47 protein-coding genes, 2 tRNA genes and 1 pseudogene are annotated in these 46,167 nt (G+C 61.5%); 17 read left to right on the top strand and 33 right to left on the bottom strand.

What is annotated here, in order from left to right; translation table 11 throughout:
- The 14 genes and pseudogenes from ROS217_RS19765 to ROS217_RS19700 all read right to left on the bottom strand — a co-directional run.
- Positions 1-490, bottom strand: a pseudogene (locus tag ROS217_RS19765) (endonuclease/exonuclease/phosphatase family protein); the annotation flags it as partial.
- Positions 471-1,169, bottom strand: a complete 699-nt coding sequence (locus ROS217_RS19760; protein ID WP_009819582.1) for a molecular chaperone DjiA — start codon at positions 1,167-1,169, stop codon at positions 471-473. The pseudogene ROS217_RS19765 and the gene ROS217_RS19760, both read right to left, overlap by 20 nt.
- Positions 1,170-1,214: 45 nt before the next feature.
- Positions 1,215-1,694, bottom strand: coding sequence for a GNAT family N-acetyltransferase (locus ROS217_RS19755; protein ID WP_009819581.1), 480 nt, complete (start codon positions 1,692-1,694; stop codon positions 1,215-1,217).
- Positions 1,691-2,314, bottom strand: a complete 624-nt coding sequence (locus ROS217_RS19750; RefSeq protein WP_009819580.1) for a VOC family protein — start codon at positions 2,312-2,314, stop codon at positions 1,691-1,693. The genes ROS217_RS19755 and ROS217_RS19750 overlap by 4 nt, the downstream gene beginning before the upstream one ends.
- A gap of 2 nt (positions 2,315-2,316) precedes the next feature.
- Positions 2,317-3,714, bottom strand: a complete 1,398-nt coding sequence (murD, locus tag ROS217_RS19745) for a UDP-N-acetylmuramoyl-L-alanine--D-glutamate ligase (RefSeq protein WP_009819579.1) — start codon at positions 3,712-3,714, stop codon at positions 2,317-2,319.
- Between the two features lie 425 nt (positions 3,715-4,139).
- Positions 4,140-4,364: a formate dehydrogenase subunit delta gene (locus ROS217_RS19740; RefSeq protein WP_009819578.1), complete on the bottom strand. Its 225-nt coding sequence runs from the start codon at positions 4,362-4,364 to the stop codon at positions 4,140-4,142.
- Positions 4,354-5,181, bottom strand: coding sequence for a formate dehydrogenase accessory sulfurtransferase FdhD (fdhD, locus tag ROS217_RS19735; protein WP_009819577.1), 828 nt, complete (start codon positions 5,179-5,181; stop codon positions 4,354-4,356). Before fdhD ends, ROS217_RS19740 begins: the two co-directional genes overlap by 11 nt.
- Positions 5,181-8,075: a formate dehydrogenase subunit alpha gene (gene fdhF / locus ROS217_RS19730; protein WP_009819576.1), complete on the bottom strand. Its 2,895-nt coding sequence runs from the start codon at positions 8,073-8,075 to the stop codon at positions 5,181-5,183. The genes fdhD and fdhF overlap by 1 nt, the downstream gene beginning before the upstream one ends.
- Positions 8,072-9,580 carry a formate dehydrogenase beta subunit gene (locus ROS217_RS19725; protein WP_009819575.1) on the bottom strand — a complete coding sequence of 503 codons (1,509 nt, stop codon included), beginning with the start codon at positions 9,578-9,580 and terminating at the stop codon, positions 8,072-8,074. The genes fdhF and ROS217_RS19725 overlap by 4 nt, the downstream gene beginning before the upstream one ends.
- A complete protein-coding gene (locus ROS217_RS19720) occupies positions 9,577-10,041 on the bottom strand; it encodes a formate dehydrogenase subunit gamma (protein WP_009819574.1) in 465 nt (154 codons plus the stop codon). Before ROS217_RS19720 ends, ROS217_RS19725 begins: the two co-directional genes overlap by 4 nt.
- A 91-nt stretch (positions 10,042-10,132) precedes the next feature.
- On the bottom strand, positions 10,133-11,020 hold the full coding sequence (locus ROS217_RS19715) for a LysR family transcriptional regulator (protein WP_009819573.1): 888 nt from the start codon (positions 11,018-11,020) through the stop codon (positions 10,133-10,135).
- Positions 11,021-11,139: 119 nt separating this feature from the next.
- Positions 11,140-11,724 (bottom strand): HNH endonuclease, encoded by a 585-nt coding sequence (locus ROS217_RS19710; protein WP_040650796.1) that lies wholly within the window; start codon positions 11,722-11,724, stop codon positions 11,140-11,142.
- A gap of 170 nt (positions 11,725-11,894) precedes the next feature.
- Positions 11,895-13,715, bottom strand: coding sequence for an ABCB family ABC transporter ATP-binding protein/permease (locus tag ROS217_RS19705; protein ID WP_009819571.1), 1,821 nt, complete (start codon positions 13,713-13,715; stop codon positions 11,895-11,897).
- A 64-nt stretch (positions 13,716-13,779) separates the two neighbouring features.
- The gene (locus tag ROS217_RS19700; protein ID WP_254656462.1) at positions 13,780-14,883 is read right to left on the bottom strand and encodes a LysM peptidoglycan-binding domain-containing protein; all 1,104 of its coding nucleotides are present in this window, start codon (positions 14,881-14,883) and stop codon (positions 13,780-13,782) included.
- Between the two features lie 102 nt (positions 14,884-14,985).
- Between ROS217_RS19700 and ROS217_RS19695 the strand changes: the two genes are divergently transcribed.
- Positions 14,986-15,537, top strand: a complete 552-nt coding sequence (locus tag ROS217_RS19695) for a TIGR00730 family Rossman fold protein (protein ID WP_040651788.1) — start codon at positions 14,986-14,988, stop codon at positions 15,535-15,537.
- Here ROS217_RS19695 and rarD read toward each other — a convergent pair.
- From rarD to ROS217_RS19665, 6 genes are all read right to left on the bottom strand, one after another.
- Complete coding sequence (rarD, locus tag ROS217_RS19690) at positions 15,498-16,394, bottom strand: EamA family transporter RarD (protein ID WP_009819568.1); 897 nt, start codon at positions 16,392-16,394, stop codon at positions 15,498-15,500. The two genes, ROS217_RS19695 and rarD, sit on opposite strands and share 40 nt — an antisense overlap.
- 192 nt (positions 16,395-16,586) lie before the next feature.
- Positions 16,587-17,186 (bottom strand): superoxide dismutase, encoded by a 600-nt coding sequence (locus ROS217_RS19685; protein ID WP_009819567.1) that lies wholly within the window; start codon positions 17,184-17,186, stop codon positions 16,587-16,589.
- 107 nt (positions 17,187-17,293) lie between these two features.
- Positions 17,294-17,863, bottom strand: a complete 570-nt coding sequence (locus ROS217_RS19680; RefSeq protein ID WP_009819566.1) for a sarcosine oxidase subunit gamma — start codon at positions 17,861-17,863, stop codon at positions 17,294-17,296.
- Positions 17,856-20,867: a sarcosine oxidase subunit alpha family protein gene (locus tag ROS217_RS19675; RefSeq protein ID WP_009819565.1), complete on the bottom strand. Its 3,012-nt coding sequence runs from the start codon at positions 20,865-20,867 to the stop codon at positions 17,856-17,858. The genes ROS217_RS19680 and ROS217_RS19675 overlap by 8 nt, the downstream gene beginning before the upstream one ends.
- 62 nt (positions 20,868-20,929) lie before the next feature.
- Positions 20,930-21,259 (bottom strand): sarcosine oxidase subunit delta, encoded by a 330-nt coding sequence (locus ROS217_RS19670; RefSeq protein WP_009819564.1) that lies wholly within the window; start codon positions 21,257-21,259, stop codon positions 20,930-20,932.
- 14 nt (positions 21,260-21,273) lie between these two features.
- Positions 21,274-22,518, bottom strand: a complete 1,245-nt coding sequence (locus tag ROS217_RS19665; RefSeq protein ID WP_009819563.1) for a sarcosine oxidase subunit beta family protein — start codon at positions 22,516-22,518, stop codon at positions 21,274-21,276.
- Positions 22,519-22,732: 214 nt separating this feature from the next.
- Between ROS217_RS19665 and ccmI the strand changes: the two genes are divergently transcribed.
- The 4 genes from ccmI to ROS217_RS19645 all read left to right on the top strand — a co-directional run bounded on the left by ccmI (position 22,733) and on the right by ROS217_RS19645 (position 25,060).
- Positions 22,733-23,965 carry a c-type cytochrome biogenesis protein CcmI gene (gene ccmI / locus ROS217_RS19660; RefSeq protein WP_009819562.1) on the top strand — a complete coding sequence of 411 codons (1,233 nt, stop codon included), beginning with the start codon at positions 22,733-22,735 and terminating at the stop codon, positions 23,963-23,965.
- Complete coding sequence (gene ruvX, locus ROS217_RS19655) at positions 23,962-24,444, top strand: Holliday junction resolvase RuvX (protein WP_009819561.1); 483 nt, start codon at positions 23,962-23,964, stop codon at positions 24,442-24,444. The genes ccmI and ruvX overlap by 4 nt, the downstream gene beginning before the upstream one ends.
- Positions 24,434-24,670 carry a DUF1289 domain-containing protein gene (locus tag ROS217_RS19650; RefSeq protein WP_009819560.1) on the top strand — a complete coding sequence of 79 codons (237 nt, stop codon included), beginning with the start codon at positions 24,434-24,436 and terminating at the stop codon, positions 24,668-24,670. The genes ruvX and ROS217_RS19650 overlap by 11 nt, the downstream gene beginning before the upstream one ends.
- A 147-nt stretch (positions 24,671-24,817) precedes the next feature.
- The gene (locus tag ROS217_RS19645) at positions 24,818-25,060 is read left to right on the top strand and encodes a hypothetical protein (RefSeq protein ID WP_009819559.1); all 243 of its coding nucleotides are present in this window, start codon (positions 24,818-24,820) and stop codon (positions 25,058-25,060) included.
- A 110-nt stretch (positions 25,061-25,170) separates the two neighbouring features.
- Here ROS217_RS19645 and ROS217_RS19640 read toward each other — a convergent pair whose 3' ends face one another.
- The 3 genes from ROS217_RS19640 to ROS217_RS19630 form a co-directional block, all read right to left on the bottom strand.
- The gene (locus tag ROS217_RS19640; RefSeq protein ID WP_009819558.1) at positions 25,171-25,482 is read right to left on the bottom strand and encodes an ETC complex I subunit; all 312 of its coding nucleotides are present in this window, start codon (positions 25,480-25,482) and stop codon (positions 25,171-25,173) included.
- Positions 25,483-25,556: 74 nt separating this feature from the next.
- Positions 25,557-27,353, bottom strand: coding sequence for an ABC transporter transmembrane domain-containing protein (locus tag ROS217_RS19635; protein WP_009819557.1), 1,797 nt, complete (start codon positions 27,351-27,353; stop codon positions 25,557-25,559).
- Between the two features lie 100 nt (positions 27,354-27,453).
- Positions 27,454-27,527 (bottom strand) — tRNA-Gly (locus ROS217_RS19630).
- Between the two features lie 188 nt (positions 27,528-27,715).
- On the opposite strand from ROS217_RS19630, the gene ROS217_RS19625 reads away from it, so the two are divergent.
- Positions 27,716-28,483 (top strand): class I SAM-dependent methyltransferase, encoded by a 768-nt coding sequence (locus tag ROS217_RS19625; protein ID WP_009819556.1) that lies wholly within the window; start codon positions 27,716-27,718, stop codon positions 28,481-28,483.
- A gap of 73 nt (positions 28,484-28,556) precedes the next feature.
- A complete protein-coding gene (locus ROS217_RS19620; protein WP_009819555.1) occupies positions 28,557-29,450 on the top strand; it encodes a hypothetical protein in 894 nt (297 codons plus the stop codon).
- Here ROS217_RS19620 and rlmB read toward each other — a convergent pair.
- On the bottom strand, positions 29,432-30,208 hold the full coding sequence (gene rlmB / locus ROS217_RS19615) for a 23S rRNA (guanosine(2251)-2'-O)-methyltransferase RlmB (protein ID WP_009819554.1): 777 nt from the start codon (positions 30,206-30,208) through the stop codon (positions 29,432-29,434). The genes ROS217_RS19620 and rlmB overlap by 19 nt on opposite strands.
- A 134-nt stretch (positions 30,209-30,342) precedes the next feature.
- On the opposite strand from rlmB, the gene ROS217_RS24170 reads away from it, so the two are divergent.
- From ROS217_RS24170 to ROS217_RS19600, 4 genes are all read left to right on the top strand, one after another.
- Positions 30,343-30,426: transfer RNA gene (locus tag ROS217_RS24170), tRNA-Tyr, on the top strand.
- 157 nt (positions 30,427-30,583) lie between these two features.
- Entirely contained in the window at positions 30,584-32,041 is a 1,458-nt protein-coding gene (locus ROS217_RS19610) for a metal-dependent hydrolase family protein (protein ID WP_009819553.1), read from the top strand.
- Positions 32,041-32,778: a hypothetical protein gene (locus ROS217_RS19605; protein WP_009819552.1), complete on the top strand. Its 738-nt coding sequence runs from the start codon at positions 32,041-32,043 to the stop codon at positions 32,776-32,778. The genes ROS217_RS19610 and ROS217_RS19605 overlap by 1 nt, the downstream gene beginning before the upstream one ends.
- Positions 32,779-32,870: 92 nt before the next feature.
- Complete coding sequence (locus ROS217_RS19600; RefSeq protein ID WP_009819551.1) at positions 32,871-33,875, top strand: hypothetical protein; 1,005 nt, start codon at positions 32,871-32,873, stop codon at positions 33,873-33,875.
- Between the two features lie 49 nt (positions 33,876-33,924).
- Here the strand turns inward: ROS217_RS19600 and bfr are convergent, their stop codons facing one another.
- The 4 genes from bfr to hemP are packed head-to-tail and all read right to left on the bottom strand — an operon-like array spanning position 33,925 to position 35,299.
- The gene (gene bfr, locus ROS217_RS19595) at positions 33,925-34,410 is read right to left on the bottom strand and encodes a bacterioferritin (protein WP_009819550.1); all 486 of its coding nucleotides are present in this window, start codon (positions 34,408-34,410) and stop codon (positions 33,925-33,927) included.
- On the bottom strand, positions 34,358-34,651 hold the full coding sequence (locus ROS217_RS23660; RefSeq protein ID WP_083781571.1) for a (2Fe-2S)-binding protein: 294 nt from the start codon (positions 34,649-34,651) through the stop codon (positions 34,358-34,360). Before ROS217_RS23660 ends, bfr begins: the two co-directional genes overlap by 53 nt.
- A 16-nt stretch (positions 34,652-34,667) precedes the next feature.
- Positions 34,668-35,138 (bottom strand): hypothetical protein, encoded by a 471-nt coding sequence (locus ROS217_RS19590; protein WP_009819549.1) that lies wholly within the window; start codon positions 35,136-35,138, stop codon positions 34,668-34,670.
- A complete protein-coding gene (hemP, locus tag ROS217_RS23655) occupies positions 35,135-35,299 on the bottom strand; it encodes a hemin uptake protein HemP (RefSeq protein ID WP_009819548.1) in 165 nt (54 codons plus the stop codon). Before hemP ends, ROS217_RS19590 begins: the two co-directional genes overlap by 4 nt.
- Positions 35,300-35,515: 216 nt before the next feature.
- On the opposite strand from hemP, the gene ROS217_RS19585 reads away from it, so the two are divergent.
- The 5 genes from ROS217_RS19585 to ptsP all read left to right on the top strand — a co-directional run bounded on the left by ROS217_RS19585 (position 35,516) and on the right by ptsP (position 40,820).
- Complete coding sequence (locus ROS217_RS19585; protein WP_157046639.1) at positions 35,516-36,019, top strand: NUDIX hydrolase; 504 nt, start codon at positions 35,516-35,518, stop codon at positions 36,017-36,019.
- 69 nt (positions 36,020-36,088) lie between these two features.
- Positions 36,089-36,499, top strand: coding sequence for a DUF1178 family protein (locus ROS217_RS19580; RefSeq protein WP_040651784.1), 411 nt, complete (start codon positions 36,089-36,091; stop codon positions 36,497-36,499).
- Positions 36,500-36,514: 15 nt separating this feature from the next.
- The gene (locus ROS217_RS19575) at positions 36,515-37,162 is read left to right on the top strand and encodes an SDR family oxidoreductase (protein ID WP_009819545.1); all 648 of its coding nucleotides are present in this window, start codon (positions 36,515-36,517) and stop codon (positions 37,160-37,162) included.
- A gap of 108 nt (positions 37,163-37,270) precedes the next feature.
- Positions 37,271-38,509, top strand: coding sequence for an aspartate kinase (locus ROS217_RS19570; protein ID WP_009819543.1), 1,239 nt, complete (start codon positions 37,271-37,273; stop codon positions 38,507-38,509).
- Between the two features lie 67 nt (positions 38,510-38,576).
- Positions 38,577-40,820 (top strand): phosphoenolpyruvate--protein phosphotransferase, encoded by a 2,244-nt coding sequence (ptsP, locus tag ROS217_RS19565; RefSeq protein WP_009819542.1) that lies wholly within the window; start codon positions 38,577-38,579, stop codon positions 40,818-40,820.
- A gap of 12 nt (positions 40,821-40,832) precedes the next feature.
- Here ptsP and ROS217_RS19560 read toward each other — a convergent pair whose 3' ends face one another.
- The 4 genes from ROS217_RS19560 to ROS217_RS19545 all read right to left on the bottom strand — a co-directional run bounded on the left by ROS217_RS19560 (position 40,833) and on the right by ROS217_RS19545 (position 44,006).
- Positions 40,833-42,029, bottom strand: a complete 1,197-nt coding sequence (locus tag ROS217_RS19560; RefSeq protein ID WP_040650790.1) for an HlyD family secretion protein — start codon at positions 42,027-42,029, stop codon at positions 40,833-40,835.
- The gene (locus ROS217_RS19555) at positions 42,022-42,498 is read right to left on the bottom strand and encodes a hypothetical protein (RefSeq protein WP_254656461.1); all 477 of its coding nucleotides are present in this window, start codon (positions 42,496-42,498) and stop codon (positions 42,022-42,024) included. Before ROS217_RS19555 ends, ROS217_RS19560 begins: the two co-directional genes overlap by 8 nt.
- A 196-nt stretch (positions 42,499-42,694) precedes the next feature.
- Positions 42,695-43,465 (bottom strand): EcsC family protein, encoded by a 771-nt coding sequence (locus ROS217_RS19550; RefSeq protein ID WP_009819539.1) that lies wholly within the window; start codon positions 43,463-43,465, stop codon positions 42,695-42,697.
- 55 nt (positions 43,466-43,520) lie between these two features.
- Entirely contained in the window at positions 43,521-44,006 is a 486-nt protein-coding gene (locus ROS217_RS19545; RefSeq protein ID WP_009819538.1) for a GNAT family N-acetyltransferase, read from the bottom strand.
- Positions 44,007-44,094: 88 nt separating this feature from the next.
- Between ROS217_RS19545 and ROS217_RS19540 the strand changes: the two genes are divergently transcribed.
- A complete protein-coding gene (locus ROS217_RS19540; protein ID WP_198134904.1) occupies positions 44,095-44,700 on the top strand; it encodes a flavin reductase family protein in 606 nt (201 codons plus the stop codon).
- Positions 44,701-44,912: 212 nt separating this feature from the next.
- Here ROS217_RS19540 and ROS217_RS19535 read toward each other — a convergent pair.
- Positions 44,913-46,167: ABC transporter permease (locus ROS217_RS19535; RefSeq protein WP_009819536.1), on the bottom strand; the 1,255-nt coding region annotated here is incomplete at its 5' end.

Raw genomic sequence — 46,167 nt, 5'->3', positions numbered from 1 at the left:
GCAGCACCCGGCCCGCCTTGGTGGTCAGCTCCACCTCGAGCGGCGGTTTGGAAAACTGCACCCGGTCAGCGTGGTCGTCGATATCGAGATCTATTCGGAATATACCGTCAAATCGCGGCACCCCTACCCCGCCGGGCATTGGGTCGCCCTGCGGATCATGACGCGCGGTCAGGACATCCGGATCGTAGAGCAGCGCCAATTCCTGTTGCGTGTCATTGGCAAAGCCGATCACCGCCCGACGTGCTCTCAAGCCAATCAGCAAAGCGAAATTCTCAAGTGCCGTCACGGTGCTGCGCCGCCCGTTTTGATCCGGGGCCTCAACCACAAGAACAGCATCAGCATCAAGAGCGGAAAAGACAATTCCAAGGGCAGTCAGTTGATCCCCGCGAGTCACCTTGTAGCGCGCCGACCATTCGGCATCGTCCAAGGGACGCCCTAAATCATCAAAGAGCGCATTGAACCATTCGACGTTATAGGTGGCGATCCGCACTGACACGAGCCTCGCTGATTTCGTCCCACGCGCGATTGATATCGACCAGACGTCGCTCGGCGAGCTTGATCGCTTCGGGTGGCACACCACGCGCCTGCATCCTATCGGGATGTGTCTCGCGCACCAACTGACGCCAGATCTTGCGCACCTCGTCGATCGGCGTATCCACAGTGACGCCGAGCACAGACCAAGGATCGGGTGCGGCATTGGGCACAAACCGCGATCTCAGCGCCCGAAAAGACTGCGGCTTTAGCTCGAAAATCTCTGCCACGCGCTCCAGAAAGGTGTCCTCATTCGGATGATACACCCCATCCGCCATCGCGATGTGAAACAACCCCTCCATCAGGTCACAGAGCGTGCCCGGCTGACCGTCGAACATCCGCGCAATGCGTCGAGCATACTCCTCAAACCCTGCCACATCTTGCCGCGCTAGGTTGAATACGCGGGCGGCATTGGCTTCTTCGGCCTCGGCAATCTGGAAGACTTCGCGAAACGCCGTCACCTCTTCACGCGTCACCAGACCATCCGCCTTAGCCATTTTCGCCGAGAGCGCGATAACTGCTATGGTAAAGGCAACACTGCGCTCGGGTGGGCTACGCAGACGGTCGAAAACCGCGCTGAGCCCCTCGCCGCTGGCGAGGGCCGACAAGGCTTCGGAGATACGCACCCAGATCGACATGCCAAGTACCTTAGACCCAATCAAGAGCACTGTCAGTGCAAACCGTCACAAGGTTTTCTGTAGTAGCACCAAATCCAACCAGCGCCCGAATTTTCGCCCGACTTCGGGCATTCGCGCCACCTCAGAGTAGCCGATGGCCCGATGAAAGGCGATGGCCGCCGCATTTTCGCCACTCACACCCGCAACGAGCACATGCAGGTCAGCCGCGCGTGCCACATCTTCCAGGCGCGTCATCAATGCCCGACCCAACCCGCGTCCCCGTGCGGCTTGGGCTAAAATCACCGTATGCTCCGCTGTACGGGCATAGCCCGGACCCGAGCGAAACCCGCCGTAGCTGGCAAACCCGAGAACCACGCCCTGTTCTTCAATCACCTGAAAGGCTAAACCACGTGCGGCCATATCTCCAGCGAGGGAGTCCGCCGTCTTTTCCACTGTCGTGAAGGTAACAGATGTTTCTCGGATGAGCGGATTCCAGAACGCGAGGATCGGCCCGATATCACGCTGTTCCGCTTGTCTGACGATCATTGCAGCACTCTTAGACCATGCGGCGTGGCAATCTCTGCATACAACCCCGCATTCCCCGTTTCAAAAACCACTCTGTTGTCGCCGAGTTCGGGTCCAAGCACCGCTTGCAACGTCTTGGCATTTGGATGCGAGACGATCAACCGCGAGAGCCGCGCCCCGGATGGCGTCAATCGCGTCGCAGGATGCGCCGAGCCGTGCCACTCGATCAGTGCCGGGAACAGATTGTCCATTGGTAAAATTCCAGTCTGCGGCACTGCCATCCGCCACTTCAGATCGCCGCGCGACAGCGCCACTGGCTGTCCGGCCTGCGGATGCCGGATCAGCGCCGCCTCCAGATCGTTCACCGCACAAATCCAGTTGTGCAGGCATGGTGGACCGGAAAAACGATCCAGATCGAACCAGCGGGGACATCCCGGCGCAGGGGTCTCTGGATCAATCGCAATCACTTCAAGATAAAGGCCATCTGCCAACCCCAAGAGCATATTGTGCGTGCCATAATGGGCATGCTTGCCACCGGGTTGAAGACGCAATCCAAGCGCGTCCTCGACATGCGCGCGCCCCGCCTCAAGGCTCTCTGCTGCCACTGCCAGATGATCAAGCCGCTGAACCACGCCGCCCATGGTCAAAGACGCGCCAGAACTTGGGCCATGAAATCCTCACCGCGCTTTTCGAAGTTGTCGTATTGGTCGAAACTTGCCGCCGCCGGGGCCAATAGTACCACATCACCGGATTCCGCATCGCTCATTGCACTGGCCACGGCCTTCGCCATGGTGGTGCAGACTTCTGACTCAACCGTCCCAAGAGCACGCGCGAATCCTGCTGCCTCACGCCCAATCACATAGGCCTTTCGTACATGCGCCAGCCCCGGTGCCAAGCCAGCGAGGCCGCCGTCCTTTTCCAACCCACCACAAATCCAGCGGATATTCTCGAACGCCTGCAAAGCCTTGAGTGCGCTATCGACATTCGTTGCCTTGCTGTCGTTGACAAAAATGATGCCATCTTTCTCCGCCACCCGCTGACTGCGATGCGGCAAACCCGCATAACTGTGCAGCCCTGCCTCAATCACGCGCGGGGCCAGCCCAAGGGTCCGGCATGCGGCATAGGCGGCGCAGGCGTTCTGATGATTGTGCGATCCGGGCAAGCCCTTCACGCCGCGCAGATCAATAGACCCCACCTGCCGCCCATGACGGTATTCGCTAAGAAATCCCTTGCGGGCAAAGACAGACCAGCCAGAACCCGTGAGTTTATGGTCAACGGAAATCCGGATCACCCGATCATCATTCGGCCCTTCCGCCATCTGCCCGGCAAGATACTGGCCCTCGGGCTCATCCACGCCGATCACGGCCCGGTCCGGTCCGCCTTCGGCAAAGAGCCTGCGCTTGGCCGCGAAATAGCCGCCAAGACCCGCGTGCCGATCTAGGTGATCTGGTGAGAAATTGGTGAACACCGCCACATCAGGCGTCAAGGCCCGCGCCAGATCGGTTTGGTAGCTGCTGAGTTCCAGAACGACAACGCCCCCATCTTCAGGCGGGTCGATATCCAGCACGCCACGCCCGATATTACCGGCGAGTTGGGCCGTTCGCCCTGCCTCGACAAGTACATGGTGAATGAGTGCCGATGTCGTGGATTTGCCATTGCTGCCTGTGACGGCGATCACCTTGGGCGTCACGTCAAACCCGCCCCAGTCGTCAGTTGCCAGAGATCGGAAAAACAGACCGATGTCATTGTCCACTGGCACACCTGCCGCCTGCGCCGCCACGATCACCCGATTGGGTGCCGGATAGAGATGGGGAATGCCGGGGCTGACAATCAAGGACGCCACCCTGTCCAACGCGCCCGCCCTCGACAGATCAACGATGGCAAACCCCTCAGCCTCAGCAGCCACGCGCGCGGTCTCGGTGTCGTCCCATGCGAGCACCTCTGCACCGCCTGCACGCAATGCCCGTGCTGCCGAAAGGCCCGTGCGCCCCAACCCAAGCACCGCGACCTTTGCCTCGGAATATCCTATGACCGGTATCATCCTGCCCCCATTCAGCCCAATCTGGCCAGCCTGTGCGTATTTGCGCCGGGACTGGGTCAAGATGCAAGCGTCAGAGCCTAGTCTGGCTCAACCTCCTAGACGTGGAAGACACCTTAGACAGTTCCCACCGCGCAAAGCATCTAGCATCTCCAAGAAATTGGGATAGTGGGAGCGTCAAAACGCGGCTCACTTGTTCTGTAGCCAAACAGCAATAACGGAGTTTTGTAATCTATAATCTGATTTCGAGATCGCGCCTGAAAAAGCGGCGCTCCCAGCGCCACCAGTGCAAACCGCCTAGACCCGGAGAAGGGAACTCGAAACTCTTTGCCAGCCACCTCTTTTGGATGCTCGCGCACCCTAAATATCCATGCCAACCAACGGGATTTCGGATCTACCTGAGCTGACGCCAATCAGGGTGCTCTGTTTCAGACACTGGCACGCGTCACGGCAATCTCCGCTTCTGCTGCGATCACCAGATCATCCAGCCCTTTTCCACCAGTCGCAACATAGGAATGCAGCTGCTCCAGCATGCGCGGCTCCCAATAATCCGTCAAATGCGCGGCGACACGCGTGGAGCGGTCGCTGCCGGGTTGGGTTTTGAAGAATGTGGCGATCTGGTTGGCCATATGGACCATCTTCTCAGGCGACATGAGGAACCTCGGTGTTGATGCGATGGGGATGGGAATAAAGATCAAAACCGCCGCCACGCGCAAAGGCGGCGATTGAAAGGCCCGAGGTTTCCGCCAGCCGTAGCGCATGGGCGGTGGGCGCGGAAACTGCAATCAGAATGCTGCAGCCTGCCATCGCGCATTTCTGCACCAGTTCGACCGAGAGACGGCTGGTCATCACGATAGCCCCTTCCGACGGGTCGATACCAGCACGCCAGAGCGCGCCGATGAGTTTGTCGAGCGCATTGTGACGCCCCACATCCTCACGCGCCAGGACCAGCCCCTCGCCCGGACGGATGAATCCGGCCGCGTGGGTGGCGCGGGTGAGATCATGCAGCGGTTGATGCGCGCTGAGCGCCTCCGTGGCGTGGGCAACCTCATACTGCGAGAAAATCGGACCGTGCTGTCTCACGCAGGGCACCGGCCGGATCGCCTGTTCCAAGCTGTCGATGCCGCAAAGTCCACAGCCCACTGGTCCGGCCATATGACGCCGGCGCGCTGTGAGCGCCACTTGGCGATCCTCGCGCAGCCAGAACCGTGCCTCGATCCCCTCGGCGTGCTCGGCAATCTCAAAATCCTTGATCTGCGCAGGGTCGGTCACGATCCCTTCGGTCACGGCGAAGCCATGGGCAAAATCAGCGAGATCGTCAGGAGTCGCCATCATCACCGCCTGCGTCGTGCCGTCAAAGACAAAGGCTACCGGGACCTCTTCGGGCAGGGCGCGGGTGACGCGGCGCGCCCCCTCGATCTGCACCGAGAGGCCCGGCCGGCTCTGGGTGGGAGAAAAGCCCATCGCCATCACTCTGCCGCAGGCAGGATGCGCCGCGCTTGGGCGGCCTGCGCAGCATAGTCTTCTTGCCAGTCGGTCGGCCCGTTTGACAGGTTGATCTGCACCGCTGTCACCTTGTATTCCGGGCAATTCGTCGCCCAATCGGAATAGTCGGTGGTGATCACATTGGCCTGAGTGTCCGGGTGGTGGAAGGTGGTGTAGACGACGCCGGGGCTGACCCGGTCCGTGAGCTTGGCGCGCAGCGTCGTTTCACCCGCACGGCTGGCAAGCCGCACCCAATCGCCCTCTTTCAACCCGCGTACCTCGGCATCATGCGGATGGATTTCCAGCAGATCCTCTTCATGCCAGATGACATTGTCGGTGCGCCGGGTCTGGGCGCCGACGTTATACTGGCTGAGAATGCGCCCCGTGGTCAGCAGAAGCGGGAAACGCGGGCCGGTTTTTTCATCCGTTCCTACGTATTCGGTGACAATGAACCGCCCCTTGCCGCGCATGAACCCGTCAACATGCATGAGGGGGGTGCCCTCGGGATGCGCCTCGTTGCAGGGCCATTGCACGCTGCCTTTTTCCTCCAGCAGCGCGTAATCCACCCCGGCGAAAGACGGCGTCGTTGCCGCGATCTCTTCCATGATCCGGGCCGGATGCGCATAGCTCCAGCCCGCGCCCATGGCATTGGCGAGCATCTGGGTGATTTCCCAGTCGGCATAGCCGTTGAGGGGCGGGATCACCTTGCGCACGCGGTTGATGCGGCGCTCGGCATTGGTAAACGTCCCGTCCTTTTCGAGGAAGGTCGAACCGGGCAGGAAGACGTGCGCGTAATTGGCAGTTTCGTTGAGAAAGAGGTCATGCACGATGACGCATTCCATCGCCGCCAGACCCGCCGCCACATGCTTGGTGTCAGGGTCCGATTGCAAGATGTCTTCGCCCTGGCAATAGAGCCCCTTGAAGGTGCCATCCACCGCCGCGTCGAGCATGTTGGGGATGCGCAGGCCGGGTTCCGCGTCGATCTGAACGCCCCATGCCTCTTCAAAGACCTTGCGGACCTCGGGGCCTTTGACGTGGCGATAGCCGGGCAGTTCGTGCGGGAAAGAGCCCATGTCGCAGGCGCCCTGCACGTTGTTTTGGCCGCGCAGCGGGTTCACGCCGACGCCGGGCCGCCCCATGTTGCCAGTCAGCATGGCGAGATTGGCGATGCCCATGACGGTGGTGGAGCCTTGGGAATGTTCGGTCACGCCAAGGCCATAATAGATCGACCCGTTGCCGCCGGTGGCAAAGAGGCGGGCGGCTTTGCGGAGTTCTGCCGGATCGACGCCGGTGAGCATCGCCGTTGCTTCGGGAGAGTGGCGCGGGTTGCTGATGAAGTCGGCGTAATGCTGGAATTCGTCCCAATCGCAGCGCTCGCGGATGAATTCCTCATTCATCAACCCTTCGGTCACGATGACATGCGCAAGGGCGCTGACCACGGCGACATTGGTGCCGGGGCGTAGCGGCAGGTGATGCGATGCCGCGACATGCGCCGATTTCACCAGATCAATCCGCCGCGGATCGACCACGATCAATTTGGCCCCCTCCCGCAGCCGCTTCTTGAGGCGGGACGCAAAGACCGGGTGGCCATCCGTGGGGTTAGCGCCGATCACTACAACTACATCGGTATGCTCAACGGAATCGAAATCCTGCGTGCCCGCAGAGGTGCCAAAAGTCTGACCCAAACCATAGCCGGTGGGCGAATGACAAACGCGCGCGCAGGTATCGGTGTTGTTGTTGCCAAAGACTGCGCGCGCCAGTTTCTGCACCAGATAGGTTTCTTCGTTGGTGCAGCGGCTTGAGGTAATCACGCCGATAGATTTCTTGCCATATTTCTCCTGAAGTCCGCGCATCCGGGTGGCGGCGAAACTCAGCGCCTCGTCCCACTCGACCTCGCGCCAGGGATCGGTGATCCGATCGCGGATCATCGGCTTGAGGATGCGGTCCTGGTGATGGGCATAGCCATAGGCAAAACGGCCCTTGACGCAGGAATGGCCGCGATTGGCCTTGCCGTGCTTGTAGGGGGTCATGCGCACCAACGTGTCGCCATTCATCTCGGCCTTGAAGGAGCAGCCAACGCCGCAATAAGCGCAGGTGGTGATCACCGAGCGGTCAGGCGTGCCCAGTTCGATGATGGATTTTTCCTGAAGCGTCGCGGTCGGGCAGGCCTGCACGCAGGCACCGCAGCTCACGCAATCGGAGGCGAGGAAGTCGTCACCCGCATTGCCCGCCGACACCCGGCTGTCAAAGCCACGGCCCTGAATGGTCAGTGCAAAGGTGCCCTGCACCTCTTCGCAGGCGCGAACGCAGCGGTTGCAGACGATGCATTTGCTGGGATCATAGCTGAAATAGGGGTTGCTGTCGTCCTTGGGCAGCCATTCCGGGTTCGTTTCGCCGCTCGTGTTGCGGGCTTCGAAATGGTTGACCATGCCGCCATTTTCCGGGGCTTCATAGCGCACGTCGCGCAGACCGACCGCGCCGGCCATATCCTGCAATTCGCAATCGCCGTTGGCCGAACAGGTCAGGCAATCAAGCGGATGATCGGAGATGTAAAGCTCCATCACCCCTTTGCGGATCTTGCGCACTTTGCTTGAACCGGTATGGACCACCATGCCGGGGGTTACAGGCGTGGTGCAGGAGGCAGGCGTGCCCCGCCGTCCTTCGATCTCGACCACACAGAGGCGGCAGGAGCCGAAGGCCTCAAGGTTATCCGATGCGCAGAGCTTAGGGATCTGGACGCCAGCCTCGGCCGCCGCGCGCAGCACGGACGTGCCTTCGGGCACGGTGACGGCCATGCCGTCGATTTCCAAAGTCACCGGCGCGCCCTGCTTGGCAGGGGTGCCCATGTCACGGTCGTTCGGAATGATGAAATCTTTCATTCGGCGGCCTCCTTTTGGGTGGCGAAATCATTTGGGAAATGCGTGAGGGCGGACATCACCGGCAAGGGAGTGAACCCCCCAAGTGCACAGAGCGAGCCATCTTTCATGGTCTCGCAGAGGTCCGTCAAAAGCGGAATGGCTGAACCGTCACCGGCAGCGATCCGGTCGATGGTCTCAACACCTCGAACGGCACCAATCCGGCAGGGCGTGCATTTGCCACAGCTTTCCACAGCGCAGAATTCCATCGCGAAGCGGGCCATTTGCAGCATGTCCGCAGCGTCATCAAACACCACGAGACCGGCATGCCCAAGCAGCCCGCCCCTGGCGTCGAGTTCCTCATAACCGAGAGCGGCGTCGAAATTATCGACGGGGATATAGGACCCGAGGGGTCCGCCCACCTGCACCGCCTTGACCGGGCGACCAGAGGCCGTGCCGCCGCCCAGATCATTCACCACCTCGTCCAAGGTGATGCCAAAGGCGGTCTCAAACAAACCTCCCCGCGCCACGTTACCTGCAATCTGAAGGGTCACGGTGCCGCGCGAGCGCCCAAGACCAAAATCGGCATAGTGTTGCGCGCCTTTCTCAAAAATCACCGGCACCGTGGCGAGGCTGATGACGTTGTTCACCACCGTGGGTCGCCCAAGAAATCCTTCAAGCGCCGGAAGGGGTGGTTTGGCACGGACGACGCCGCGCTTGCCTTCGAGCGAATTCAGAAGCGAGGTTTCCTCGCCGCAGACATAGGCGCCGGCGCCCACACGGATTTCCATGTCAAACGCCCGGCCAGAGCCCAGCACATCCGCGCCCAATACACCTGCCGCGCGCGCGATTTCGACTGCGCGGCGCATCACACGGATTGCATCGGGGTATTCCGAGCGCAGATAAACATACCCGCGTGTCGCGCCCACACCGAGACCCGCAATCGTCATACCCTCAATCAGAGTAAAGGGGTCACCCTCCATGACCATCCGGTCCGCGAAGGTGCCGCTGTCGCCCTCATCGGCATTGCAGACGATGTATTTCTGCGGCGCTTGCGCCTCGAACACGGTCTTCCATTTGATGCCGGTCGGAAATCCTGCGCCGCCACGCCCGCGAAGGCCCGATTGGGTGACTTCTGCAACGATCCCGGCCCCGTCCATCTCAATGGCGCGACGCAGGCCCACAAGCCCACCATGCGCCTCGTAATCCGTGATATTCAGAGGGTCAACGACGCCGACGCGGGCAAAGGTGAGGCGCGTCTGCCGCTTCATCCAGTCCAGATACTCAACTGGGCCTAGCGCCTTGGCGCTGCTGCCATCGAGAATGCCCGCAACATCGCCCACGGTCGCCGGACCATAGCCGTGACGTATCCCGTTGATCTCGACCTCGACCAGCGGTTCCAGCCAGATCATGCCGCGCGTACCGGTGCGGATGATATGTGCCTCCGGTGCAACGGCGAGAATGGCGGCGACCACCTCTTCAGCGCCAAGCGCCTTGGCGGCGCTGTCCATGGGGACGTAAATCTTCATGCGCCCGCCTCCGCCAAGAGGGTATCCATCCGGGCGGCATCCACCCGGCCCACCACGCGGTCATCCAGCATCGCCGCAGGCGCGCAGGCGCACAGGCCAAGGCAATACACCGGCTCGACCGTGACCGCGCCATTCGCGGTGGTGCCATGCCAATCAAGGCCCAGCTTGGTCAGTGTCGCATCGGCAAGCGCCGTGCCTCCGACAGCCTGACACGCCTCGGCCCGACAGATCTTCAGAACATGCCGCCCGGCAGGATTGGCACGGAAATCGTGGTAAAAGCTGATGACGCCATGCAGCTCTGCTCGGCTTATGTTGAGCGCTTCGGCAATGGGTCGATGCGCTGCCTCGGGGATGTGACCGAAGGCGTCTTGCATGGCGTGCAGGATTGGCAGGAGTGGCCCTTCAAGATGCAGATGCTCTGTCAGGATAGCTTGAATATCATCCGGGGCGGGTGTTGTCATGGCTTGCCTCTCGCAGTTGCTGCGATCAGTCAATCAGCTCAAGCCATGAACAATCAATATCAATATACGGTCAATCAATAGGCAAATTCTATCAAGCATTGACCCCTAATCGACGCGCCTCGCGCAGGAGGCTTTCCAATACCGGTGTGTGCGGTTCGCGGTATGGGGCGACCAAACCGACAGAATGGGCAGGTTCGGGACCTGAGAGTGGGATGAGTTTCAAAGGTTTGCCATGGGCGTGAAACCGGGCGGCATCTTCGGGGAGTACCGTCATCCATCCGCCGGTTTCTACGGTCGCCATCAGGACCACGGTAGAGTTCGATTCAATCCAGGCTTCTGGCGTCACATCGACGGCAGCAAAGTTGCGGTTGATGATCCTGCGGTTCTGCATATCTGGGGTCAGCAGGCAAAGTTGTTCGCCCGCCAGTTCTTCCCAGCAGACAGCGTCGCGCGTGGCAAAGCGCGCATTCTCCGCGCAAACCAGCATATAGCGTTCCTCATAAAGTGGCTCTGTGCTGACCCGGCCCATCGGCTCGTTGTCCAGATAGGAAATACCGGCGTCGATATCGAGATTGTCCAGCATGCTCAGGATCTCGACCGAGGTGCGCGACAGAATGGTAAAGCGTACCTTGGGGTGTTTGGCGTTGAACCTATGACAGAGCCGCGCCGCCCATGTCAGCGCCGTCGGGATTGCCGCGATACGCAGTTGACCAGACAACCCATGTCGTTTGGCGCGCATTTCTTCACGCAATTGCCGGGCGTCGCCGACGATTCGCCGTGCCCAAACCAGCGTCGCCTGCCCCTCTGGAGTGAGGCCGCCGTAGCGTGAGCCGCGAAAAATGAGCTGCACACCCAACTGTTCCTCAAGCTGCTTGATCCCCGCCGAGAGCGACGGTTGTGTGATCCCGATGCTGACCGCCGCACGGCCAAAATGGCCCTCTTTCGCGACAGCAATGAACATCTCCAGCTTATCCAGCATGATAGACCAGTCCTATTAGGTATCGGAGATCTGATAACAAATAGAAATCATGCCGGTAAATCAACCCCGGATTTTCAAGCTAGATACCTCTGCGGCGACCGATTTGGGGCAATCGGCCTTCAGGCCTCCAGCTCAGCATCCCAATACAGAAAATCGAGCCAGCTGTCATGCAGATGGTTCGGAGGAAATTTCCGCCCTTGATTACGCAACTGCTCCGCTTCCGGCATACGGGGTGGTTTGCGCAGGCTCAGACCGGATTGGCGTAGGCTTTTCGACCCTTTGCGCAAATTGCAGGGACTACAGGCCGCGACAACATTCTCCCAGCTTGTGACCCCACCCGAGGCGCGCGGCACAACATGATCAAAGGTCAGATCCCCCCTGCCACCGCAATACTGACACATGAATTCGTCCCGCAAGAATAAATTAAAGCGCGTGAAGGCCACGCGCTTTTGGGGTTTCACGTAATCTTTGAGGACGATGACGGAAGGGATGCGTATGGTTGTGCTCGGGCTTCTGACCCACTGGTCGTATTCTGCTACAATATCAACCCGGTCAGACCATGCTGCTTTGATTGCTTCCTGCCATGTCCAGAGCGACAGTGGATAATATGACAGCGGGCGGTAATCGGCATTCAACACAAGCGCCGGGTAATGCCGCAACGCTGCGGGTTCTCTTACAAATTCTGTCCTGAAATCGCCGTCCATCTGACTGACTATCCTCTCACCCCGGTCGTTAGGGGTCTAGGTGCCAGAGCGGGCACCTGACCCCGTCCTGAATCCACTATATATCGCGATTGCAACCTGACAAGTCCGATATGTAGCGCTCGATGAACGGATTTCTAAAGGGACAAAGTAACTGTCCCATGACAACCTGGTCACGCTGCCTCTTCTTCCTCTTCACGCGCTTGCCGTTGCCAGAGTGCCGCGTACCGTCCCTGCCGCGCCAGAAGATCGGAATGTGTTCCCTGCTCAACCACAACACCTTGATCCAAAACGACAATTTTATCTGCGTTGGCCACAGTGGACAATCTGTGCGCAATCATGATGACCGTGCGCCCCTCTGCCGCAAGCGCCAAGGCGCCCTGGATATCCCGCTCTGTTTGGGTGTCGAGTGCACTGGTCGCCTCGTCCAGGAGCAGGATCGGTGGATTCTTGAGCAAAGTGCGCGCAATACCGACGCGCTGCTTTTCGCCGCCCGAAAGTTTCAGGCCTCTCTCGCCCACCTGCGTGGCATAGCCTTCAGGTAAACTGGCAATGAAATCATGGATTTGAGCCGCGCGCGCTGCGTCCTCTATCTCTGACTGCGTGGCACCGGCGCGCCCGTAGCCAATATTATAGCCGATTGTATCGTTGAAAAGCACCGTATCTTGCGGAACAACGCCTATCGCCGCATGCAGGCTTTCTTGGGTCACGTCACGCACATCTCGACCGTCGATCAGCACACGCCCCGCCTGAACATCGTAGAAGCGAAAGAGCAAGCGCCCAATCGTCGACTTGCCCGAGCCCGAAGGACCCACAACTGCGACCGTCTGCCCGGCTGGCACATCAAGCGTCACACCTCTGAGAATGGGCCGATTTGCGTCATATCCAAAATCAATGCCTTCCAATCGAACAGACGCCACCTTCACTTTTAGAACATCTGCGTCAGACTTATCCTTTACATCTGGATTCTGCTCTAACAAATCGAACATTTCAGCCATATCAACCAGAGCCTGACGTATTTCACGATAGACCGTCCCCAAGAAGTTGAGTGGCATCGTGATTTGCACCATATAGGCATTGACCATGACGAAATCGCCAACGGTCATCTGTCCGGATTGCACGCCGATTGCCGCCATCACCATCACGATGACCAACCCGCCCGTGATGATCAGGGATTGACCAAAGTTGAGGAAGGCCAGTGAATAGGAGGTCTGGAGCGCAGCCTGCTCATACCCGGCCATGGCTGCATCATATCGGCTCGCCTCGCGCCCCTCTGCTCCGAAATACTTGACCGTTTCAAAATTGAGCAGACTGTCGATCGCCTTTTGATTGGCGTCGGTATCCTGATCGTTCATCTCTTTGCGCAGACGCACCCGCCACTCGGTGACCTTGAAGGTAAAGGCGATATAGGTCCCAATCACTGCCACGACCACGACCAGATACCAGATGTCAAAAACGACCGCGAGAACCACGCCGATCAGCAACAGTTCCAGCGCCAATGGACCAATCGAAAACAGGAGAAACCGCAGCAGAAACTCCACCCCCTTGACCCCGCGCTCAATAATCCGGCTGAGACCACCGGTCTTGCGGGTGATGTGGTAACGCATTGACATCGCGTGAATATGTTGAAAAGTTTGCAGTGCAAGCGCGCGCAGGGCACGCTGTGCAACGCGCGCGAAAATCACGTCACGGAGTTGTTGAAAACCAACTGTCATCAGCCGCGCCATGCCATAGGCAACGGTTAGACCAACGGCACCTGCACCCAGCATCCAAGCTGCGGATTGTCCCTCGCCCGCCAGCATATCGACCGCTGCTTTGTAGAAAAATGGTGTGCCGACACCAATCAGTTTCGCGACCAAAAGGGCGATCAGCGCAAAAACAACGCGGCGTTTAACCCAAGGCTGATCTGCGGGCCAGAGATAGGGGGCGACGCGCCTGACCGTGCGCCAGCCATTGGCGGGCGTGTCTGAGGTGGTAATGCTGGCGTGACGCATGAGCTAGCCTTTTCAATCACTTGTCTCAGAGATAGCTCTGAGCCACAAGGATTGCCAGTCTGCTCTAGCGTGGCAGTGTAAAGACCTGCCCCGGATAGATCAGGTCCGGATCGCGAATGCGGTCGCGGTTGGCCTCATAGACCCGGACATAGAGCAGACCCTCACCATAAGTCTCTCGCGAAATTGCCCAGAGGGTAGAGCCGGGTTGCACCGTGACTGCGCGGATGGAACTGATATCTGCGGTTTGAGCCTCGGCCAAGACGCGTTGATCCTCGCGCTTGAACGGGGTTTCAACTCTCGACGTGACAGCTCCCTCAGCGTCGACCTCGTCGACACGCAGGGTGTAGACGCCCGTATCAACCTCTGGCAATGCCGTGCTCCATTCGCCATCGGGCGTGACCTGCGACGTGGTGACGGGATCATTGTCGAGATAAATTCGAACAAATCCAGTACCTTGGGCACGCCCAGACAGCTCGACCTCGCCATCGGACGAATAGGTGATCGCGTCCAGAGCAACGTTCGCCATTACATCGGGGGACGCATTCGAGGATGGTGTCTGCAAGACCCGCACGCCGGTTTCGTCGGTCAGCAGAACGGTTTGCGGGCTGTCGGTCTCGCTCAGTTGCGCGGAGGATGTTGCGTCGGCAGCGACAGGTTGCGGCTCGGGCATTGGCGCGACGGAGGGGTTGGCAGAGATGTCCGGCGCAACCTCTGGAGTGGGTGCGATGATGATCTCGTCTTGCGAGGCGATTTCCTGGCCAGAAGGGTCAGAGCGCATCCTCAGCGACAAAACACGCGGTGCGGAGCTTGCAGGGAGATCGAGGAACTGGACGAATTTCCCTGCATTATCAGAGAGTACAAAGCCCATGTTCACGTCGTCCAGCATAATCGAGACATTCCATCCCGGCTCTGCCTGACCGGCGATGATCATCTGACCGTTGGGTTCCAGACGAAAAGTGTCGATCGCCGGTGGCGCGGGCATCGGTGGGGTTGCAAGGGACTCGGGTGCAGTCGGGATCGGGGCTTGCGCGGTTTCAACGCTGGGGATCGGTAAGGGCTCAGGGTCCGGCTGTGCGCGGAAATAAAGTGCCGCAATCAGCGCGCCTAGAACGGTCAGCCCGCCAAGACCCATCGCCGATCCAGAACCTAAACCGCCGAAATTGCTCATCTTTCTTACATCCCCATGCCCCGACATTATGTCAGGTTGCTCAAGAATAGCAACAAGGCTATCACGGGTCAAAACAACCCTGCATCAGCCCGGAGTGATTTCATGTCAGCGCGTTCCGTCTGTGTCTTTTGCGGCGCACGTGCCGGGAATAACCCAAGATATATGGAGGATGCATCCGGCACAGGCCAGATGTTGGCCGAAAACGGCTGGCGGCTGGTCTATGGTGCAGGGGATGTAGGCTTGATGGGGGCCACGGCGCGGGCGGCGCAGGCGGCGGGCGGGGAAACCTTTGGCGTCATTCCTGCACATCTGGTGGCTTGGGAAGTGGGCAAACGGGACCTGACACAATATGTTGTGACCGAGACCATGCATGAACGCAAGAAGGTGATGTATATGAACTCGGACGCCATCGTGGTTCTACCCGGTGGCGCGGGATCGCTGGATGAGTTTTTCGAAGTGCTGACATGGCGGCAGCTTGGGCTGCATCAAAAACCTATTTTTCTTTTGAATACAGAAGATTACTGGACACCTCTCACGCAACTTCTGGAGCATGTCGTGACCCAAGGGTTTGCCGAGGACAACGTTAAATCCTTTGTGCAAGCCATTGATACGGTTCAGGATTTGAGGATCGCCCTGCGAGCCGCCCTGTCCTGACGCAGGCTGGCGGTGGTGTAAATCGCCAAGGCGGTCCAGATCATGCCAAAGGCGATGGCATGCCAGAAGCTGAAGACTTCACGAAATAATACTGTTGCAACAAGGAATTGCAGGCTGGGGTTCAGGTATTGCACCAAGCCCACGGTGGCCAGTGTGATGCGTTTGGTCGCGTAACTGAACATGACCAGCGGTGTGGCGGTCAGGATACCGGAGAAGGCGAGGAGCAGGCTGTCGTGCCAATTGGTGCCAAAGGCACCGTGCCCGTCTGAGTGAAACCACCACAAAACCCCCAAGGCTATGGGCGACAAGAGCATGACTTCGGCCGTGACCGAGACCACGGGTCCGATAGAAAGTCCTTTTTTTACAAGACCGTAGAGACCAAAGCTGGAGGCCAGAACAAGGGCGATCCAAGGCGGGACACCCAAGCCGATGGTGAGGGTGATGACCGCCGTCGCGGCCAAGGCTACGGCAAAAAGTTGAGCCTTTCCAAGGCGTTCGCGAAAGGCGATGGCACCCAAGAGCACCGCCACCAGGGGGAAAATGTAATAGCCAAGCGACGCTTCAACCGCCTTACCGATCTGGATAGAGGTGATGAACACGAACCAGTTGGTAGAGATCATCAGCGCCGCAAAACCGATCAGGAACACCGAGCGCCGCGCGCCAAGTGCTTGGCCGAGAACGGAAATTCTCCCTTGCATCAAAAGGACGAGCGAGAAAAAGATGCATGACCAAAGGGTCCGGTGGGCCAGAATTTCGATGGGGGGAATGTGATCGAGCAGCTTGTAATAGATGCCCGAGAGTCCCCAGACCGTGCAGGTGGCGACCATCGCAAGGATGCCTTTGGTCGCGTCGCGCATGTGCCTGATGCCTCCTGAAAACCGTCCCCGGAGTGCTGCCGCATGCGGCGCGGAGGGGCAAGGTGAAAATGTACAGCATGTACGGAATGTACGCGGTTTTCGTACACAGGTTCAGCCGACTGCGGATAGGCCATGAGAAAGCCCCATCGGCGGCTGCCGACGGGGCTGAAAACCTGACACGCTCCGCTTGGATCACATCCGCGAGGCGACGTTTTCCCAGTTGACCAGATTGTCGAGGAAGTTGGTCAGATAGGCCGGGCGCTTGTTCCGGAAGTCGATGTAGTAGGAGTGCTCCCACACGTCGCAGCCCAGAAGCGCTGTCTGGCCAAAGCAGAGCGGGTTGACGCCATTCTCGGTCTTGGTGACCTTGAGGCTGCCGTCCTTGTCCTTGACGAGCCAGGCCCAACCAGAACCGAACTGACCGGCGCCAGCGGCGGAGAACGCCTCTTTGAATTTGTCGACCGAACCAAAGCTCTCGGTGATCGCCTTTTCCAAGGCTCCGGGCATGCCGGTCTTGGTCGGGCTCATCATTTCCCAGAACTGGTTGTGGTTCCAGAGCTGGCTGATGTTGTTGAAGATGCCCGATTGCGCCACAGCGGATTTGTCGTAGGTTCCGGTGATGATCTCTTCCAGCGACTTGCCATCCCATTCGGTGCCGGCAATCAGCTTGTTGCCGTTGTCGACATAGGCCTTGTGGTGGAGGTCGTGGTGATATTCGAGCGTTTCGGCGGACATGCCATGCGCGGCGAGCGCGTCATGGGCATAGGGAAGGTCGGGAAGTTCAAAAGCCATTTGGGCCCCCTTGTTCGTTTGCAGTCATATCGGATGCCCCCTACATGGTGGCCGGATTGCGCAAAGGTCAACCCCGCGGTCAGAGTTTTTCAGTCAGGATTGGCAGATCAGGCGTAAAGACCGACCTCGCCACCGGGCTGGGCAGAGGCCTTGAGGAGCTCAAAGGCATAGTCTGCAACCGACCGGAAGCAGATGAGGTGGAAGGTGCCGGTCTCGTCGAGCCAGAAGGCGGCAGGAACCTGCGCCATGCGGGTGCGGCGGAACATGCCGGGGATGAATACCTCGGGCGAGAGATCGACCGGGCAGACCTTGGCCAGAACCTCGCGCGCGCCCTTGCCGGAGATGCGCAGAAAGGTGCGAGCGTCCGAAACATTGACGGCGAGAAAATGCTGACCCTTGAGCGCCTTTTCGACGGCGGCAAGCCGCGCGCCCACTTCGGCATAGGGGCACAGGAGCAGGAGTTCGTCGGGCGACATCCAGAGGGCGGCGGTGCCCTGCCCCATCAGCGCCTGACGCTGGGCGGGCACGTCAAGGCCGGTGGCGGATTTGACCGCCGCCTTGACCCCGGCGCTGGCCAGATCACCGCGCAGGGTGATCATGCCTGTCAGACCCTGATCCGCGATGGTGGCAAAGCCCTGATAGTTGGCCCCGTTGAGGGCGGTCACGGCGTTAGACATTCTGTTTCTCCCCGTCCTTGTCGAAGAAAATAGGATCGACGATCTTGGCCTTTATGATGCCGCCATCGACCTTTGGGAAATCGAGCACATCGCCCATGCGGTCCGGGCCGTTGTGAACCAGACCCATGGCAATCCCGCGCCCGAGGGTGGGCGAGTAATAGGTCGAGGTCACGCGGCCTTGAGTCATGCGTTGACCGTTCGCATTGTGGCCGGGCGCGGTGGCATAGGCGCCATCGGGCAGGACCGAGCCATCGAGCGTTTCCAGACCCACGAGTTTCCAGCGGTTGGGATCGGCCATATGCGAGCGTTCCTGCGCGCGTTTGCCAAGGTAGTCGTCTTTCTTCTTGGAAATCGCCCAGCCCATGTTGAGATCCTGGGGGATCACCGTGCCATCGGTTTCATCGCCGATCATGATGAAACCCTTTTCGGCGCGCATGACGTGCAGGCCTTCGGTGCCGTAGGGCGTCACGCCATGCTCAGCCCCGGCGTCCAACAGCGCATCCCAGAGGGCGCGACCATGGCTGGCGGGGACGGCGATTTCATAGCTCAACTCGCCCGAGAAGGAGATGCGATAGGCGCGCACCGGCATATCGGCCAGTGTGAGATCGGCCCAGCCCATGAAGGGCAGCGCGTCATTGCTGAGGTCATCGGTGGTCAGTTTCGCGAGGGTCTCGCGGGCTTTGGGGCCGACGACAGCGATTTGCGCATATTGCTCGGTCACGTTGGCGGTATAGACCTTCCAGTCCCACCATTCGCATTGCAGCCAATCCTCCATATGCCCGTGGATCGATTCCGCGCCGCCGGTGGTGGTGTGGCAGAGGAACGTATCCTCGTCGATACGCGCCACGACGCCGTCATCCATGAGGAAGCCGTTTTCGTTGCACATGAGGCCATAGCGGCATTTGCCGGGTTTCAGGCTGCTCATGACATTGGTGTAGAGCATGTCGAGGAATTTGCCCGCGTCCGGCCCCTTGACGATGATCTTGCCCAGGGTTGAGGCATCAAGCAGGCTTAGGCGGGACCGCGTCTGGTTGATCTCGCGGGTCACGGCGTCGCGGTGGGTTTCCTCGCCCTTGGGGAAGCAATAGGGGCGGCGCCATTGGCCGACGGGTTCGAAATGAGCGCCATTGGCCTCGTGCCAGCCGTGGATCGGGGTTTTGCGGATCGGCTGGAAAATCTCGTCCCGCGCTGACCCGGCGATGGCCGATAGGGAAATCGGCGTATAGGGCGGGCGGAAGGTGGTGGTGCCGGTCTGCGGGATCGGTTGTCCAAGGGCATCCGAGAGAATCGCCAAGCCATTGATATTGCTGAGCTTGCCCTGATCTGTGGCCATGCCGAGCGTGGTGTAACGCTTGGCGTGTTCGACGCTCTCGTAGCCTTCGCGGGCCGCGAGTTGCACGTCGGAGACTTTGACGTCGTTCTGGTAATCGAGCCAGGATTTCATCCGGAGCTTGATGTTTGCGCCTTGGGGCATGAGCCAGACCGCCTCGAGTGCGGCCTCGTCTGTGGCGGTGGCCGAGGGCGCCTTGGTGGATTTGGGTTTATGGCCCATGGCCTTGGCTGCCGTCTTGCCTGCGGCGTCGGCATCCGAGAGGGTGCCTGCCAGATCAAGATAGCCGTTGGCCGAGCCTGCGACGACCACAAACGCCTCGCCCTGCGCGCCGCGCGGGGGATTGGCGGGGTCGGGGCGGAAATGCGCCTGAGCGCTGTCCCAGAGCAGTTTGCCGCCGCAATGCGACCAGAGGTGGACCACCGGCGACCATCCGCCGGACATGGCGACCGCATCGCATTTGATCTCTTCCAGCACAGCGCCTTCGCCCGCCTGCGCGCAGATGGCGACGCCCGTCACGCGCTTGCCGCCTTTGACCTTTGCGATGCCCTTGCCATTCTCAACCCGGATGCCGAGGGCACGGGCCTCTGCCGCCAGAGCGCCGCCGCCCTGTTGGCGGGCGTCGAGGATGGCGGGAATCTCAAGGCCGAATTTCTTGAGCGTGATGGCGGTGCGGTAGGCGTCATCGTTATTGGTGACAACGACGGTGCGGTCGCCGATGGAAACGCCGTAATTGACCGCATAATCGCGGATGGCAGAGGCCAGCATGACGCCGGGGATGTCATTGCCTGCGAAACTCAGCGGGCGTTCAATCGCGCCGGTGGCGGTGATGATTTGCCCCGCACGGATGCGCCAGAGGCGGTGGCGCGGGGCATTGGTGCCGGGGGTGTGATCGCTGACGCGCTCGTAGCCCAAGAGATAGCCGTGGTCATAGACCCCTGCCCCCATAGAGCGCAAACGCAGGGTGACATTGGGCATGTCGCGGAGTTTGGCGAGGGTGGCGGTGATCCAATCCTCGGCGGGTTGGCCGTCAATCTCACCGCCGTCTACAGGCGCGCGGCCGCCCCAATGGGCGGTTTGCTCCATCAAGAGCACCTTTGCCCCGGCCTCTGCCGCCGCGAGCGCCGCTTGCAGACCCGCCACGCCGCCGCCGATCACGGCCACGTCGCAGAAGAAATAGAAATGCTCGTAGCGGTCGGGGTCGCCGGGGTTGCTAGCGCGCCCCAAGCCCGCTGATTGGCGGATGAACGGCTCGTAGATGTGTTTCCAGAAGGGGCGCGGGTGGATGAACATCTTGTAATAGAAGCCCGCAGGCAGGAAGCGCGCGAGATGGGTGTTGACCGCGCCAATGTCGAAATCGAGGTTCGGCCAGTGGTTCTGGGAGGTGCAGGTCAGACCGTCGAAGAGTTCTGTGGTGGTGACGCGCTGGTTGGGTTCCATGCGCGGGCCCTCGCCCAGATGGACGAGCGCGTTGGGCTCTTCCGCGCCTGAGGCCACGATGCCGCGCGGGCGGTGGTATTTGAACGAGCGCCCGACCAGCATCTGGTCATTGGCCAGAAGGGCCGAGGCGAGCGTGTCGCCGGCATGGCCCTTGAGGCGCTTGCCGTTGAAGGTGAAGTGAAGGGCGCGGCCCTTGTCGAGGAGGCGGCCACCCTTGGCCAGACGCGTGCTCATGTCTTAAACCCTCGTGCCCGGTGCGGGCGTGGTGTTGTGAGTATTTTTAGAAAGGTGAATGCTCATGCGAAGTCGCGCCATGCCCACCCGGGGCGTTTGGCGGTGATCGCATCGCGGATATACTGGGGCGGCTCAAAGGTCTGGGCGGGGTATGTGCCGTAGACCTCGAGCGTGACGGTATCGCGGGCCATGATGAACCACTTGCCGCAGCCGTTGTTATGCCGCCAGCGTTCGAAATGTGCGCCTTTGGGGTTTTCCTTGGCGAACATATAGGTGTGGAAGTCATCATCGGCCGAGCCGGGGCCGAAACGCTTGAGATGCGCCTCGCCGCCTTGGTGGAATTCAGTCTCTTCGCCCGTAACGCCGCAGCAGGGGCAGGTGAGGATCAGCATGGGTCAAGTCCTCCTTAGTGGGCGACGCCAGCGGCGACGGATTCATCAATAAACCGGCCCTGATAGAAGCGGTCGAGGCCGAATTCGTCGCAGAGCGGGGAGTGGCCCTTGGCCATCAGTTCGGCAAAGCCCCAGCCGGAGCCGGGAATGGCCTTGAAGCCGCCGGTGCCCCAGCCGCAGTTGATGAAGATGCCATCGACGGGGGTTTTCGAGAGGATCGGCGAGCGGTCGCCGGTGACGTCGACGATGCCGCCCCATTGGCGCAGCATCTTGAGGCGGGCGACCATCGGGAAGGTCTCGATCAGCGCCCTTACGGTTTCCTCGATATGGTGGAACGAGCCGCGCTGCGTGTAGTTGTTATAGCCGTCGGTGCCGCCGCCGATCACCATCTCGCCCTTGTCGGATTGCGACATGTAGCCATGCACGGTGTTGGCCATGACGACACAATCCATGCAGGGTTTGATCGGTTCGGACACAAGCGCCTGAAGTGCCACGGATTCGATGGGCAGGCGGAAGCCCGCCATATCGGCCAAGTGGCCGGAGTGGCCCGCGACGACGATGCCGAGTTTGTCGCAGCCGATATCGCCACGATTTGTGGTGACGCCCGTCACGCGGCCATTCTCGCGGGAGATACCCGTGACTTCGCATTTTTGCAGGATGTGCATCCCCATGGCGGAACAGGCGCGGGCATAGCCCCACGCGACCGCATCGTGGCGCGCCGTGCCGCCGCGGGCCTGATAGAGGCCGCCAAGCACCGGATAGCGCGGGCCGTCGAGATTGATGATCGGGACAATCTCTTTGACGCGGGCGGCGGAGATGAATTCGGTCGAGACGCCTTGCAGGGCGTTGGCATGGGCCGTGCGCAGGTAGCCGCGCACCTCATGTTCGGTCTGGGCCAGCATGATCAGGCCACGGGGGGAGAACATGATGTTGTAGTTGAGATCCTGTGAGAGGGTCTCATACAGCGAGCGCGATTTCTCGTAGATCGCGGCGGAGGGGTCTTGCAGGTAGTTGGAGCGGATGATGGTGGTGTTGCGGCCCGTGTTGCCGCCACCAAGCCAGCCCTTTTCCAGCACCGCGACATTGGTGATGCCGAAATTCTTGCCCAGATAATAGGCCGTGGCCAAGCCATGCCCGCCTGCGCCGACGATGATGACATCGTATTTCTTTTTCGGCTCGGGCGAGGCCCAGGCCCGCTCCCATCCCATGTGGTGGCGGAGCGCCTCTCGGGCGACGGCAAAGGCGGAATAGTGTTTCATGCGCGCTCTCTGGAGTTGGCTGGATTCGGGCTTGGATGCGAGTGACACCGTAATGCGTCAGGTGGCCGGTTGAAAGGATACTCCGGGCGGCGGAAACGGTATCAATAGCGACATTGCGACATCGGGGCGCGGGCTGGGCGCGGGGATGTGACCGCTTGGGCCTTTTTTCCGGGCGCGCGGGCGGTTACATGGGGACAACACAGAAGGAAAAGACATGGGTTTCTGGATCATCGTTGCGGCATTGGCGATCGGCGTGGGGGCTGTTCTGGGCCTCGTCCTGCTGCGCGGGCGGGTGGGCGAAGCGCCGCCTGCGGCCTATGATCTGCAGGTTTACCGGGATCAGTTGAAGGAAATCGAACGTGACACCGCGCGCGGTGTGATTGCGCCTGAGGATGCCGAGCGGCTGCGCTCGGAGATTTCGCGCAAGGTGTTGGCGGCGGATGCGCAATTGCGTCAGGGTGGCGAGAGCGGCGGGCAGCCGCGCGGCGCAGGGATGGTGATGGCCGGGGTGATCGTGGCGGTGATCGCGGGCGGTGGTGTGGTGATCTATGACCGGGTCGGCGCGCCGGGCTATGAGGATTTGCCGATGGCGGCGCGGATCGCCGCCTCGGACGCGGCGCGGGCGACGCGGCTGGATCAGGCGGCGGCGGAAGAGCGGTTTGGCCCCGGTGAGGGCGGCGTGCCCGAGGGCACGAACGAAGACTATCTCAAACTGATCGAGCAGTTGCGCAAGACCGTGGCAGAGCGACCCGAGGACCAACAGGGGCTGCGCTTTCTGGTGCGCAGCGAGGCCGCGCTTGGCAATATGGTCGCCGCGCGCACGGCGCAGCAGCGATTGATTGCCGTCAAGGGTGCGACAGCCACGGCGGCCGATCATGCGATGCTGGCGGATCTGATGATCAACGCAAGCGGTGGCTATGTCTCGTCCGAGGCTGAACAGGTGCTGCGTGCCGCGCTGGAGAAGGACGGGCGCGAACCGTCCGCGCGGTTCTATCTTGGGCTCTACATGATGCAGGTGGACCGACCCGATGCGGCGTTCCGGCTGTGGGAGGCGCTGCTCGATGAGAGCACGCCGGAGGCCCCTTGGGTGCCCGCAATCCGGGCGCAGATCGAGGACTTGGCAGCGCGCGCCGGGGTGCGCTATACGCTGCCCCCCGAGGCGGGTGCGCCGGGGCCGACTGCGGCGGATATCGCCGCCGCCCAAGACATGGACCCCGAGGCACGCCAAGAGATGATCCGGGGCATGGTGGCGGGATTGGCGGAGCGATTGGCCAACGAAGGCGGCACCGAACAGGATTGGGCGCGGCTGATCAGTGCGTATGGCGTGCTGGGTGAGCAAGACAAGGCGCAAGAGATCTGGGCCGAGGCGCAGGCGGTCTTTGCCGATGAGCCGGAGCGGTTGGCGTTGGTGCGGGCAGCGGCGGACGCTGCGGGTGTGGCGGAATGATCTTTGAGGAGATTGCAGGTTTTGCCGGGGCGTTGCCGCGCGGCCGTGCGATCATGGGGCTCGATCTTGGGACCAAGACGATTGGCGTGGCGCTGTCGGATCGGCTCTGGTCGGTGGCGAGCCCGCATGAAACCGTCAAGCGGGTGAAGTTCACGGAGGATGCCGCGCGCTTGTTCGACATCATGACGGGGCGCGACGTGGGCGGGATCATTCTTGGCCTGCCGCGGAACATGGACGGGAGTGAAGGGCCGCGCGCCCAATCCACCCGCGCCTTTGCCCGCAATCTGTCACGTTTGACGGACGCGCCCATCGGCTATTGGGACGAGCGTTTGTCGACGGTGGCGGCCGAAAGAGCGCTTCTCGAGGCGGATGCGACACGAAAGCGTCGCATGCAGGTGATCGACAACATCGCGGCGGCCTATATCCTGCAAGGGGTGTTGGACCGGATGAGCCATATGAGGGCTGAGCATGACAGATGAGAGCCCATGGGTGCGAAACGAGGTCGAGAGCCCTTGCGTCAAGATCTGTGTGGTGCATCCCGAGGCGCGGGTCTGCACGGGATGTCTGCGCTCGATCGACGAAATCACCCGATGGACCAAGATGTCACCTGACGAACGGCGCGAGATCATGGAGGCCCTGCCCGACCGCGCCGGATTGCTGCGCAAGCGTCGGGGCGGGCGCGCGGGGCGCATGGGCCGCGCCTGATCCGGCCAGTCTCAGACAGATCCGGCCTGAGCCATGCCACTCGCGCAGAGCGGGGTTGCATACTGTGGTATGGAAAATTGCTGCAACGCAGTATATTTATGCTGCATACGCGGCATATTCATTCGGCAACCTCAGGAGAGTTCAGCCATGGCTTATTCGTCCCACAGCACTGTTTCGGCACCGGCTCTCGGGAACTTCGCCCGCCTCGCGCTTGCGCCGCTACGCGTGATCGACGGGTTTTTCCAGTCTGTGGTTGCTGCAAACCGCTTTGCTCATGACGTTGAAATCCTGTCGATGGCAAGCGACGCCAAGCTGACCAAACTGGGTCTGAAGCGCGAAACATTGATTGCTGATCTGGCAGAGCGTTCGGATTTTTTCCGCGCCGCCTGATCACTACCCACAAGTTCCGGATTAGAAAACACCCCGGATGATCTCTGGGGCGTTTTTGTTTCGAAGAGAATTTCGGGACCAAATCTCGGAGAGGTGCCGCCCGGCGCGCGCTAGTGCGTCCAGACCTGACGGCGGCTGGTGGCGAAGTTGTCGCCATAGCCACCGGGGCGGATATTGGGTTTGCGGGCGTGCGGTTCCTGAACCACGGCGTCGATGCCTTGATCCTTGGCATATTGCAGCGCCGCTTCCTTGGATTCGAACCGCAGTCTGACCTGCGCCTGCGTATCCGCGTTCGAGGTCCAACCCATCAGCGGATCAACCTCACGCGCCGTCTCGGACACGAATTCCAGCACCCAATGCCGCGTCTTGGCGGTGCCGGATTGCATGGCGTTTCGGGCCGGTTTGTAGATGCGTGCGGGCATGTGGCTCTCCGTGATTGATCGCTACGGTCTTATCCCAAATCGGGCCGGGCGCGGCAAGAGGCGAATAGCCGCGCTCAGGCGGCCTCGCCATCGGTGAATTGCAGGCGCGCGAGCCGGGCATAGAGACCGTTTTCAGCCACCAGACTGTCATGCGTGCCCTGCGCCACGATCCGGCCCTGATCCATGACCACAATGCGATCGGCCTTTTTCACTGTCGCCAACCGATGCGCCACGATGATCGTGGTCCGCGTGCGGGCCATCGTCTCGACCGCGCGTTGCACGGCACGCTCGCTTTCGGCATCGAGCGCGCTTGTGGCCTCGTCCAAGAGCAGCACCGCCGCGTCGCGCAGGATGGCGCGGGCGATGGCGATCCGTTGCTTTTGTCCACCCGAGAGCATCACACCGCGCTCGCCCACATAGGTGTCATACCCCTCGGGCAAGGCCGAGATGAAATCATGCGCGGCCGCCGCGCGCGCTGCGGCCTCAATCTCGGCATCGGTGGCGTCGAGCCGTCCGAAACGGATGTTCTCGCGCGCCGACGCGGCAAAGATCACCGGGTCTTGAGGCACCAGCGCCAGATCTCGGCGGAACTCGTGCCGTGCCATATCGGCCAAGGGCACGCCATCCAGCGTGATGCGCCCGGCATCCGGGTCATAGAATCGCTGGATCAGCTGAATAACGCTGGTCTTGCCCGCGCCCGAGGGGCCGACAAGGGCCACGGTCTCGCCGGCGCGGATGGTCAGGCTCACATGATCCAGGGCCGCGATGCCGGGCCGCGACGGATAGGTGAATTGCACATCCTCAAAGGCAATCTCGCCCCGCACCGGGCGCGGCACAGCCACAGGGCGGGCAGGATCGCGCACCGGGTCTTCGGCTTGCAGCAACTCGACCAGACGCTCTGTCGCTCCGGCCGCGCGCTGCAACTCGCCCCAGATCTCCGAGAGTGCTGCCACCGCGCCTGCGACCATCACCGCATAGATCACGAATTGCACAAGACTGCCTGCGGTCATTTCGCCGGCGCGCACATCGCGTGCGCCGATCCAGAGCACGCCGACAATGCCGGTGAAGACGAGAAAGATCACGATCACCGTCATCAAGGCACGGGTGTTCACACGGCGGCGCGCCGCGTCATGGCTGCGCTCGGTCACATCGGCAAAGCGCGCGCGGGTCTCGCCTTCATGGGTAAAGGCCTGCACGGTCTGCACCGACAGGAGCGCCTCGGAGGCATTGCCGGAGCTATTGGCGATCCAGTCCTGATTCTCGCGGCTGAGCACGCGCATCCGCCGTCCGAGGGTCAGAATGGGCACGATGACCAGCGGCACGATGAGCAGCACGAGGCCGGTCAGCTTGGCCGAGGTCAGCAGCATCAGCCCCATGCCGCCCACAAGGATGAGCAGATTGCGCAGGGCGATGGAAATGGATGAGCCAATCACCGAGAGAATGAGCGTGGTGTCCGTGGTGATGCGGCTCAGCACCTCGCCGGTCATGAGTTTCTCGAAAAAGGCGGGGCTCATGCCGATCACCCGGTCAAACACGCCCTTGCGGATATCGGCGACGACACGTTCGCCCAACCGCGTGACCAGGAGATAGCGCAGGCCGGTGCCTACCGCCAAAAGCGCCGCGATGAGCAACGCCGCCCCGAAATACTGATCGAGGATGGCTCCGTTATCCGCATTGAAATTGTCCACCACACGGCGCACCGCCAAGGGCAAAATCAGCGCGACGCTGGCCGTCACCACCAGGGCCAGTATGGCTGCGGCCAACAAGCGCCGGTAGGGACGCAGGAACGGCCACAATTCGGCCAGCGCACCCACACGTTTCGATTTCTCGCGATCTAGCAGATCAGCGCCGTTTTCGGCTCTGCGCACCATAGGTCTTAATTCCTCACCATTTGGCAACGGTTCTTGGCGGGCGTTGACGTCCGGGTCAAGGGGACAGATCAGCCGCAGGGCGTATTCGCTGGGACGAGGATGGAGCGGGCGGCGGGAATCGAACCCGCGTCTCTTGCTTGGAAGGCAAGGGTCTTACCATTACACAACGCCCGCACTCGGGGCGTAAGTAGTTGAGCCGCGCGCGAGGGTCAAGACCATCCGGGCATTGGTCTGCACTGCGCGCAGCCGCCCTCGCCCGCTTGATCCCACGTCGCAAAAGCGCCAGAGTGCGCTCAAGGCCGCATCAAGTCGGTTCCCATCCAGGACTGGCCAGACGGGCCGGATTTTCAGAGAGCAGAGATATGGCCATTCCTGATACCCTCGCCGCCCGACTAATCGAAACAGTCAAGAGCCACGATCTGGGCGGCAAGTTTCTGATGCTGGGGCGGCAGCGATGGATCGGGTCGCGGCGCGGCGCGTCGTCGCGGGTGTTCACTCAGGTGATGGCGGACCATATGCCGGGCGTGAGCGAGGCCGATCTCATCCCTGAGGGCGAGACCTATTCGGAAGGATTCTTTGGGAAACTGGGATTTGAGTCGATCGACTCGATGGATTTCTCGGATTTCGAGAAAGCGAGCATCATTCAGGATTTGAGTGCGGACCTGCCCAAGAAGCTGGAGCGCAAATTCGACGTGATTTATGACGGCGGCACGTGTGAGCATATCTTTGATCTGCCCACCGCCTATCGCAACATCCACAAGATGCTGAAACCCGGCGGCGTGCTGATCGGGCACAGCCCGTGCAACAATTGGGTCAACCATTCCTTTTACCAGATCAACCCCGAGATGGTGTATGGCTTCTGGGAGGCGACGCTGGGCTATGAGGTGCTCCATTGTGCGCTGCAACCGATCAAACCCGCCCATGCGCGCAAGGTGGTGACGACCACCAATCCCAATGTGACCGGCAAGCGCCCGCGTCTGTCGGGATCTCTGGCCGAGGGTGGGATCATCCTCGACTATGCGGTGCGCAAGCCGAAACGCTCGACCAAATCGGCGGATAAGGTCTATCAATCCGATTATGTCAATCGCTGGACCGCGCCGGAGGCGGACGGCGAGGAGGACGCGGCCTGAGGCGTGAAAGCGTTTCGGATAGCGGTGGTCCTGCGCTAGTCTGGTCTTGGCTGACAGACAAAGGACACGCCCGATGACCGATACAAACGACCCGCTCCCTGACTTGCGTGATCTTCCGTTCGACGTCGACCTGCGCCGCCTCAATCTGGGTGTTGGCTATGTGGCGCTTGGCCTGCCGGTGTCGCTTGGGCTGGTGTCGATCCTGACCAACACCTGCTTCAACGCCTCGATCAGCCATTATTATTTCAGCCGCATCGGGGGGGATATCCTCGTGGGTGCGCTCAGTTTTATCGGCCTCTTGCTGATGTTCTTTTACAGCTTTCGCGCGCCGGGGCGCGAGGGCTGCTTGGGCTGGCATTGGTATGACGTGGCGCTGCTCAAGCTCGCTGGGGTGGCTGCGGTTATCGTGGCCTTTGTGCCCACAACCGGCTCTGGCTGTGCCTATACTGGCGAGGTGGCGGCCGTGTTCCTGACCAATGCCAGCGGTTCGGAGGGGTTCCACCCGCCGGGCGGCACGGTCGACGGCACGATCAGCTATGATTTCTGGGCCAGTTTCGCCACCATCGGCCCGGATGTGCCCACGGCCCTTCAAATGATGCATTTCGGGGCGGCGGGGGTGATGTTTCTCGTGTTGGGGTATTTCTCGACTTTTGTCTTTACCCGCGACAATACGACCACCGCGCGGCTTGCTGGCAGCCGCAAGGACCGGCGCAATCGGTGGTATCGCATGCTTGGGCGGATCATCTTTGCCGTGGTGGGCGTGCTGGCGGTCAAGGCGGCGCTGCTCGAGATGATCCTGCCCCTTGGTCTTGCGCAGAGCATCGAAGCCTTTTGGGACAGCCTGCGCCTGACCTTCCTGTTTGAATCTCTCGGGCTCTGTGCCTTTGGCCTCAGTTGGATGATCAAGGGGCGGTTTCTCACTGCCTTTGAGGATGCCGCCGCCCTGCCTCAGGCGCGTGCGGCGTAGAGCGCCACGGCAGCCGCGTTCGACACGTTGAGCGAGCCGAAATCGCTGGCGAACTCAATCCGCACCAGCGCATCGCAGACCTCGCGCGTGCGCTCTCGAAGGCCCGGCCCTTCGGCCCCAAGCACAAGGGCCACGGGCCGGTCGCGCCGCCCCTCCATGGCTGCCTCGATGGTCATCTCCGCCTCACCCGCCAGTCCCAGCACCAGATACCCCATCGCCTGCAACTCGATGATGGCGTCCGCCAGATTGCGCACCCGCAGATAGGGTTGCCGCTCCAGCGCGCCGCTGGCGGTCTTGGCGAGCGCCCCGGTCTCGGGGGCGGCGTGGTGGCGAGGGGCGATGACCGCCCGCGCGCCGAACACCTCTGCGGAGCGCAGGATCGCGCCCACGTTATGCGGGTCCGTCACCCTGTCCAGAAGCACCACACGGGGGGCTGTGCGTCCGTCGCCAAGACAGACCTCGCCTATCGGCCCCCAATCGAGCGGCTTGACCTCGAGAGCGGCCCCCTGATGCACCGAACCGGGATCAAGCGGCGCGTTGAATTTGCGCGGATCAACCTCTTCCGGGGTGATCCCGCTTGCGGCAATCGCCGCCTCCAGCTTGTCCGCGGCATTCTTTGTGACGATCAGGCGCAGCTTTTCACGGGATGGATTCTCCAGCGCGTCGCGCACCGCGTGCAGCCCAAAAAGCCACACGGTCTCAGAGGCCGACGCCCGTTTGGCCTGTTCCTTGTCGATCACCCAACGGGGTTTTTTCATGGCTATAAGGCCCCTCTTTTCCGGCCCGCGACAATGCGACGGGCAGGCATGGCTTGCAAGCGATTTTCCGGTTGACGCAGCATGCAGCCACTAGTAATCAGCCCCCCACGCCAGACGCGCAAGCGCTGGACAGTGGGCGACAGGCCGCAAGGTGTGGCAGGGGACTGTAACTCCCTCGCGGAGACGCACGCCAGGTTCGATTCCTGGGTCGCCCACCACTCTGACCCTCTCAAATTTCGACTGCATTTTCGGTTTTTTTGGCCGCTGGCATGTGCTTTGCGTTGACGCAGGCGGTTCGGTCTCTAGTTTAGATTGCGTGGATGGCGCGATTGGCGCCCTGCATGCTTGATTGACGCAGTTGGGAGAGAGCCTTTCATGTGCCAGATTTGCAGCCATACCGATACCCCGCCCCACGCCGCCCTTGATTGCTGTCTCTGCGGAGCGCCGACGACACAGGCGGCCTTTGCCCGGATTGAGGCGGATCTCAACCGCCGCGAGATGTTGGGCGGGACGGCGGCACTCCTTGGTCTCTACGCGGGCTTTGGTCTTGCGCCACGTAAGGCGCGGGCGCAGACGCCCGGACGCCCGCTGTTGCTGAGCAATCTGCGTTATTTCGATGGTCACGGCCCCGCGTTGACCCAAGGGCGCGACATTCTGATCGAGGGCGCGCGGATCACCGGCCTGCCTGCCGCTGGACAGGGACCAAGCGAGGCGGAGCGCATCGACTGTGGTGGACGGGCGGTCATTCCGGGCCTGATCGACGCGCATTGGCACAGCACGCTGGTCGGTGTGACCCAGCTTCAGGCGATGACAGCGGATATCGGTTTCGTGCACCTGATGGCAGGGCGCGAGGCGGACGCGACGCTTATGCGCGGATTTACCTCGGTGCGCGACACCGGCGGACCGGCCTTTGGCCTGAAACTGGCGATTGACCGAGGCGCGCTTAGCGGTCCGCGCATCCTTGCCTCTGGCGCGATGCTGTCGCAGACCTCGGGACATGGCGATTTTCGCATGATTTCGGAATTGCCCCGCGCCGATGGCGACCTGAGCTATACCGAGAAGGTTGGCGTGGTTGCGATCGCCGACGGGCGCACTGAGATCTTGCGCCGCACCCGCGAGCAACTGATGAAGGGCGCGAGCCAGATCAAGATCATGGCCGGGGGTGGTGTCACCTCGCTCTATGATCCGCTTGAGAGCCTGCAATATACCGAGGATGAAATGCGCGCGGCCGTCGAGGCCGCGTCGGATTGGGGCACCTATGTTTGCGCCCATGTCTATACGCCCAAGGGCATCCAGCGCGCCCTGCGCGCCGGGGTGAAATCCATTGAGCACGGGCAATTGGCGGATCTCGAAACCGTGCGGATGATGCGCGATGCAGGCGCGTGGTGGTCAATCCAGCCGTTCTTGATGGATGAGGATGCCAATCCCCGCACTGATCCCGTGCAACGCGCCAAGCAGGAAGAGGTGTCCGCAGGCACAGAGCTGGCATTTGAGCTGGGCCGCGCCGAAGGGGTCAACATGGCCTTTGGCACCGACGTCCTGATGAACCCCGCAGGGGCCAGCAGTCAGGGGCGGCAACTGGCCAAGCTGAGCCGGTTCATGCCCCCGCTCGAGGCCTTGCGCATGGCGACGGGGGCGGCGGGCGACTTGCTGGCCCTGTCGGGGGACCGTGCGGGCTATGAGGGGCGGTTGGGCGTGATCGATGTGGGGGCCATGGCCGATCTTCTGGTTGTCGAGGGTGAGCCGGAAGCCGGGCTCGACTGGCTGGATACGCCCGAGCAAAGCCTTGCGATGATCGTCAAAGGCGGGTCAATCGTGAAAGACCGGCTCTGATGTGGGCGCGGGTTTTGGCCCTGCTCGCGATCCTGAGCCTTGCTGCGCCGGCGCGTGCGCAGGACTGGAGCGCCCAGATCACGCCCTACGCCTGGGGGACGGGTGTTGGTGGCACGATCACGCCTCTTGCGGGCGGCCCGTCGTTGCGGTTTGACGAGGGGCTGTCGGATGTTCTCGAAGATCTCGACGCGGCGTTGTTTCTCACGGGGTATGCCCGCTATCAGCAGTTCGTGGTGATGGGGGACATTTCGCATTCGGCCAGTTCGCGGAGCGGGATCGTGCCACTGCCAGCCCCTGCCCCCGGCCTGCCCGCGCAGGGCCGGATTGAGCAAACCTCACTGACACTCACCGCAGGCTACCGGGCACTGACGACGCCCGATGCGGCGGTCGATTTCATGGTCGGTTTGCGCCACTGGGAGGTCGAGGGGCGCGCGACGACGCCGGTGCCGGGCCTTGCCGCCGGGATCGACGTGAGCTTTACGGATCCGATCCTGGCCGCGCGCACCAATATCCGCCTCTCGGATCGCTGGTCCTTTATCGGCTATGCCGATGTCGGCGGCTTTGGTGCGGGATCTGACATGACGTCCCAGTTGGTTGGCACCCTCAACTGGCAGGCCAATGACCGGCTCTGGCTCTCGGCAGGCTACCGGCATCTTTATGTGGATTACAGCAAGAATGGCCGAAAATTCGACGCGACCTTCTCGGGCCCGCTTGCCGGTTTGACCCTGCGCTTTTGATCCATGCGGCGTGCCGCCCTGCGATAATCGCTTTATCTGGACGGTGGAAAACCCCATAGTAGCGGCGGCAGTCAGGCAGGATCACGACAAGAATGGCCCCAAAAAAACAGGCGCCCCAGACATATAATATCCTGATCGTTGGTCAGGCTGGTCGGTTGCAATACGAGGCCATTCTCTTTGCCGCGTCGCTGCGGGCCACCTCGCCCGAGTTTCCGGGGCGTCTTTTTGTGGCGGAGCCGCAGCCGGGGCCGCTGTGGCGGGATGACCCGCGCATCAAGGACGAGGACAGTCGAGCGCTCTTGACCGATCTCGGCGCGGAATTCCTGGCTTTTGAGAGCCGTCATTTCGGCGCGGCCTATCCCTATGGAAACAAGATCGAGGCGCTGTTCGCCTTGCCCAAGGGGGAGCCCTTTGTGTTTTTCGACACTGATACGTTGATCTGTGGTGATCTTGCGTCGGTGCCGTTCGATTTCAGTCGCCCCACCGCGTCGCTGCGCCGTGAAGGCACATGGCCGCAGATCGAGCTCTATGGGCCAACCAATACCCAGATTTGGAAATCGCTCTACGACAAGTTTGGCATTGCGTTCGAAACCTCGCTCGATCCTGGCCAGCCCGAGGGCTACTGGCAACGCTATCTTTATTTCAACGCCGGCTTCTTTTTCTACCAATGCCCGCATGTCTTTGGTCAACGGTTTCTCGATTACGCGCTCGGCATCCGCGATGACGCGCCGCGCGAGTTGATCTGCCAATCGCTCGATCCCTGGCTCGATCAGGTGGCGCTGCCCCTAGTGATCCATTCGCTTGGGGGTGGGCGCGACACGCTGCCGCCCGGCCTTTTGGATGGTGCGGTCAGTTGTCATTACCGGCTCTTGCCGCTGCTCTATGCGCGCGAGGCCGATCATGTGGTCAACGTCCTGCAAGATGTGACCGCCCCCAACAAGATCAAGCGCGTGCTCAAGGCTTACGATCCCGCCAAGCGGATGATCTATCAGGGGAGGGGATTGAAGGTGCGGGCGCTCTTTGACCAAGACGACCTGCCACGCCGCGAGCAGGTGATCCGCAACACGATCAAGCGGAACGGATTTTGGATGCGGTGAGGGGCAAGCACCCGACGTGGTCAGGCACCCCCCTCAGTCCACGCGCGCGTTAATCTGCCGAATCGGCCGGGGTGGCGTTGAGCAGGCCATACCGCTCGGCGCCCAATTTATCGAAGAGGTCGATCTGCGTTTCGAGGTAATCAATATGCCCCTCCTCATCCGCGATCAATTCTTCAAAGAGGTTCTTTGACACGTAATCCGCCACGCTTTCGCAACGGCCGCGCGCCTCGATATAGAGCGTGCGCGCGTCGTGTTCGGCGGCCAGGTCTGCCTCGAGCGTCTCGCGCAAATTCTCTCCGATCCTGAGCGAGTCCAGCTTTTGCAGGTTTGGATGCCCGCCCAGAAAGATGATCCGCGCAATCAGCTTGTCGGCGTGTTGCATCTCTTCGATGCTTTCCTCGCGGGATTTGGCGGCAATGCGGCCATATCCCCAATCCTCCTGCAAGCGGTAGTGCAGCCAGTATTGGCTGACCGCTGTCAACTCACTCCTGAGTGCCTGATTGAGATAGTCGATGACCTTGGCGTCGCCTTTCATATGCGTCTCCCTGTGTGGTCGCGCGGCGAAGTCCGCGCAGGTGCATAGGTATGCTCAGGCTATCCGCTTGACGCATGGTGTCAATAAAGAGTGGCAGACATCCGCCACAATCGGCTCGCTTGCCCAAGGTGCGGTATACTTTGCCGGGGGTGATCAGCGTGTCCGGATCGGCCGCGCGCATCCAGTCGATGGCCCGGTGAATATCGGTATCGGTGATGGACATACAGTGACAGATCATCATGGCCAGTTCCCCTGTCTTAATGCCGGGTGGCGCTTGTTGGTTCCGGAATCCGCGCGGATTTCGCACAGAGGTCTGCCCTGTGCAAACACAATCCAAAGCGCGCCGCCGCCTCGGTCAGCGGCAGAATGCCGCGCGCAGTGACAAGCACGCTTGCCATCATCAGGGCATCTTCGCGGTCGCCCAGCGCCGCCTCTTCGACAAACCGGGCAAAGGCGGCCTCGTCCATACCGACACAGCCGCACTGCGGCGTGTGACAGCGCAACGGGCGGCGCAGAGTTGCCCCCAGCGCCTCGGTCAGATCATGCAGCGCCTCAAACGCCGCGAGCGCCATCGGTTCTGCCATCCGTTCGCACAGCAGGGCATGCGCGCGCAGTGCGCCGCCCGCGTTCCACGCCCGCAGCGAGGCCACCACCAGCCTGTTCAGGTGATGCATCTCAGAGATTTGGGCCACCGGCATCTCGCCGGTCAGGTCGCGCGCATGTTTCATTTGGTGAGAATCAGCTTGCCTGCGCGGGTGATGCGCAGCGTGTAAATCTGCCCGTCGAGCACGATCAAGGCCGTGTTGGCCCCATTCGTCAGCGCGCGGGCGTCGTGGCAGGTGGCCTCGGCCACCAGATCGGGGTCTGATTTGGTTTGCGCGCGGATCATGCCAGAGCCCCCGCCGAGAAAAAATTTACATGTGCCATGCCTTGCAGTCCTCTGTTGCAGGTTACGCCGGGCTCGCACCACGACGGGCTGGCTTGGCTCGTAATTTCTGACTTAATTAATAAGGTATGTCAATTCCGATTCTTTTGATCAGAAATGACAGGTGAAAATCTGCTGGTCCGAGGCCCGAGCCCCGCGCTATACGGATCACAGGGATGTATGGCGACATGGGGAGCGGTCAGGCCGGTGACGCTTTTGAAACTCAAGCAGATGCCGCTCCTCTTGTCGGCAGTCCCCAAATCGGAGATTCGCACGCAGTTCGCGGCGCTCTGTTTTCGCATGGTCGGGAACAAGCCCGAAATCCTGCTGATCACCAGCCGTGGCTCTGGTCGCTGGATCTTGCCCAAGGGCTGGCCTGCATCGGGCCGCACCCCGGCCGCCATGGCCCTGCGCGAAGCATGGGAAGAAGCGGGCGTGCAAGGGCGCGCCTACGACACCTGCCTCGGCCTCTATTCCTATGCCAAGACCATCGGACCTGATCGCGGCCTGCCCTGTGTGGCCCTTGTCTATCCGGTTCGTGTGAAATCGCAGACCGCGCATTTTCCCGAAGCCGGACAGCGCCGCGTGAAGTGGTTTCGCCCGAAAAAGGCCGCGGCGCGGGTGAGGGAACCCGAACTGGCAGAGATCATTCGAAGTTTCAATCCGCAACGGCTTGGGCTGTAAGATCAAAAGCATAGCTTGAATTTTCCGCGCAGCGGCGTAACTATCGACGGCACTGCAATGGATCAGATTATGATTAAGTTCACCCTCAAATGCGCCGCAGATCATCAGTTCGACAGTTGGTTTCAATCCGCTGCCGCTTTTGAGAAACTGCAGGGCGCTGGCATGGTCAATTGTGCAATCTGCGGCATGTCCGACGTGCAGAAGGCGTTGATGGCGCCCAGCCTGCACAACACACCTGAGGCAGCGCCGAATGCTCCCGGCCCTGCCGAACAGGCGCTTGCCCTGCTCAAGCATCGAATCGAGACACAATCGGAATATGTCGGGCTCAACTTTGCCCGCGAGGCGCGTGACATGCACGACGGGCTGACGCCGGAGCGGAGCATCTACGGCGAAGCCAAGCCCGAAGAGACGCGCAAGCTGATCGAGGACGGGGTGCCCGTGGCCCCGCTGCCGTTTGTTCCGCGCCGCAAATCCAACTGATCTGAAAGGTCTGACATGCATATCCTCATCACAGGGGCCAATCGCGGTATCGGCCGCGCGCTCGCCGATCAGTACCGCAGCCAAGGGCACAGCGTCACCGCCACCGCGCGCAGGCCCGCTGAACGGGAAATCGCCCTCGACGTGACGGACCCTGCCTCTTGTGCGGCCCTTGGCGAGTGCCTCGCCGGTCAGCCGATTGACCTATTGATCTGCAATGCAGGCGTTTATGCCGACAAAGGTCAATCGTTGGAGACTGGCTATCCGGTCGGGATGTGGGCCGAGACCTTTGCCACAAATGTCACCGGCGTGTTTTTGACCGTTCAGGCGCTATTGCCGAATCTGCGCGCGGGCCAATCGGCAAAGATCGCGATCATCTCTAGCCAGATGGCAAGCCACACCCGCGCGCCCGGCGGCAGTTACATTTACCGCGCCTCGAAAGCGGCGGCTCTGAATCTCGGGCGCAATCTGGCCAGTGAGTTGCGCGGGGACGGGATTTCGGTGGGCATCTATCACCCCGGCTGGGTGCGCACCGACATGGGCGGTGACACTGCGGAGATTTCCGTGGACGAGGCCGCAACGGGCCTGGCGGAGCGTTTTGCCGCGCTGGATATCGCCTCGACGGGCTGCTTTCAGACATGGGACGGGCGCGACCATCCCTATTGAACGTAGAGGGCGACGGCGGCGCCCGAACCCCCTACGACACCTCCCCCCTTGCGCCGCGCCTTGCCCGCGCGTACACCCCGCGCGATAAATCGGCTCAGGACTGCATCCATGCCCGTTCTCGTGATGAAATTCGGCGGCACTTCGGTCGCCAATATCGACCGCATCCGCCGCGCCGCCAAGCGCGTGGGCCTTGAGGTGGCCAAGGGCTATGACGTCATCGTCATCGTCTCGGCCATGTCCGGCAAGACCAATGAAATGGTGGGGTGGGTCGGAGAGATTTCGCCGCTGTATGACGCGCGCGAATATGATGCCGTGGTCAGTTCGGGTGAGAATGTCACCGCCGGTCTGATGGCTCTGACGCTTCAGGAAATGGAAATTCCGGCGCGCAGCTGGCAAGGCTGGCAAGTGCCGCTCAAGACCAATTCCGCCCATAGCGCCGCCCGGATCGAAGAAATCCCGACCGACAACATCAATGGCCGCTTCGCCCAAGGCATGCGCGTGGCCGTGGTGGCCGGGTTTCAAGGGATCTCTCCTGAGGGTCGGATCACAACATTGGGGCGTGGCGGCTCTGACACCACCGCCGTGGCCTTTGCCGCCGCCTTTGACGCGGAGCGCTGCGATATCTACACAGATGTGGACGGGGTCTATACCACCGATCCGCGCATCACCTCAAAGGCGCGCAAGCTGGACAAGATCGCGTTTGAGGAAATGCTGGAACTGGCATCGCTCGGGGCCAAGGTGCTGCAAACCCGTTCCGTAGAACTGGCGATGCGCTATAATGTGAAACTGCGGGTGCTCAGCAGTTTCGAGGAACCATCGGACGCGGCCGGCACGCTTGTATGCGCCGAGGAGGAAATCATGGAATCAAAGGTTGTCAGCGGTATTGCCTATTCTCGCGACGAGGCGAAAATGACCCTCATTTCGGTGGCTGACCGCCCCGGCATCGCCGCCGCCATCTTTGGCCCGCTGTCAGAGGCGGGCGTCAATGTCGACATGATCATTCAGAACATTGCAGAGGAGGGGCGCACCGACATGACCTTTTCCTGCCCGGTCGATCAGGTGATCCGCGCCGAAAAGGCGCTGCGCGATGCCAAAGAGCGCGGCGAGATCAATTATCACGACCTGATCGCTGATACGAATGTGGCCAAGGTCTCGGCTGTGGGCATTGGCATGCGCAGCCAATCGGGCGTTGCCGCCAAGATGTTCAAGACGCTGAGCGATGAAGGTGTGAACATCAAAGTCATTGCAACCTCCGAGATCAAGATTTCCGTGCTGATCGACCGAAAATACATGGAACTCGCGGTTCAGGCGCTGCATGATGCCTTCGAGTTAGACAAAGCGGCCTGACCCGGCCCCCACATCACCGGTCCCGGGTCTGGCCAATCCCTGAATCCGCCCCGGGGGACCGCCGCGCATGAGCGACCATTTCAAGACCGACAGCCGCCAGATGTTGGGCCGCTTGCGCGCCATCATGGCCGAGGATGCAGGCGGCCAGACCCGTCTTGACCAGATTACACGCCTGATCGCCGAGGAAATGCGGATCGAGGTCTGTTCGATCTACCTGTTTCGCGACGAGGACACGCTGGAACTTTGTGCCACAGAGGGTCTTAAACCCGAGGCCGTGCACCAGACCCGGATGCGCATGGGTGAAGGTCTGGTGGGCCGTGTGGCGCGCACCGGCGAGGTGATCAACACTGACAATGCCCCCGCGGAGCGCGGCTTTCGCTATATGCCGGAAACCGGGGAAGAGGCTTATTCATCCTTTCTCGGCGTCCCGATCCAGCGGCTTGGTGAAAAACTGGGCGTTCTCGTCGTGCAATCGAAACAGGCGCGACTGTTCTCGGATGAGGAAATCTATGCGGTCGAGGTGGTCGCCATGGTGTTGGCCGAAATGGCCGAGCTTGGCGCCTTCGTGGGTGAAGGGGCGGCCATGTCGGCCCGCCATCAGCAGGCCGTGCTCTTTCGTGGCACCAGCGCGCAAGAGGGCACCGCGCAGGGCCGTGTCTGGCTGCACGAACCGCGCGTGGTTGTCACCAACCCAATTGCCGATGATCCGGTGCGCGAGTTGGCGCGCCTCAACGAGGCGGTCGAGACGTTGCGCGTGGGCGTTGATCGTATGCTGACGTCTGCCAAGGGCGGCGACAAGGACCAGATGGAGGTGCTCGAGGCCTATCGCATGTTCGCCAATTCCAAGGGCTGGATGCGCCGGATGGAGGCCAATATCGACAGCGGCCTCTCGGCTGAGGCCGCCGTGGAAAAGGAACAATCCGCCGCCCGCGCCCGCATGACACAGGTCACGGATGCCTACCTGCGCGAGCGGCTGCATGATCTGGATGACCTGTCGAACCGCCTGTTGCGTATCCTCACCGGTCAGGGCCACGAGACTGGCGCGGATATGCCGCCCGATCCGATCCTCATCGCCCGCAGCATCGGCCCGGCGGAATTGCTGGACTATGGTCGCAGCCTCAAGGGGATCGTTCTGGAAGAGGGATCGGTCGGGTCGCATGCCGCCATTGTCGCGCGAGCCCTGGCGATTCCGCTGGTGATCCATGCCAATCGCATCACCACCGAGGCGTTGAACGGCGATCTGATCCTTGTCGATGGCGATCAGGGCATTGTGCATCTGCGCCCAGACGATACCGTGGTGTCGGCCTTTCGCGACAAGATGGCGATGCAGGCCGAGGCGCAGCAACGCTATGCCTCGATCCGGGACAAGCCCGCCGAGACGCTCTGTGGCCAGCATATCAAACTCAAGATGAATGCGGGGCTTATGGCGGATCTGCCGAGCCTTGCCGGATCCGGGGCCGAGGGGGTGGGTCTGTTTCGCACCGAGTTGCAGTTTCTCATCCGCAACCACATGCCCAAACGGGCCGAATTGTCAGAGCTCTATGCGCGGGTGATGGATGCCGCAGGCCAACAGCGCGTGGTGTTCCGCACGCTTGATATCGGCTCGGACAAGGTGCTGCCCTATATGAAGCCCAATGACGAGCCCAACCCGGCGATGGGCTGGCGCGCGATCCGGGTTGGGCTGGACAAGCCGGGGGTGATGCGGATGCAGCTTCAGGCGCTCATCCGTGCGGCCAAGGGCCGCCCGCTGACCATCATGTTCCCTTTTGTCGCACAGCGCGACGAATTCACCGCCGCCCGCGCCGAGATGGAAAAGGCGCTGGAGCGCGAGCGCATTCTGGGCCATCCGATTCCCGAACTGATCGAGGTGGGGGCGATGCTGGAGACCCCATCGCTCGCCTTTGCGCCGGATGCGTTTTATTCCGAGGTGGACTTTTTGTCGGTCGGGGGGAACGATCTCAAGCAGTTCTTCTTTGCCGCCGACCGCGAGAACGAGCGCGTGCGCCGCCGCTACGACACGCTCAACATCAGCTTTCTGAATTTCCTCGAAGGCATAGTCTATCGCTGCGCCACCCTTGGCACGCCGCTCAGTTTCTGTGGCGAGGATGCGGGCCGCCCCGTTGAGGCTGCGTGTCTTGCCGCGATCGGATTTCGCACGCTCTCGATGCGCCCCGCCTCTATCGGCCCGGTCAAAAGCCTGTTGCGGCGGATCGACCTTGGGGGATTGCGTGATGTGATTCATATCGAGCGCGCGCGCGGCGCCCAAAGCGTGCGCCCGGCTGTGATGGATTATCTACGCGAGCAGATGTAGGGCGAAGGGGACTTAGTGCCCACCACCCCCGGCAAGACCCACCCCCGACACCAGCGATCCCCAGACCTTGATGCGCAACCCGACCGCCTTGATCACGCCCGTCGCCGCGATCACATGCCCCCAAAATCCCGGAAGATTGCTGGTATAGGTCTGAATCAAGCACCCGCTGCCATCCAGCATGATCTTTTCGTGCTCGGGATACTCAAGCTCGAGATAAACCAGAATCGAGCCGCGTCGCAGCATATCGGCAGGGTCCAACAAGCGCCCACCCGGCACGATCTGCCCCGTGGAAATCGCAGGCTGGACTGCAACCACCCGCGCAGGCAGGACCGCGTTGCGGAACGACAGGCTGACGTTGCTGTCACAGGCAATTTCAGCGGGCATTCCGTCATAAATGGTCCCGCGAGCGACCTGAGAAAACCCCGCGATCGTCCGCACCGGCCATCCCTCGGGCCGATCCGGAATGATCACCATGGCCGGGCTGAGGATCAGGGTCGAGGCCGGACTGCCCACGCTCATCGCAAGCTGTGTTACCACCCCGCCTGAGAAAGAGCGTACCTCGGTCTGATCGACCGCGACCTTTGCACTCTCCAGCACAGCCTCAGCCGCCCGACGTTGCGCCGGCAGGCTTTCGGAAATATCCGTTTGGGCGAGGCCCACTTGTGCCTCTGCGGACTCCAATGCCGCCTGCGCCATTGCGACCGAGGCCTCAAGCTCGCGAACCGCATCTCGTGTCCCGACATTTCTGGACACCAAAGTCTGCGCATTCTCCAGATCGACCCTCAGCTTTTCCAGCGACGCCGTCGCCTCGACCACACTGAACTGCGCCACCTTCAGGGTCTCACCAGCCTTGGTTTCTGCCGCGCTGATCTTGGCAAACTCGGCCTCTGCCTGTGCCAGAGCCGCCTTTTGGGACCGGCTGTCAACACGGAACAGGAGATCACCGGGTTCGACCCGTTGACCATTGCGAACTGGAAGGTCGGTGACCGGCCCGCTGGCCTGCGCAACCACGGAAATGGTGCGAAAGGGGACGATGCCCGAATAGGATTTGGGGTGGAAATAGAAGATGACGAGGAACAGCAGGAACGCCAGCACAGCCCAGATCAGAACTGCCGTGCGCATGTTCCAGACGGTCAGAGCCTCCCCTCGGCGCTTTAACTGGAAATAGCGGATGATGACCGGAAACGAGGTCAGTAGCAGCTCAAACACGGTCTGCCTCGCTTGTCTGGATTTCGACATCCGGTCGCGGATCACTCTCAGCCGCCGTCGCCCCTCTCAGATTGAAGCGCGCCCAATCCGCCATCAAGGCAATCAGGATCGCACTGATCGGGAGCAGGATGTTGAAATGTCCAAGAGGAAATATTTCGTACAGCAAGGCAACCGTCAGCATTGTCGGAATGGTTTTGGCCAAAGGCGTTCCGTGTGACTGATGCTCTGCCCAACGGTCAAATGCCGCATAGAGCGTCACGAGCGCGTAAAGCGCCCCGATGATCAAAGCCAAAGACAGCCACGCAAGAACATCCCCATCACCGGGAGATGCGAACCATGACGGCAGAGCGTGTCCATGATCTGATTCTGCTGCCATATCGAACACCTTGCTTAAATTCATTGTCCCGACGGTATGATCTCGGCACAGAATATCAAGAAAATTCGCAGCCCTTGGCAGTGCAGTGGTCATTTTTCCCGGTCGCGGTCCCGGTTCGGGTGCTGTTTGCTCCTATCTCGCCAAGAGGCGCACGCCGCGCGAGGGTCGTGGTCTTCGGCACTGGAACCCACGGGTGTCCGGGCCGTTCTGGGTAAATTTCATAACGCCTATAAAATTGATTTTGATAAACTTATGCCCACGACATCCATCAATCTGGACCCGGTATCTTTTACCCTTTTCGCAGCCGCGTCTTGGCGGCTTTGGCGCGAAATTCGGCAACCACATCTTGTCTCTCGCGCCCGGCATCAATCGCCAGCCGCCGTAGCCCGAAATGCACCTGCGCCATATCCTGATAGTAGCGGGTATAGGCATAGTTGGTGGCCGCCCCCGCCGCAGCGCCCAGGATCGGAACCGTTTGCGCCGCCAGTTTTTGCCCAAGCACAGCCGCCAGACGCGGGGCCACCCGCGCGATCAGCGCCGTGAGCGCAGGGCCAGTGACCGTCATCCGCGTCCCGATAAAGCCCGCATTGGCCCCATCATCGCGTTCAAGCGGACCAGCCGCACCGAACACCTCGATGGAATCGAACCGAATACTGGGCTCAGATGGATCAAACCCGTGCTCTACTGCCACATCCTGAATCGCCCGCAGCAGCACCGTCACCGTCATCGGCAACTCTGCCAAGGCCGATGGCAGACCGCCCATGCCACCCACAGCCCCCATCGAAGCGGTCAGCGCGCGTGTCCGCCATCCGGGCTGTTCGCCGACGACGCTGCGCGAGCGATGCGCTATCTCGGCAGCACGGCGGAGCGCCTCTTCGGTGGTCTCGTTGAGCCGCATCCGCAGCGCCGGTGGCAGGCGGTCCAGCAGCCCCTCGGCCTGTCCCCCCACGAGGTTGAGCAGGTCAATGACCCCATTGCCCGCCCGAGCATTGCGCTGCACCAACGCGTTCATGCGCGTTTCGATCTCGGTCTCACCGATTGGTCGGCCCAATAGCTCCATCTGCGTGCTCCGCAAGGGTTTTACCCGGTTGAACTGGCCACGGCGGCGCTAGAATTCAAGCATCGCGGGCCACTTTGCCCGCCACAGTGTCCCATGCGCCCGGGCGCAGTTCCAGCCCCAGAACGCGCTCTGGGTTGGTGGGGGGCGGCATTTCCACCGAGGCCAGCTTGGCAAATCCAAAGCGGCTGTAATAGGGCGCATCGCCCACCAGAATGACCCGCTCCCAGCCCAGCGCCTCTGCCCGCTCCAAGCTGTCGCGGATCAGAAGCGCGCCCAACCCCTCGCCCTGATGGGTGGGATGCACGGCCACTGGCCCCAGCAGGAGCGCGCGCGCCGCCCCGATCCGCACAGGCCAGTAGCGGATCGCCCCGGCCAAAATCCCCTCACCATCGCGCACCACAAGGCACAAATCGGCGACGGCTGGCACGTTGTCGCGCAGGCGATAGGACGACAGCGCCTCGCGCCCCGGTGCAAAGCACAGGTCATAGAGGGCCTCAACCTCCCAATAATCAACGGCTTTCTCCGTCTCGAGGGTGAACATGCCGGGCTCTGTCCTTGCGAAAATCAACTGGTCATGCGCGTAGCACGACGCTACGACAGGCACAAACCCGATGACCAAGGAGAGGTGGATGTTTTACAGACCCGAGGATGGCCACGGCCTGCCGCACAACCCGTTCAACGCCATTGTGACGCCGCGCCCGATTGGCTGGATCTCGAGCCGGGGTGCCGATGGGCAGGATAACCTCGCCCCCTATTCCTTTTTCAATGCCGTGGCTTATGTGCCGCCGCAGGTGATGTTCGCCTCGACTGCGGCCAAGGCGGATCGCGGCGATACCAAGGACAGTGTGGCCAATATCCGTGAGACCGGCGTGTTTTGCGTGAATATCGTAAGCGAGGCCTTGCGCGACGCGATGAATCGCACCTCTGGGGCATGGGAGCGTGACGTGGATGAATTTGTCGATGCCGGGCTGGAGAAAGCCGAGTGCAGCACGATTTCCTGCGCGCGGGTGGCGGCCTCTCCGGCGAGTCTGGAATGCAAGTTGACCGAGATCGTGCAATTGCCGGGTGAGGCGAATTTCGTGGTGTTCGGCGAAGTGACAGGCATTCACATGCGCGATGATTGCATGGTGGATGGCCGCTTTGACATCACCCGCTACACGCCTCTGACTCGGCTTGGGTATCAGGATTATTCGGTGATCCGCGAGATATTCAGCCTGCGGCGTCCGGGGGAGTAACGCGGTGTGGTGTGGTAAGCTGCGCGGACCGCTGGGCCGTGGACTAGCGACGCGACAACCGTGGCTGCCACTTAATCCCAGCAAAGCCTGTATGAGCCCTCAGAGCGGCGCTACCTCTCGAAATCGCTAGGCCGCCAGACGGCCCAGCGATCCGCGCGGCGCCCTGCGGGCTTGACTCCGCGCGGGGGCGTTTGGGGCGACTGCCCCTCCCATCACCCCGCCGAAATCGCCGTGCCCAGTTTCGCCGCACGCCGTCCCATGCTTTCACGTCCCAGCGTGCGACAGAGGATCAGCACCGGGATCAGGCCAAAGCCCACCAGCACCAGCGAGGGCACCGCCGCCTCTGAGAGCCGCTCATCGGCGGCGAGGCGATGCGCCTGCACCGCCAGCGTCTGAACGTCAAAGGGATGCAGGATCAGCGTGGCCGGGAGTTCCTTCATCACATCGACGAAAACGATCAAGAGCGCGGTCACCACCGAGGTGCGCGCCACCGGCAAATGCACACGGGTCAGCAGCTTGGGTCCGGGCTGTCCCAAGGAGCGGCCGATCGCATCCAGATGCCCCGGCACCGTCGCCATGCCACTGTCATAGGCATTGAGCGCGGCCGCCATGAACCGCACGATATAGGCGAGGATCATCAACCAGATTGATCCCGTGATCAAAAGCCCGGTGCGGATGCCGAATGTCTCTTGCATGACGGCGTCGATGGCATTGTCCAGCCCCGCCATTGGCACCATCAGCCCGACCGCAATCACCCCGCCCGGCACCGCATAGCCAAGCCCGGCCCCCAACACCAGCCAGCGAGAACTGCGCCCCGGACGGGTGCGCGCGCGAAATCCCACAAGGATGGCCCCCGCGACGGTCAACACGGCCGCCACACTCGCCAGGAGGATCGAGTTGGACATGAACCCAAGATACCGCGCTGAGAGAATATTCTGCCCCGAGCCGATCGCCATCACCCCCAGCATGATCACCGGCAGCACAAACCCCAGGAGCACCGGCAGGAAACAGAGCAAGAATGCCCCCCAGCCCGCCGCTCCCTTTAGAACAGGCCGTTCCATCGTCTCGAACCGCGCGCCGCGTCCGGCGGTGCGCGACCGCCCCCGGCTGCTACGCTCCAGCCCCGCCAGCAACAGCGCAAAGGCCAGCAGGCAGAGCGCCAGTTGCGCGGCTGCGGCCCGGTCGCCTAGGCTGAACCACGCCTGATAGATGCCTGTGGCAAAGGTCTGAACGTTGAAGAATGCCACGGTGCCGAAATCCGCGATCGTCTCCATTATGGCAAGGAGCGCACCGCCCGCAATCGCCGGACGCGCCATCGGAAGAGCCACGCGCCAGAACGCCTGCATCGGCGAGCGTCCCAGCGTGCGCGCCACCAGAAAGGCATTGCCCGATTGCTGCCGGAACGAGGCGCGCGCCAGCAGGTAGACGTAGGGGTAAAGTACGATGGTCAGCATCAATGCCGCACCG

Origin of the sequence: Roseovarius sp. 217 (assembly GCF_000152845.1) — a bacterium.
GTDB lineage: Bacteria > Pseudomonadota > Alphaproteobacteria > Rhodobacterales > Rhodobacteraceae > Roseovarius.
Note: the sequence above shows the minus strand (reverse complement) of the source record. Positions and strands in the feature narration are given on the sequence as shown.

What these genes read in the sequence shown, in the direction of transcription:
- ccmI (WP_009819562.1), top strand. Translation starts at nt 22,733, where the DNA reads ATGGGTTTCTGGATCATCGTTGCGGCATTGGCGATCGGCGTGGGGGCT.
- ROS217_RS19715 (WP_009819573.1), bottom strand. Translation starts at nt 11,020, where the DNA reads ATGCTGGATAAGCTGGAGATGTTCATTGCTGTCGCGAAAGAGGGCCAT.
- ROS217_RS23660 (WP_083781571.1), bottom strand. Translation starts at nt 34,651, where the DNA reads ATGATGATCTGTCACTGTATGTCCATCACCGATACCGATATTCACCGG.
- ROS217_RS19585 (WP_157046639.1), top strand. Translation starts at nt 35,516, where the DNA reads ATGGCGACATGGGGAGCGGTCAGGCCGGTGACGCTTTTGAAACTCAAG.
- ROS217_RS19665 (WP_009819563.1), bottom strand. Translation starts at nt 22,518, where the DNA reads ATGAAACACTATTCCGCCTTTGCCGTCGCCCGAGAGGCGCTCCGCCAC.
- ROS217_RS19705 (WP_009819571.1), bottom strand. Translation starts at nt 13,715, where the DNA reads ATGCGTCACGCCAGCATTACCACCTCAGACACGCCCGCCAATGGCTGG.
- ROS217_RS19680 (WP_009819566.1), bottom strand. Translation starts at nt 17,863, where the DNA reads ATGTCTAACGCCGTGACCGCCCTCAACGGGGCCAACTATCAGGGCTTT.
- ROS217_RS19700 (WP_254656462.1), bottom strand. Translation starts at nt 14,883, where the DNA reads ATGAGCAATTTCGGCGGTTTAGGTTCTGGATCGGCGATGGGTCTTGGC.
- ROS217_RS19640 (WP_009819558.1), bottom strand. Translation starts at nt 25,482, where the DNA reads ATGCCCGCACGCATCTACAAACCGGCCCGAAACGCCATGCAATCCGGC.
- rlmB (WP_009819554.1), bottom strand. Translation starts at nt 30,208, where the DNA reads ATGAAAAAACCCCGTTGGGTGATCGACAAGGAACAGGCCAAACGGGCG.
- murD (WP_009819579.1), bottom strand. Translation starts at nt 3,714, where the DNA reads ATGATACCGGTCATAGGATATTCCGAGGCAAAGGTCGCGGTGCTTGGG.
- ROS217_RS19695 (WP_040651788.1), top strand. Translation starts at nt 14,986, where the DNA reads ATGTCAGCGCGTTCCGTCTGTGTCTTTTGCGGCGCACGTGCCGGGAAT.
- ROS217_RS19540 (WP_198134904.1), top strand. Translation starts at nt 44,095, where the DNA reads ATGTTTTACAGACCCGAGGATGGCCACGGCCTGCCGCACAACCCGTTC.
- ROS217_RS19740 (WP_009819578.1), bottom strand. Translation starts at nt 4,364, where the DNA reads ATGTCGCCTGAGAAGATGGTCCATATGGCCAACCAGATCGCCACATTC.
- ROS217_RS19625 (WP_009819556.1), top strand. Translation starts at nt 27,716, where the DNA reads ATGGCCATTCCTGATACCCTCGCCGCCCGACTAATCGAAACAGTCAAG.
- hemP (WP_009819548.1), bottom strand. Translation starts at nt 35,299, where the DNA reads ATGATCCGCGCGCAAACCAAATCAGACCCCGATCTGGTGGCCGAGGCC.
- bfr (WP_009819550.1), bottom strand. Translation starts at nt 34,410, where the DNA reads ATGAAAGGCGACGCCAAGGTCATCGACTATCTCAATCAGGCACTCAGG.
- ROS217_RS19720 (WP_009819574.1), bottom strand. Translation starts at nt 10,041, where the DNA reads ATGACAACACCCGCCCCGGATGATATTCAAGCTATCCTGACAGAGCAT.
- fdhF (WP_009819576.1), bottom strand. Translation starts at nt 8,075, where the DNA reads ATGAAAGATTTCATCATTCCGAACGACCGTGACATGGGCACCCCTGCC.
- ruvX (WP_009819561.1), top strand. Translation starts at nt 23,962, where the DNA reads ATGATCTTTGAGGAGATTGCAGGTTTTGCCGGGGCGTTGCCGCGCGGC.
- ROS217_RS19545 (WP_009819538.1), bottom strand. Translation starts at nt 44,006, where the DNA reads ATGTTCACCCTCGAGACGGAGAAAGCCGTTGATTATTGGGAGGTTGAG.
- ROS217_RS19750 (WP_009819580.1), bottom strand. Translation starts at nt 2,314, where the DNA reads ATGGGCGGCGTGGTTCAGCGGCTTGATCATCTGGCAGTGGCAGCAGAG.
- ROS217_RS19755 (WP_009819581.1), bottom strand. Translation starts at nt 1,694, where the DNA reads ATGATCGTCAGACAAGCGGAACAGCGTGATATCGGGCCGATCCTCGCG.
- ROS217_RS19645 (WP_009819559.1), top strand. Translation starts at nt 24,818, where the DNA reads ATGGCTTATTCGTCCCACAGCACTGTTTCGGCACCGGCTCTCGGGAAC.
- ROS217_RS19710 (WP_040650796.1), bottom strand. Translation starts at nt 11,724, where the DNA reads ATGGACGGCGATTTCAGGACAGAATTTGTAAGAGAACCCGCAGCGTTG.
- ROS217_RS19610 (WP_009819553.1), top strand. Translation starts at nt 30,584, where the DNA reads ATGTGCCAGATTTGCAGCCATACCGATACCCCGCCCCACGCCGCCCTT.
- ROS217_RS19580 (WP_040651784.1), top strand. Translation starts at nt 36,089, where the DNA reads ATGATTAAGTTCACCCTCAAATGCGCCGCAGATCATCAGTTCGACAGT.
- ROS217_RS19760 (WP_009819582.1), bottom strand. Translation starts at nt 1,169, where the DNA reads ATGTCGATCTGGGTGCGTATCTCCGAAGCCTTGTCGGCCCTCGCCAGC.
- ROS217_RS19590 (WP_009819549.1), bottom strand. Translation starts at nt 35,138, where the DNA reads ATGAAACATGCGCGCGACCTGACCGGCGAGATGCCGGTGGCCCAAATC.
- ptsP (WP_009819542.1), top strand. Translation starts at nt 38,577, where the DNA reads ATGAGCGACCATTTCAAGACCGACAGCCGCCAGATGTTGGGCCGCTTG.
- ROS217_RS19550 (WP_009819539.1), bottom strand. Translation starts at nt 43,465, where the DNA reads ATGGAGCTATTGGGCCGACCAATCGGTGAGACCGAGATCGAAACGCGC.
- rarD (WP_009819568.1), bottom strand. Translation starts at nt 16,394, where the DNA reads ATGCGCGACGCGACCAAAGGCATCCTTGCGATGGTCGCCACCTGCACG.
- fdhD (WP_009819577.1), bottom strand. Translation starts at nt 5,181, where the DNA reads ATGGCGATGGGCTTTTCTCCCACCCAGAGCCGGCCGGGCCTCTCGGTG.
- ROS217_RS19670 (WP_009819564.1), bottom strand. Translation starts at nt 21,259, where the DNA reads ATGCTGATCCTCACCTGCCCCTGCTGCGGCGTTACGGGCGAAGAGACT.
- ROS217_RS19725 (WP_009819575.1), bottom strand. Translation starts at nt 9,580, where the DNA reads ATGAAGATTTACGTCCCCATGGACAGCGCCGCCAAGGCGCTTGGCGCT.
- ROS217_RS19620 (WP_009819555.1), top strand. Translation starts at nt 28,557, where the DNA reads ATGACCGATACAAACGACCCGCTCCCTGACTTGCGTGATCTTCCGTTC.
- ROS217_RS19635 (WP_009819557.1), bottom strand. Translation starts at nt 27,353, where the DNA reads ATGGTGCGCAGAGCCGAAAACGGCGCTGATCTGCTAGATCGCGAGAAA.
- ROS217_RS19570 (WP_009819543.1), top strand. Translation starts at nt 37,271, where the DNA reads ATGCCCGTTCTCGTGATGAAATTCGGCGGCACTTCGGTCGCCAATATC.
- ROS217_RS19555 (WP_254656461.1), bottom strand. Translation starts at nt 42,498, where the DNA reads ATGACCACTGCACTGCCAAGGGCTGCGAATTTTCTTGATATTCTGTGC.
- ROS217_RS19650 (WP_009819560.1), top strand. Translation starts at nt 24,434, where the DNA reads ATGACAGATGAGAGCCCATGGGTGCGAAACGAGGTCGAGAGCCCTTGC.
- ROS217_RS19675 (WP_009819565.1), bottom strand. Translation starts at nt 20,867, where the DNA reads ATGAGCACGCGTCTGGCCAAGGGTGGCCGCCTCCTCGACAAGGGCCGC.
- ROS217_RS19600 (WP_009819551.1), top strand. Translation starts at nt 32,871, where the DNA reads ATGGCCCCAAAAAAACAGGCGCCCCAGACATATAATATCCTGATCGTT.
- ROS217_RS19605 (WP_009819552.1), top strand. Translation starts at nt 32,041, where the DNA reads ATGTGGGCGCGGGTTTTGGCCCTGCTCGCGATCCTGAGCCTTGCTGCG.
- ROS217_RS19685 (WP_009819567.1), bottom strand. Translation starts at nt 17,186, where the DNA reads ATGGCTTTTGAACTTCCCGACCTTCCCTATGCCCATGACGCGCTCGCC.
- ROS217_RS19575 (WP_009819545.1), top strand. Translation starts at nt 36,515, where the DNA reads ATGCATATCCTCATCACAGGGGCCAATCGCGGTATCGGCCGCGCGCTC.